Consider the following 57,671-nt stretch of genomic DNA (forward strand, 5'->3'; position numbering starts at 1 on the left):
TTAATTGGGTCAACAGGTAAAAGATGAGTAATTTTACTCATTGACAATAGTGCTTTTAGCTTAACTTGTGAGTAATGCTTGTCAACACAGAGACTGTAAAGTTTTGTTTCAAATTATTCGGCAAGCAACTCCATAACTTCGTGGGGTGTAATGCCGTAAATAGCAGCTAGCAGTTTGACATTTTTTACATCACTTCCCAACTGCTTAAGAACCTCAATTGCACTCCCTAAAGGAATAGCTTCCTTCGCAGACTGAGTTAATAAATCAATTGTTGTCTCAGTGTTAGCGCGACGCTTGTAAACAGTTTCATTCATCTGTGGTGAATGCCCCAAACTTTTAGCTCTTGTTTCCTGAGACATCCCAGCCATTTGACCGCTGAGATTAGCGAGATGGCGCAAAGCGTGGGTTTGGGTAAAACCTTTATTCCATCTTCTTAAAATATTTTGGGCGCGGTCACTATACAGTCCAGCAATTGTTTTTGGATTACTTGATAGTGTGCCAATTTCAGGCAATTTACCTGACTTAATTTCTAAACATTCTATCAAGTCAAGATGAGTAGGGGGAAGCATCGGCACACACAGTCGGTAACCAGTTTTAGTCGTCGTATCGAGTAATGTCCTATCACCCACTACAGCAATCATCTTTGTATTGCTTGGCTCAATCAGTGCCGGGATAATAACGCCATCCTTTGTTTTAAAAGGTTTGTCGATGTTCTGAATAGCAAACACTTCGTGAACTCGAAAGCCGTATACCATCTGCATCGAGAATACCCACAGCCACCGCTTGCGCGATTCCAGATGGTATCGCTTATCATCTGAGACACTGAGAACCTGAATGCGAAGCTTGAGAAAATCATCCACTGATAAAGTTTGAAGGTCTTCTCGAAATTCTGTCTGTGTACCGTCAATCTCTTTAAGTCTACCCAGCAATTCAGTATCGCCAATAGTCTCAGCTAGTTTTTTCATGGCACACAAGCAGTTCTTGAAGCATTTAGTTCCCTGCTTCTTAATGTGAACGACAGCCAAGATATCCGCTAAGTTTATAATCGCCTCCCGGGGCAACAGTTTAAAATATTGTCCGTAAACACATCCCCAAGAGCTTTGATGGCTAGCATTATTCCTGTCACGTTGTTGACGGCGTTTAGTACGTCCCTCCCAGTATTCTTTCTCTACTTTTGCTATCGCCTCACCAAACGTCATCAAATCATTTGTGATAACGTTTTTATCCAAAATAACATCATCATACCAGGCTAAAAATCGACTCTCGCTAGAGAAGGATTGCAAAGCGCTAGCAACTAGATGAGCTTTCCTCAGAGCATCAGTGATACCTTGCATCGTCAGGTAGCACCCACAAGTTTTGTTGACCCGCTTGTCACCTAACTTGAATTGCAGCGTTATGTAACCACCGCTGGCTTTCCTGTCTCTTTTTAGCCCTACCCCCTTGGGACATTCTTTCTGTGCTTGTTGGAAGTAGTCTAGAATCCGCTCGTAACCGACAAGGTAGTCTGCGGTGGTACTCGCTGTGACTGGATTTGATTTTTCGCTCATCTTTCGCTCCCTACTCTGATAGTGATGAGTTTGACTGATGCACTCAGCCTACAGCACGTCGCTCAGTGTTCGCTCAAATCAAAAACAAGACTTTCAGAGTGGGTGCAAAAAATGGCTAGAACGACGGAAATTCGTAATTCAAGAGCGAGGCTTTGATTCAAATCCCTCCGTGCTCACTTAAATTTATAAAATGACTGATTTTGAGAGACCGGGGACAAATTTTTGTCCTCGGTCTCAATTATTTTAATTTAAGCGTCAGTGTCAAAAATCGAATCGCCGCTGTAGTCGCAGGTCGCCGACTGATTGCGCCCCTGTTGCTTGGCACGGTACAGTGAACGATCGGCGATCGCAATCAAGTCAGCCGATGATAGTTCCGAAATCGGAATCAAGTTAGCGATACCCATACTAATAGTAACTACATCGCTCACATCAGAGGTTTTGTGAGGAATATGTAAAGCTTTAATAGCAGCGTGAATCCGTTGGGCCACCGAACTCGCTCCTTCAAGATCGGTATTAGGCAAAATGATGGCAAATTCTTCTCCGCCGTAACGCGCCACCAAATCCGCTGGACGGTACACCACCTCTTGTACAGTCTGAGCAAGTTTGAACAGACAACTATCCCCCATTTGATGACCGTAGCAATCATTATAACGTTTGAAATAATCCACATCAAACAACAAAAGAGAAATAGGTTTTTGTTCTCGGTATAGCCGCTGCCATTCATGCTCTAAGCGGTCATTAAAACAGCGGCGATTAGCAATTTGAGTCAACCCATCAATATTTACCACTTGTTCTAAGAGGTGAGTAGCGCGGGCTAGCTCTTCGTTAGAGAGTGCCAGTTGTTGATTAATTTCTCTCATGCGCGCTTGGGCCTGCTGCCTTTCTGCCAATTCCTTCTGCAACTTCTGAAAAATATCCGCTTGCTTAATGGCGATCGCTAACTGATTAGCAATCTGTTTAACAAGGTCAACTTCAAATTCTTCCCATTGCCGAGGAGCAGAACATTGATGAATACATAACAACCCCCACAAGTCTTGTCCATTGAGCAACGGCGCCACTAAATTAGCCCGAACCGGAAATTGTTTCCAAAGAGCGCGGTAACAGTGTTGAAGATCAATATTATTGATATTTTCAACTACCTTCATTCTTCCTTCTTGATATGAATTAGGATATTGTTCACCACCACACTGGTCGTTCAAGAGATTTTTGCTTGCCAATTTACATCCTTCGCCTACGGATTCTGAAACAAACTCACCATATCCAAAATTACTGTCAGGATCGAACTTAAATATGCCGACGCGCTCGGCATCAAGAAACAGGCGAATGTCCTGGGAAGCAATCTCAAAAATTGTAGACAAATCAAGAGATTGACGGATGTGTTGAGTAATTTCTTGAAGTAATATAGCCTTGTCGTACTGTTTCCGCAAAGCTATTTCCGCTTGCTTTTGGGCGAGAATAGCTGCCTCGGCAGCTTTTTTTGCTTTAAGAATTTCACCTTCGTATAGGATACGCTGGCGGATACAGATCAAGATGCAATCGTTGACAAAGTTTCCTCCCTGATTCCGACGCACAGCGTTGATCAGCATAGGTATATCACTACCCTGCTTCGACCTTAATGAGAAGTAAATTTCCTCTACTTTACCGTCGAGCTTCAACAGGGGGAAGAAATGGGTTTGAAAAAAAATCCGGCTCGCCATTGGCAGAATGGAGTCCATTTTCCGTTCCCGCAGTTCATCGGTTTCGTATCCGAGTAATTGCAGTAATGTGGCGTTGACCATTACGATCGTACCATCGTCAGCAAACGAGATGAATCCACAGGGTGACGTGTTGAGTAGCTCGTCTATCTGGTAGGTCATGTTTGCCATACAAATCAAGTAGTATGAGGTACACTCAAATACTCCTTAATCATCTCGATCGTTTCTTGTGGATGACTCAGGTGGGGGCAATGTCCCGTAGCTTTCATCAGCCGTAGCGCACTTTTAGGTAGGTGGCGCTGAAGGTAATGCCCTACTTCGGTGGGAGCAATCACGTCATCAGCGCATTGCAATATCAGTGAAGGTACTGATACCTTGGGTAAATCACTGCGATTGTCAGAGTAAAAAGTTACCTCGGCAAAGCGACTTGCAATCACCGGATCCGTGGAGCAAAAACTTGTCTCAAGTTCCTCACTTAACTCAGGACGCTCCTGATTCTGCATCACCATTGGCGCCAGAAAACTTGCCCAACCAATGTAATTTTTCTCCATAATATCGAGGAGATCCTCAATATCTGTGCGCTCAAACCCTCCGTAATAATTTGGTAAATCATTGATGTAGCAAGGTGAAGGCCCTAGGAGAATCAGGCGATTAAAGTAATTAGGAGCTTTAATTGAGGACAGAAGGCCGATCATACTGCTGACAGAATGACCGACAAAAATCACATCCGTCAACGCTAATTCTTCACAGATATCGAGGACATCCTGAACATAGCCATGGAGGTCGCTGTACCGTTCATAACTGTAGGCACTAATATCAGACTGTCCCGAACCTACATAATCAAATAGGATAATTTTGTAGTCTTTCTCAAAAGCCGGTGTTACGAAACGCCACATATTTTGATCGCACCCAAATCCATGAGCAAACATCATCGTCTGGGTGCCTTGCCCAAACAGTTTTATATTATTCCGTAAGAAAATTTTTTTAGTCATTTGAGCGACACGAGCATTAAATTAATTATAAGACTTTTGCGTACTTTAATGAAGGAGGATTGCTGATTCCACATAGTGGTAGACAACAATTCAGGATGTCGGATTAATTGAGTGGCAACCTCAGCAATAGTCGGCTGCCTCAACATATAATGCTGCCCAATTTCCTAGGCACTCGCTTGTAACTATTCCTATTTCGGTGGGGTTTCAATTCCTTCGGCAATTGTGCTCACATTTAAGCCATGTGTGATTACAACTATGGGTTGGGCAATTCCGCGATCGATCGCTCCCAACGCTGGCTAAATCGCGGACAAGTGAGGGATCAATTTTGAGCGACTTGACCGGAAAATTTTTCAGATTGTTAAAAACAGCATAGCCAGGCACAAAATAATCGACATAAATCCCAATACCACGCTTTGATCATTTGCTCAAAACATGGTATATAATGTCAACATTAAGCCTCATTACCGTTCCCGTAATCTCTAGCTATAGATATTTTGGCTTCGTATCGGTGCGCTCAAGGATGCGATCGCTCTTAGCGATTAAAGTCGGTTGGCTGACTTGACGTGCCGACAGATTCACCGCGATATTAGGCAGAATTAGTCATGCTGCTAGCCACTGCTGATATTGCCAGCAAGCTTGCTCTAAAATCCATTTGCCCCATAGCCAAATCAATCCAGTTTTTTCGGCGATCGCAATACATCCATGGCGATGAATCCAACCTAGTTCAGAAGAACACCCTCCTACTATAACTTTAACACCAGCAAGGCTACCTGTTTGCCAATCGAGCTGAGGTCGATCGTACAGCAAGTATTGCCTTTCCAAGCACAATTCAAGAGATTTGCGATCGCCAGGGTATTAGATTTGGGCGAAGGTATTGTTGGTGTGTAAAAACTATAGGTATTGGGTACGAGAGGCAATAAAAGCTCCTATTTCAGCAATTAAAAACCTCCAAAACATTGTCGCGGTTGCTATAAATGTTCACAAACTCCTCAAATTAAAAGTAGGTTGGGTTTCCTAGCTCAATCCAACCTACTTTTAACAACGATGAATTACTGCTAACTCTCAAATATCCTCATCGTCTTGACCTTGCACGCCCTGGAGAATCCGCGATAGCTCACTCTTCTCATTAATCGTAATCCGAGTCGGAGAACCGCTGATAATCCGTTCGTAACCACGGAACGAATCTTTAATTTGTGGGCCTCTTTCAGTAATTGTGTATTCCCGAATTCCTTTGTCGTGCCACGAACCGCGCATCTTAAACACATTAATTGCCCGCGACATTTCTCCTCGAATCTCTACATACTGCAGCATAATAATCGTGTCAGTAATCGTAGAAATATGGGAGTCCGTAATCGAATTAGAACCCATAAACTGGTCGCTTGTATTCGTAAAAAAGCCGGTTATTTCTTCCTGCTTCGCAAAACCTGTCACTCCGATCACAAATTGCCTGAAAGCATTATTGCTAACACCTCTAGCTAAGGCCGACAGCGAGTCTATAGCAATTCGAGAAGGTTTGAACTCCGCAATTTCTGATTTAATAGTCTGCAAGTGGTCTTCCAAACCGGCAGATTCCGGGTAAGTACACAGCAGCTTCAGCATTCCTTTCTGTTCCATTTCCTCAAAATCAATGCCCCAAGAATAAGCATTGCGGAACAACTGAGCCCGCGACTCTTCATAGGCAAACAGCAGCGCCCGATTGCCGTTCATACAAGCATTCTGCAAGAACTTGCTCACTAAGAGCGTTTTGCCGGTTCCCGTTGCACCCGTAGCCAAAATAATCGAGTCTTTGAAGAAGCCGCCGCCGCACATCTCGTCGAGAGTTTTATCGCCCGAAGAAACCCGCACGTTGGAAGACTTTTGAGTTAATCGCATCGCCCCCAATGGGAAAATATTAATTCCGTCATTAGTCATAGTAAAAGGATATTCGCCCTTCATATGAGTTGTACCCCGCAACTTCAAAATTTCGATGGTGCGACGGCGGCGTTCTCCTTCCAATACGTTGCGAACAATCACCACATTATCCGACACAAACTCTTCCACTCCAAACCGAGCTACCGGGCCGTATTCTTCCACCCGTTCCGTCGTCATAACTGTAGTTGCTCCGACTTGTTTGAGGCGCGCAACTAAGCGAAAAATTTCTCGGCGCACCACCGATGCAGCATCGTACTGCTGAAATACGGCGGTAACAGAATCTATTGAAACTCGCTTGGCTTTGTACTTGCGAATGGCGTACTGAATTCGCTCGATTAAGGCTGATAAATCAAAATTTCCTACGATATCTTGACCTTCTGGATCGGGGGAAGCATCCAAAATAAATAGCTTGCCTTCCTCGATTAACTGTGCCAGATCCCAACCGAAACTGCAAGCATTTTTAATAATATCTGTCGGAGATTCTTCAAAAGTTACGAAAACTCCTGCTTCGTCAAAATGGGTAATTCCATTATAGAGAAATTGTACGGCAAATAAAGTTTTTCCCGTTCCTGATGTGCCGCTGACTAGGGTGGTTCGGCCGAGCGGCATTCCGCCGTGACTGATGTCATCAAAACCCTCAATCATCGTGCGAATTTTTTCAACTCCTGCCGTTACCAATCCTTCTCGTTTAACCGTTTGACTAATTTCATTCATGTCGATTTTTGTCAACTCTCAGTATTCTTTAGTTGTCACTCATTAACCGCCGATCATGAGTCTTTGTACCCAGCTTTTAGTTTTGGCTCTTGCTCAATAACTAATTACTGCTGACTGCTGACTAATGACCCCGCCCAAAAACCGATACCGTGCCACGTACTCCTGTCGTGGAAAGATAAAAATTTTAGACTTGTGTTCAACCTCCCAGATTCATCTGTTGACTAAATCTAAAATCTAAAATCGTTCGACTGAGCACGACTCGACGCTTCGACTGAGCGCTCGCCGAACGTTTCACGCCAACCGAAGTCTTAAATCTAAAATCGACTTACTCTCACCTGATTATCTTATGAATTCAGGTCTTCTTCGCGAAGTTCTTCATAGAGCAAATCTAATCCTATCAGAACTTTCTCACGATCGGACAAATCGCCAATAATTTTTCGCACCGGTGGTGGCAGGATTTTGGCCAGCGTCGGGGTTGCCAATATTTTGTCCTCTTCTGCTAGCTGAGGATTTTTGAGAACATCTATGACTTTCAGCGCGTAGACGCCTTGAAATTCTTGTTCTAGGATGTCCTTTAGGGTTTTCAAAGCTCGCACTGAGTTGGGAGTATTCCCCGCAACGTACAGCTTGAGAACGTAGGTTTTCTTCAGAGGACTCATGAACTTTTTTAAATGTTGAGTATTAGTTGTCAGATGTTAGTTGTAGTTGTTATTTGTCTTAAATCCGCTGTTCTTTGTTATTTTATAATAATTTCCGCCTCGCCCTCGCGCGACCGTTTGTCGGCTCCTTTCTTTTTTATTAGATTCTACCTTCTACCTTTTCTTTCTTAAATTATGCCGAATCCCTTCTACCTTCTACCTTGAGAGGTCTCTTTCGGAATCGATCGCCGATACATCTCGCACATATGAGCGATCGCGTCAATCAGGGTCAAACGGTAATCCAGCAATATTTCCTCGCTGCGCCCTTCTATTTTTAGCTGTTTAGCAAACTCGTCCATCAATTCCATGTGAATTTCTACAATTTGAGTCACGGGAACGTCAGCAAAAAAAGCCAAATTCACAAATTCATCTATTTGATTGTTGACCGCAGCATCTTGAGAAAAATAATTCAGAACGATGTCGCGATAACTTGACTTGAGTTGCTCCAAAAACTTTTGCTTCTCTGGTACCGACAGATTTCTCAAAAAAATCTGGGAATTTCTTTTATAATACACACCTAAGTATCCTAATCGCTCCCGTAATTTTTCCGCCAGCCGTCGCTGCTGTCGGCTTAGCAAACTTTGAGCCGTCAATTGGGCTGTCGCATCGACCGTTACGGATTGGTAATTGACAGGAACCGGAGTTGAAAGCTTCAGAAATTGTGCGATCGCCCGATCGATACCGGCAGCTATTTCGCTCGATCGAGCGATTGCCAGTTGCACCTCAGCAGGGTGATAAAAAAAAGCACAGCTTTCGTCTAGACTCTTGTTGGGGGTACTGGCTGCGGCCTCAAAACCCTCTGAATATGGTGCTTCTGGCCTGCAATCTTGCGGGTGAGGCGAAAAAATCACAGCAGGCAAAAAGATCGATCGTTCTTGCAGCTTGCCTAGAAGCGATCGCAGATCCCCATCCACCTCCAAAACCAAACAATCAAGGTGATAATTGTGCTTGAGGAACCCCAAAAGCTCCACTGCCGACTTAATGTGCGTTAAAGCATAGCGTTCGCCTCTCAAAAGCTCGATCGCAGAGGCTGCGATTTCCTCAGAGCGGACAAAAATACCGATAGACAGTTGAGGAAGCAAAGCTGTAGGTGCACCACCTAAGTTGCCTGAAAGTGCTGGCTCGCTCAGAGTTGATATCTCCTTTACAAAAAACTTAACATTTTAACAATCATCTCAATATTTATTTTAACCAATCTTAACCGCAAAATAAGTGATGCGCTTCTACCAAAGGAAGAATCAAAGTGTACTCTGTGGTTTTTGTGTCAAGCACCCTGAGCGTGATTTCTGCAATTAAGCTTAAGCCTTAAAATAATTGCTAGTCGCCTCAAATCAGGCGTAGGCATCCAACTCCCCGGTCTCGGTGCAGATATCGAGCCTGATAGCGAACTGATATAAAACTAATAAGATACAGAAATTCGCAGCTACATTGAGCATCAAAAATATTACTGCTCTCGCGAGCAGACTCTCAGGTTTGTTATGCCACTCACCACCCCCAGTCTCAAAAATTTTATCGAGCCAGTGCCGCTGTGCCACCAAACGGCTGCGCTAGAATCGCTGCAGTCAATTTTCAGCTCCTGCAACTGCGATCGAGTCGCAGTAGTCAACGAACAGCTACAGCCGCTGGGATTAGTGTACCTCCGCACCCTTTGGGCTTGGGGAGCCGATCGCACAAACGACGGGCAGCAACCTTTGTCAGAAAGCCCGATCGCGATCGAACCAGTCATGGCATTACCCGCCGCTATGAGCGTCAGGGAATTCTGGCAGTACCTGCAAACAGAGGAACAAAACACCCCAGCCGGGCCAAACCGCCAAACCGTCGGCATTTCCTCAAACACTCCGATCGCCCTCACAGATGCCAGCGGTCAATTTTTAGGAATGCTAGACAGCCTGAGCCTGCTGCAATTCGCCGCACTCAACAGCAGCTCGCTCTGCAGCCTCACAGAGCCGGCAACAGCCGTCAAAGAAATCGAATTAAAAAAACCAATTTCCGAAGCAATCGCCACGGTCCTAGACGCTCAAGTGCGCTTTCTAGAAGCAGGATTGAAACCTTCGGAAAACCTGAACTCCCTAGTCGAACTACTGGAAAAACTGCCCCTGCCCCTAAGATTGCAAACCCCCACCGCACAAATAGTCAGCCAAAACGCAGCGTGGCGGATTTTGCTGGGAGCAGGCCCAGAACCAGTTCCAGAACCAGCAGCAAATTTGGGTAAACACTCGCCCCGCAAACCAAGCCATTTAACAAGCGAATACAAGAGCGTGGAGTTAGAGGGCATCACCAAAGAATGCAGGAGCCTAGTAGGAGCAAGTAGATCGAGCGAGCGCGATTCAACAGCAGCCACCAGTTGCCCGCTGCCCCTGTACGCTGCCGCCTCCCCCTCAACATTAACCGCTCCAGCTTGGTGCCCCACCGCCGGCAAACCAGACACCTACATTTGCGAGTGCCCCGTACAAAAAGGTCAAGAACGGATCTGGCAATTTGTCAAACAGCCGCTCTCAGACAAGCTAATTTTAGTAATGGGCCAAGATGTTACCGAAGAACATTTAGTCGCCAAAGAACTAGCAGCGAAAAACGCAGATTTAATCCACCTCAACCGACTAAAAGACGAATTTTTATCCTGCATCAGCCACGAACTAAAAACCCCGCTCACCGCCGTGCTAGGTTTGTCAAGCCTCCTCAAAGATAAATTGATCGGAGAACTCAACGACCGCCAAACACGCTACGCCAAACTAATCCATAAAAGCGGGCGGCATTTGATGACAATAGTTAACGATATATTAGACTTGACCCGGATGGAAACCGGGCAGCTAGAACTAATTCCCGAACCAGTCGAAATAGCATCAACCTGCCAAAGAGCCTTTGAACAAGCAAAACAACTGCAACAGCAAGAAGAAAAAAACCCTCCCGCCCCGAGCAAAACTGACGGTACAGCAAACGGAGAACCATCCGCCCAAATAGAGTTTACACTCGAAATAGAACCGGGACTGAGCCACTTAATTGCTGACGAACTGCGGCTGCGGCAAATGTTGGTTAATCTCCTTTCCAATGCCCTAAAATTCACCGAGATCGGCGGCAAAATCGGATTGAAAGTAAATGTTTGGGAAGGCTGGATCGCATTCACAGTTTCGGACACGGGCATCGGCATCCCCGCCGAGAAACAGCACCTAATCTTTCAGAAATTCCAACAGCTTGAAAGCCCCCTCACCAGGCGCTTTCAAGGAACCGGACTGGGACTGGTACTGACTCAACGCCTAGCTCGGCTCCACGGCGGGGACGTTTCGTTTATTTCCTCAGAAAACCAAGGCTCTCAATTTACCCTGTTGCTGCCACCAAATCCTCCGGGAAATAGCAGCGAAGAAGTCCCGGTACCTGGAGCCGCCGAGGCAGAATTATTAAAACCCCAATATCCGACTCCGATCGCCAATTCTCGCTCTCGTTTAGTATTAATAGTCGAAGCAGTTCCCAAATATATCGAAGATTTAACCAACGTCATCTCAGGTTTGGGCTACCAAGTAATAGTCGCCCGTTCCGGCACCGAAGCGCTGGAAAAAGCTCGCAGGTTCAGTCCAGAAGCGATTTTCCTCAACCCGCTGCTGCCGCTGCTGTCGGGTTGGGACGTGCTGACGCTGCTCAAGAGTGACCCGGATACCCGATCGATTCCGGCGATCGTCACGGCCACCAGAGGCGAAAAAGAACGGGCCAGTGTCAACAGAGCCGAAGGCTTTTTGAGCTTGCCGGTGGAAGAACCCGCTTTGCGGCGGCTGCTGGCAGACTTGATCGGTCACAGTAATGCTAGTAGCCCCAAAGTAAGGAGTTCTTTAACCGTGTTGTGGCTCAGCCCGCAAAACGGTTCCTCTCAAGGTTCCGCTTTACTGCTCAACCCCAACTACTGTCGGGTTTTAGAAGCAGACGACCTCGGCCAAGCAGAACTCGTGGCCAGAATTTGGCGCCCCGACGCGATCGTCTTGGACGGTACAAGTGCACTGCAAAACCCCTTAGCTTTTATCGAACAGTTAAGTCGGTCTAGAAATTTGGGTTCTCTCCCCTTGGTGACTTTAGACCCCCCAACTACGCAACTGGCAAATCAAGTCAAAGGATTGTCGGTATTTCCCTGTTTAGCAACTAGCAGTCCCGACGACAGTGAAACTTCACCAACCGGGTTAATGCCAAGTGCTTTGTGGCAAGTGATTCAAGTTGCTGCAGGCATGAGTTGGAAGCCCAGCATTTTATTTGCTGACATTTCGACTTTACCCGATTTGCACTCCTCTTCTGGGGGAAACCCGACGGAAGAATTGGAACATTGCGATCGATCGACAAATGCCGAGATTCCCCTCCCCAATTCCCAGTTTTCTACTCCTAACTTTCAAGCTTTGATTCAGTACATCCACACAGCAGGATTTCGAGGGTCGATCGCTTCCTGCTGGACAGAAGTTTTGCAGCAGTTGCAATATCAAAGCGTTGACTTAGTTTTGCTGTGTTTGCGAGATGCCCCCTCAGAATCCCCCGCTATGTTGCAGGCGCTATCGAACCTGCGCCAAATGGCAGTAAAACTGCCGATTTTAGTCTGGGATTATCGATCTGCTGTAAATTCGGAATCCGAGGCGATCGACTTTCTACTGCAAGAAGTATCTGCTAAAATTTTGCCTTCTTCCTTATCAGCAGCACAATTGTTAGACAAAATTCAACAGAGTTTATTAACGCATTCAAGTTCCTGAAACTAAACAATTTACCAGGTTTGTAGAGAGGAATCAACTCGCTTATTAACTATAAAAAAAATCAAGTATTATTTATGAGAGGAAACAAAATTCGGTAACTCTTTAACTGTCAACCGCGAAGCGTTATTTGTTAACTCAATCAAGTTTATAATAACTCATAATTTTGCTTGTTTGTAGTGAGGCGATCGGTGCTCTATAAAACAGTGAATAAAAACGACTACCCTGAGTGTAAATATAATTTGAGAAGTATTTAAATGAAAACCCAGAAGTGTGGCGAGTCAAGAAGCAATATCAAAACTCAAAAATATGAGTTATTATAGGCGATCGAGAAACCCTTATATTTTTTTCTGGGGCTGTACAGTGCCTAATCGCATTCCTTTAATATCTCTGCTACTCGCACTCGGTTTGTGGACAATGCCCGAGCCTGCTGCCTGTCAGGCACTCCTGCCTTACACCCTGCAAATCGACTCGGCCCAACTTGAACAAACAGCCTTGAGCCTTGCAGAAGAAGCCGTCCAGCTAGCCAGGCTGCAGCAGTACCAACTCGCCGTACCTAGAGCCGAACTCGCCACACAGTTAGCCCCCAAAAATGCTCAAACTTGGACTTTGTTAGGCAGCTTGTACCTTCAAGTCGAGCAGCTTGACAAAGGCATTGAAGCTTTGGGGCAAGCTCAATCTCTGTCACCAGAAAATCCATCAATTAAATTTGTCTTGGGAGAAGCTCACTTTCGGAAAGCGAACTACGAGAAAGCAGTCGAATATTTGCAAGCAGGGTTAAAGTTAAAACCAGACACTCCAGGTGCATTATTTGATTTAGGCAATGCTTTTTACAAGCTGAAGCGGTTCGATCAGGCGATCGCCCAATATGAAAAAGCCTTTGCTTTAGAAAAAAACCTGTGGCCGGCTATTAACAATATCGGATTAGTCAAATACGAAATGGGAGATGTTGATAGCGCCATCAAACGCTGGGAACAGGCGATCGCGATCGACAACAAAGCAGCAGAATCAATGCTAGCTCTAGCAGTGGCACTCTACGGCAAAGGTGACAAAGAAAAAGGCTTAGCGATGGGAGAAGCAGCTCTGAAACTCGACAAACGCTATGCTACCGTAGAATATCTCAAAGAAAACCTCTGGGGCGATCGTTTAATCGCAGATACGCAAAAGTTGCTAGCAACTCCTGAAATGAAAGCAGCACTGGCTAAAATTCAAGACGCCCCACCGCCTCAAATGTAGTCGCCCGATCGCAAATCCGGGTGTAATATCATGACTAACCCTCCGTCATTGCGAGGAAGGAAGCAATCGCTTAGTCTCTGCGATCGCTTCCTTCCTCGCAATGACAAATAATACAAAAAAAAGGGGTAGTAAACCCGGATTGGGTATAAGTCGCGATCAACTTACTTCAACTGCCCCCAGTGTTTTGAGCGTCGCAATAGTCGCCTCAGTTAAACCTTTAACACCTGTAATATTCATTCCTTCATAAGGTTTGGGAACAGGCAAGGTTTTGATACACTCACCCGTTACTGCATCCCAAAGCTTAATCGTCTCATCTTGGCTGGCACTGGCTAGAATTTGACCATCTGGACTAACAGCAACCGACCACACCCAATTGTCGTGTCCCCGCAGAACTTGCAAGCACTCATTCGTGCTAACATCCCACACTCGTACAGTTTGGTCATGACCGCCACTCGCCAAGTGTGTACCATCATGACTGAACATTACAGATGACACAATACCGTCATGTCCCTCTAGGGCAGTCAAAAATTGTCCGGTATTGATATCCCAAAACTTGATGCTACCGTCACTGTTGCTGCTTGCCAAAATATTACTGTCAGGAGTAAAGGCAACAGACCAAACCCAACCGCTATTTCCCATCAAAGTGCTTAAGACTTTCCCTGTACTGACATCCCATAACTTCACCGTCTTATCGGTACTCGCAGAAGCCAGGATATCACCTGAAGGACTAAAAGCAATTCCCATCACCCAACTCTCATGTTCAGTAAAAGTATAAAGACATTGCCCTGTGCTCATCTCCCATAGTTTGATAGTCTGGTCCTCACTGAAACTTGCCAATGTCTTACCGTCGGGACTGATGGCAACTCCCCAAACCCAAGCAGAATGACCCTCTAAACTTTTTAGACATTCACCGATCGCAGTATCCCATAACTTGACACGAGTGTCAGAGAATCCACTCGCCAGCAAGTCTCCATTGGGACTGAAGGCAATGGATTTCAATCGATTAGTATGTCCATCCTGTATACTTTTAAAACACTTCCCGGTTTTGACATTCCATAATCTCACGGCGCGATCGCTACTAGCTAAAGTTTGGTCATCGGGCGAGAAAACTACTGAATTTACTGGATTGCTTTGCCCCAATACTGTTTTCAGACAATGACCTGTTTTAACATCCCACAGTCTCACCGTACAGTCTTCACCAGTGCTAGCTAAAGTTTTGCCATCAGGATTAAACGCGACGGCTGAAACCCGACTGGTGTGTTTTTGCAGCGTTTTTAGACACTCACCCGATGCCACCTCCCACAATCTCACGGTGCTGTCTTCGCTGCAACTTGCTAAAATCTGACCATCTGGACTAAAGGCAACCGACACCACTATTCGTGAGTGTCCAGAGCAAATCCTAACGAGTTCACCCGTGTTAATATCCCAAAGGTCGATCGCAGAACCATTACCACCACTGGCTACAGTTTTACCATCAGGACTCAAAGCAACCGATCGAATTTGACGACAGTCACTCTCAAACATTTTCAGGAATTGTCCCGTAGCAACATCCCACAGTTTAAGTATTCCGTCATCACCGCCACTAGCTAAAATATTACCTTGAGGACTGAATGCGATCCACCAAGCCTGACTTTTGTGTGCTGGCAAAGTTAGCAAGCATCGTCCATTACTCCAATCCCAAAAACGCACAGTCCCATCACTGATGCCACTAGCAAGCATCTTGCCATCTGGACTGAAAGCAACTCCCAGCACACTGCTATGATTTCCCTGCAATATTTGACGGATAGACCAACTGCTAACATCCCAGCAACGAATCGTCCCGTTACTACCGCCAGTAGCAAGAGTTTTCCCATCCGGACTAAAAGCAGCGGATAACACGATGCAGCCGTATTCTTTGCTAGTTCTCAGCAGCCTAGCTTCTGGCATTTGCCACAAGTGAATCTCACCATTCGTATCGCCCAAAGCTAAAAGTTTTCCATCCGGGCTAAAAGCTACTGACAAACCACTGCCCAAAACTTCGGCGAAAACGCAATTAGCTAAATTAGCACCAGCAAAGTTGACCTGATGCAAATTCGTATCGGGTAAATAAGCTTGCCAAACCGTCAAATTAGAAAAATCCCAACCGCTTAAATCTGGCTGCATCTGACGCAATAGATTAATAATATTACCCGCAGCATAGCCAGTTTCTAGTGTTGGTTTATCGCGCAGTGATGCCAGAATTGGTTTGAGTTGGTTTTCGAGAAGTTGCTGGCGTTCAAAAGTAAAAAGCAGTCGATAGGCAATAGGTTTAAGGATAAGACGAGCTTGCGTATCTCTAAGGTATTCTTTAGCTGTAGCTTTGAGAAGAGCCAGGCTTCTGAGAAGGTCAATTTCGCTGCTGGTTATCTCAGTGCAGACTTTTTCGATTAATCGTTCCGTCATGTATTCCATGACTACGGGTTGTTGAGTGTAGCCGTCTGAGGTTTTTTCGATGAGAGAACGTCTAACGAGAGAACCTAAAACCTCTAGTAATTCTTTGACAGTTAATTTTGAAACTAAATCTTGTTGTAACTCTCCCAGCGAGACTGGCTCCCGATCGATCGCCAGCCAGTACATCACCTTTTTTTCTACATCTGATAAACGATTAAATTGTCGGTCTAATAGGTTCCGAATATCATCAAATACTAAAGTTTCTTGATTTAAAAGTTCTAAAAATCTGGTCAGGCTACTCTCAAAAAAATCATGGATGGCTGGAGCAACCATTTTTAAGGCTAACGGATTTCCAGCATAGTGGGATCTCAAAATATCCCATTCGCAGTCTGATCCTTGAAAAAAAGCAATACCTTGGACAATTTCCTGTACTTCTGGGGTTGTTAAACCTGTCAGTTGTAATGAACGAACTGGCAAATTTTTACCTTCTTTAGCGGCCAAACCGATCGGTTTTTCTCGACTGGTTAGTAGCAGGGTACTTTTATGGTTGATTTCGGCTACGGAGCGCAGAAGTTGACCGTATCCTTCATATCCCTGTCGATAACAACCCGTGCGTTCTTCTTCCTGTAGAATTGACTCCACGTTATCTAATATTAAAAGACACCGATGCTGTCGCAGATAGTGCATCAGGCGCGAGATTCCAGCATCCACAGTTTCCGGTAAATTCGTTTCCTGTTGGTTCGAGAGAAATTGAATCAGTTCTGCTAACAAGTCTAGTATTAATGGAGCATTGCGGAGACTGTGCCAGATAATATAATCAAATTGTTCTTGGATGCGTTCTGCTAACTTGATAGAGAGAGAGGTTTTGCCAATGCCACCCATCCCCAACAGCGTCACTAGGCGGCAGCGAGCGACGATCAGCCACTGTTCTAATAAAGCTAATTCCTCTGCACGTCCGTAGAAAATAGAAACATCAATTGCCTCTCCCCAATTAATCGATTTGTTGACTTTTGTTAAGTCAGTTGTAACTCGATCGGCGATCGTACCACTGCGATCGATTTGTTTGTTTATCTTGTGACTAATTTGGCTATGTGGTAGTGGGACGGTTACTTGCGCCTGTTGCGCTTTCCGTCGCATAACTGACTGAACATTACTCTTGGTGACTTTTTCTCCGAATACCCGACTGAGAACTTGCCATAACTGAAAGCCAACAAACTTAATATATTCGGCATCATAACCAGCGCTTTTGGCAATCTCTGGATAAGAGCGTCCTTCCCAAGTCTGCCGCAATACCAGTATGTGAACATCGTTGAGATGCTCTTGTTTGAGAACTGAGTCGAGGAAAAGCAGTGCTTCTTCAATAGTCATTTATCTAAAATTATCCGGTTTGTTAACGCAAGGATCGTGATTCCTGTACACAATTGCAGGCGTTTAGGCAATTATACTTAAAAAGTCAGTATAGTTTGCAGCTACGATATAACTATTTATAACTTTTACTCACAGACGCGATCGGCGCATCGGTGTTATTACTGAACAAAATAGATTTAACCCGTCAAGTTCACACTTAAGAGTAATAGCTATCAAAAGCGTGCATATCTAATGCAGTTTCGTTATCAGGTAGTAATGGGTATTGCAAGAGCTGCTTAATTTTATTGCAATGCTTAAAAATTTACTTTTTGAAATTCAGACAAGGATAAGTCAACTAAAATTACCCATTCAACCTAGATAAATCAGAGGGTCTATACCGTGAGCGAATTAATTAATTACAACGCTACACTTAACCTTGAAAATGAAAAAAGCAACCTAGATGCAGTAATAGGATCGACAAATCCACTCGTGCCAGCATCAGATAAAATAAACAGTGGTCACTCTGTTAATAATTCAGTTATTGCTAACGATTCAGCGACTCAAAAAGATATATTACCAACTATTTTAGATTTAAAAGTCGAGGAAATTAACAATGTAGTTTTGCCAGTAGCTAGCACCACCCAAACAAGTATTTTTTCAAATGATCTAACATCTAAATCTAGTACATCCGATACAGGAATCGATACCCTAACAGGCTTAAAAGTAAACGAAGCGGTAATAGATAATTCAAAACCGGACTCATTAACGAATCCTTCTGCTTCTCAAAGCCAAACACTAACAAGTATCTTACCAGATACTAAGACTGATACCGATTCTACAAATAACAATACTGAACAGTCAAAAGGAAACGTTACGCCAGCAACAAGTCAATCTAAGACGCCAGACGTTTCCATTACTTCAACTGAAAATGTAGCGATCGCACCGCTTGACACTGGATCAACCACACCAGTATCGTCCGAAAACCCAGTTGTGACAACCGAGTCTTCAGCTAGCGTCACAGGGGATGAAGGAGCGATCGTATCCGATACTTCTACTCCCAAAAATCCCGATTCAGGAGTAGTAACCAATAATAATTCAGGAGCGATCACCTCTGAAGTATCAAAATCAGATACCCCCGTTCTCACTACTGCACCCGCAACATCCGATCCTGCTAAAACCGAAACAGACGTAACTTCTGCCAACTCCGACGCGATCGCATCTAACAACCCTGCAAACAATCCCGATTCAGGAGTAGTAACCAATAATAATTCAGAAGCGATCGCCTCTGAAGTATCAAAATCAGACACCCCTGTTGTCACTGCACCCGCAACATCCGATCCTGCTAAAACTGAAACTGAGGTAACTTCTACCAACTCCGATGAGTTCGCGGCCGCGATCGAGAAACCATCAGTTTCCGTTGAGGAAACTTCCCCTGTCACAGATAAAGCAGCGGTAACTTCTGAGAGTGAAAATAAAGCGAGCGCACCGCTTGACACTGGATTAACCACACCAGTATCGTCAGAACAGCCAGTTGTGACAACCGAGTCTTCATCTAGCGTCACAGGGGATGAAGGAGCGATCGCCTCTAACACCCCTGCAAAAAATCCCGATTCAGCAGTAGTAACAAATAATAATTCAGTCGCGATCGCCTCTGAAGTATCAAAATCAGATACCCCCGTTGTCACTACATCTCCAAGCTTTACATTTAACACGGGGGTATTTAAAGTTGGTGAAACTGGCAATGTTGGGATTGATTACCTGTTTGACGGAGGTGCATATGAGGGAGAGTTAGGGATTTTTAATCTGGAGGGGATGGAGAAATTAGCTCAAAACTCCGATGCTTTTATTACTGAGGCTGCACGCAGAGCGGTAAGTAATTCTAATTTGGGTTATGTCGTCATTAACGATGCTACTGAAGGAGCCAGATTTAATGGCGAACTCCCTGACGACATCAACCGTAATCAAGGTGAGTATAAAGGCGTTAAAACCTTGACAATGCTTCCAGGGGATACGTTTGCTTTTATCTTAGTCCCTAACGGAGCTAACTTACAGCAAGTCGCCAACAATTCTGCAACAGGCGATGATACGCGACCTTTATTTTCCCTGCCAATGGCTAACCCAAATGGTAGCTTTATGACTGGGCAAATTTCTGATGTCACGGGTATAGGAAATACCTTTGTGATGGAAGATTTGCGGGTAGACAAGTCAGGTACAGATAGCGACTACAACGACATTATTTTCCAGGTGCGGGGGGCGACGGGGAGCGCAGTCAGTATAGATAGCGTCATCAATCCAAAGAAAGAGTGGCGTTCAACTGACTTGGGGAAAGCGTTGACTGAGTATGCTAAAGCTTACGTCACACCAGAGAATCCCAAAGTCGGGGAGTTGGTCACAGATGAGTTGTATGATAGCGTTTTCGCCAATACAGATAACCAGGTAGATAACAATAGCAAAACAGGAGCGATCGCCTCTGAAGTATCAAAATCAGACACCCCTGTTGTCACTGCACCCGCAACATCCGATCCTGCTAAAACTGAAACTGAGGTAACTTCTACCAACTCCGATGAGCTCGCGCCCGCGATCGAGAAACCATCAGTTTCCGTTGAGGAAACTTCCCCTGTCACAGATAAAGCAGCGGTAACTTCTGAGAGTGAAGATCAAGCGATCGCACCGCTTGACACTGGCTCAACCACACCAGTATCGTCAGAAAAGCCAGTGGTGACAACCGAGTCTTCATCTAGCGTCACAGGGGATGAAGGAGCGATCGCCTCCGATACTCCCAAAACTTCCGATTCAGCAGTAGTAACGGATAATAATTCAGTCGCGATCGCGTCTGAATTATCAAAATCAGATATCCCCGTCGTCACTCCAGCCACCGCAACATCCGATCCTGCTAAAACGGAAACTGATGTAACTTCTACCAACTCCGATGAGCTCACGTCCACAACCCAAAATAATAATTCAGCTTCTAATACCCCGCCACCTGTAGTGGAGACTGTTGGAAATGAGGGTGAGGAGATAGGAGCGATCACCCCTTCAACTCAAGACAATAACTCGACATCCACCACACAGCCAACTTTAGGGGAAACTGTTGCAAATGAGGGTGGGGAGATAGGAGCGATCGCGCCCACTTCAGCAGACAGTAATTCAGGCTCCATCCCACAACCAACCGTGGTAGAAAATTCAGCTAGTAATGATGAGGGAAAAGGGCCGATCGCCTCCCCCGTACAAGTAACAATTACAGAGTCAGTTGTTACACCCCAAACTGTCGTTAACGAGTGGCTAGAACAAGCAAACTCCCAAATGACCAAATTAGAAGCAAGTGGAGAGCAAGAGTTACAAAGTCTTCAAAATCAACTGAGCGATACGGGGAACTCTATCTACAATCAAGTTCCCGATATCGGGAACAATCTATCGAGTAATGGAAACTACATGAATGCTTGGGTAGATTATCTAGGCAATCAAATTTCCAGCAGTGGAGATTATATGAATGCTTGGACGAACTATTTACAAGGAGAAATCTCTTCTATCGATAGCTCCACATACAACCAAGCTTGGGATATCTGGCAAAATCTCTCCAGCAACACGGACTACATAAATGCCTGGGATAACTACCTCAACAATGAAATATCGGGTAGCGGACAGTATATGTACGACTGGGTAGCATACACGGCAAATGAAATCAATCGCGTTTCCGACTGGATGTATGGATGGACGAACCATAACTGGAATGAGATCGCCAGGATTGAAAACTGGATGATCGATCGTACCAACTATGTTGTAGATGAATTTAATCAATATGGTGTAGGAGATGCAGCATGGAACGAGTATGATGCCCTCAGCAACTACAGCGACTCTCTAGTGAATAATGCTGTAATCGATTATAACAACAATGCCACGGACAGAAATACAACCTTAAATAATGCTTCCCGCAGCTACCGGGCGTGGAATGACTATCGAGTTGAAGTTGTGGACAATGCTTGGAGTGAGTATAACAGCTTTGATTCCTACACGGATGCCGTTATCAGCAATGCTTGGAACGGCTACCGCGATTTGGATAACTACCGAGTTGGGATGATAAATGATGCTTGGAGTCAATATAACAGCATGAATGATTATCAAACGGGGGTAATCAACGATGCTTGGAATCAATACTACGCTCTGGATAACTATACTGATGCTGTTATGGCGGATGCTTGGACTCATTATCAAGAGCAAGACAGCACTCGCCAGCAGGTTATGAGTGATGCTTGGAATCAGTATAGCGCAATTACTAATTCTTGGAATGATTCAGTTGACGATACTCAAGCTCAAATTGATGTTTGGGCAAAAATCGCCACCTCTGAAAGTCGTTGGTACAACACCCCCGATAATGCAAAATCCGGTTTGCCACTCATTGGCGTTATTGACACGGGTTTTAGTGCCGAAAATCCAGACATTGACTACTCGCGCATTACACTGGGTAAAGATTTAGTTGGTGGTGACGAAAACCCCTTGCTGGATTCTGGGGAATCGTGGCGAAACGATCACGGTACTAAAATCCTAGAGATTATTGGTGCGACTCGTAAAAACAACATTGGGATTGATGGCATCAATGATAAGTCACCGATTTGGCTAGGAGGTGCTGTTGATTCAAACGATTGGGCACAGTCATTGATTGAGTTTGTTGATACTGCCAAAGCATCAAGACAACCAAATTCTGTAGTTAACCTCAGCTTCGACCTGACTCAGACTTTACCTGATGGTATTGTTGTCACGCGCCACGAATTGACTGCTTTAGAAAGAGCTGCTCTAACTTATGCCCAGCAGAATAATGTGTTAGTTGTTGCCGCAACAGGAAATCAGAACGATCTCATGTCTGCTCTAAGTCAAGCAACTAAAGAGTTTGACAATATTCTGGTCGCGGGTGCTGCTGAAGGTTGGCAACGGGCAGATTATTCCAGCTATGGGGAAATTGATTATTCCAACTACGGCAAGGGTGTTGACATCTTGGCACAGGGAACTGCTAGTAATGGTGCTGTTGGTTCATCGGTAGCAGCAGCTAAAGTTACAGGTGCAGCATCTCTAATTTGGGCTGCGAACCCCAATTTGAACTACACCCAAGTGATGGATATTCTTCGCCGCACGGCGACTGACTTGGATACGCCAGGTTGGGATACTAAAACAGGTTTGGGGCTGCTAAATATTGCGGCAGGGGTGCATTTGGCGAAAGCAACTGAACCAGAAACCTACAAGCCTGCTAACTTCGATCTGTTTGAAAATACTCTGAGAACTTATAGCATCCCAGAAGCTTACTGGAAAGACTTCTACAACTTGTACTACTACTACGATCTGGAAGCCAAGATGACAGGTACAGTTTGGAGTAGTACAGGGAGTAGTATTGCTACAGAACGAGCCGCTTGGAGTTTGGGAGGTGCTGTTGTAGGTGCAGGAATTGGTGCTGTTTTAGGCGATCCTGTAACAGGTGCAGTAGTTGGAGGATTGTTTGGAAATTCTGGCGGTTCAGGTGGTGGTAGTTCTTCCAACCCCTTCCCGCAGTGGGCAAGAGATTTGACAAACAGCACCTGGCGATCGCTTGACAGTGCGGTGACTGTTCTCGATAAAGTCGCCCAAGAGACTAGTCAAGCGATGCAAAATGCCGATGTTTATCTACAACAGCTCAATAGCAAGTTTGCATCGGAAACGTGGAATGCTGCTAACTACGTTAGAGAAAAACTTGATGATGGCTGGAATGCTGTTGGTAGTGCTGCTACCTCAATAGACGGTGCAATTAGTAACGGCTGGAATAGTTTCGTAAATGCTGCTGATTATGTCACAAACACAGCCGCAGCAACCTGGAACGCCACTATAGCAACTGCCAATTCAGTGACGGGTTTGGTGACTGATGCTTGGAACGAAACTAACAATGCTGTCAATTCCGTGCAAAAGAGTTTGGAAAAAGGTTGGATTGCTATCAGTAAGGTAGCTGAAGAAGTAGGTAATCGCATTCCCAAGAGCATTGACGACCTTAAGAAACAGAGTAAAAACTTTAAGGAGTTTTTGGATAAAAATAACCCTGTCAAAAAATTAGCAGATGACCTCGCGGCCAAACTTAAAAGTACCCTCGACGGTATAGACGTTGGTGCTGTCCTCGATGTCTTAAAGAAAATTCCAGTTGTCGGCACTGTTGTCAATGGCATAGAGGGATTGATTGCCCTGATTGGAGGAGATTGGAAACAGGTTGTCAAGAACGCTATCAATGGAGTGCTAGGTATAATACCCGGTGGCTCTGCTGTTCCAGATACGCTGGTCAATATCCTAGTAGATGTCGGCTGGGGAATTATAAACAAAGACTACAAGACAGCCTTGAAAGATATCCTGAAAGAGCTTGAGGTAAAAGATCAGCTAGCCAACACCTTTGTAGATGTTGCCTGGGCGATGAAAGATGGCGACTGGAAGGATGTTTTAAGTGCAGGGTTGTCGGGTACAGGGTTTAATAATGCTGAGAAACTTGTTGATATTGCCTGGGCTATCAAAGATGGTGACTATAAAAAAGCTCTGAGTACGGGTTTATCAACCACTGGATTTGCCAATACAGACAAATTTGTAGACGTTGCCTGGGCTATCAAAGATGGCGACTACAAGCAAGCTTTGAGTGCTGGTTTAGAAACGGCTGGTTTGGACACTGCTGGAACATTTGTCGGAAATGTTTTTAATGCTATTACAGACGATTACTCGCTGCCAGGACAAAGCATAGACCCCGCAGCTATCCCGCAAAAACACAAAGAATACGAATATCTGGCTCGCGGTATTGCCTACGAAGATCCTGAAGTATCTGCTATTGCCGAACAAGCTTTTAGCAATAACAGTCCCTTGGGCAATAAACTCGCTGTCGATGAAGAATTGCTGAACTCCCGTTACAAAGTTGACAAAGTAATTTCCGATCCAAACACTGGATTTTATGCCGTAGGTCTTGTTTCAATTGATGGCAGTCAACCACCCGTTCTTGCCGTTCGCGGTACGGGAGGCAGCCCAACGGAACGGCAAGGCATCGCAACGTTAAAAGATGTTTTGGAAGATGCCAATCCTATCAGCATCGGATACAGTCAATTCCAAGCAAATAAGAATGAGATCGAAGCTTGGTTAGCGGCTCAAAATCAGCAAGGTCGCCGTCCTGATGTTGTGGGTCACAGTTTAGGCGGTGCATTAGCTCAAACAATTGCGGCTGAATTTACAGATAAAGTGGGTCAAACCGTCACCTTTAATTCTCCCGGAATTGATGATTCGATCGCGCTTAAATTTGCCACCAATCGAGGCAATCCAGAAAATGTAACCCACTACGTCGTATCTGGCGATATCGTCCAAATGGCTGGAGAAGCATTCCTGCCCGGTCAAGCCGTTCTTTCCTCGTACTCTAATCCTTTTGTCTGGGAAAAACACGGACTGGCTGTGCTGAATGGTGTGGAAATTAAGGGCGAACAAAAAGCATCTGGCGTTAAATTCTCTTCTCTTTCTGTTGTAGAATTGAGCAATCCTGCCTTCCAATACAAAGAGTTAGATTACACACTGTTCTTGGCCGCATTAGGACTGGTATCGCCCTATGTTTCAACCTCATTAAGTACGCGCGGAACTGCGGAAGCGAATCGAAAAGCAATCGGTGCTTTCTTAAACTCCAATTTCCAAACGATTCAAAGTTGGGTCGATGCTGCTTGGTCTATTAAAGACGGTGATTATCTCAAGGCACTTTCTACTGGCTTTGACGTTGCCAAGTTCCAAGATGGTAAAAATTGGATAGATATGGTGCAATCTGTCAAGGACGGCGAATATCTCAAAGCACTCTCGACTGGCTTTGATGTTGCCAAGTTCCCAGATGGTAAGAATTGGGTAGACATGGCGTGGAGTTTGCAGCAAGGCGACTACATCAAAGCGCTTTCTACAGGATTCAAAGTTGCTGGATTCCCCGAAGGCGAACATTTAGCCCAAGCTGCGGTTAACTTAAGAGAAGGTAAGTATTTGGATGCTTTCTTTGAAGGAATGTACATGATTCCCGGTGTCGAGAATTTAGTCAATGCTTTCAAAGCAGTAGGCGATGGCAATTTCAAAGGTGTCGCCAACTCGCTTGCCCAAGTGGCTACCAATCCCACGTTGCTCAAGTTGCTAGTTAGCTAGTATCGATGCGGGGCGGGTAAACTACGGATAGTTGTAACCCGCCCTTACAATTTTAACCGCCCTCATTAACCAACAGTTTCCAATGGACATCAACAATTTTTTATCAATCGACAGTGTAACTTTATCCTTAGAGCAATCCCTTGACTATCTCCGCACGGCTGGTAAACTATCAACAGTTGTGTTAGAAGTTGCCCAGCAGTATCTGTTAGAAAACGAAATAAAAGCTTTAGAGATTCCCGAACCGGAAGCCGATATCGTAGAACAATTTATCCTAGAATTTCGGTTGCAACAGCAATTAACTAGCCCTGAAAGTTTCCAAAAATGGCTATTGACAAATGGAATAAATTATGCTGTGCTTAAACAGCAAGTGATTTTTCGGATCAAACAAGAAAATCTCAAAGAAAAGGTCACAGCATTAAAAGTACAAAAACACTTTGTGCAAAATAAAGAAAATTTGGATCGGGTTGTCCTTTCGCGCATTGTCGTACAGCATCCAGAAATTGCTGAAGATTTGAAAGCGCAACTGGAACAAGGTGCAGATTTTGTCCAATTAGCTAAACAATACTCCACCGTAGATGATGCTGTAGTAGGTGGTGTAATGGGGCCAGTTATTCGCGCTCAGATGCCAGAAATGGTTCGCAAGGCCACAGAAAATGCACAAGTAGGGCAAATTATTGGCCCGCTTCAGATTGAGGGACGCTATTGTTTGTTGAAAGTTGAACAACTGCTACCTGCTTCGTTAGAAGGTGCTTTAAAGCGAGATTTGGAAAATCTTCTGTTTGAGGAATGGTTAAAAGAGAAACTACAAAATATGAATGTCAAGTTGAATTAGATTATTTAATGTGACTTTGATTACATAATCATTCTCGCTATTGGTTGGACTTTGTATGAAGGGTATTACCCCTCATACAAACTCAACAGTCTCTTTTAACCGCCGAATCATCAAGGGGGTGGCTAACTTGTGGACGATCGCGACTTAGAAACGATATACATTTAGTCTATATTTCTGACAACCATCATCCGCACTAATTCACCCATGACATCCACCGCCACGATCGCCACCCCCCTAAGCTGGACAGAATTAGAAGCCCTCACAGACTTTGAAGTCGATCGCGTCAACGGGCCAACCAACGCTCAATCCCGCTTGCGCCTCTTCGGTAAAACTGAATCGGATGTGCGAGTCACCCTGTACCGCGACAACCACGCCTGGTGTCCCTACTGCCAAAAAATCTGGCTGTGGCTGGAAGAAAAACAAATCCCATACCGTATTGACAAAGTTACTATGTTCTGCTATGGGGAAAAGGAAAGTTGGTACAAGCGCAAAGTGCCATCGGGAATGCTACCGGCGATCGAACTAGACGGCCGCATCATCACCGAAAGCGATGATATCTTAATCGCCCTCGAACGAGTCTACGGCCCCTTGGGTTTGGGCATGGAAAACCCCGCAGTAATACCCCTGCGGCGGTTAGAGCGACTGCTGTTTAGGGCCTGGTGCTCTTGGCTGTGCTACCCAGCAAGTTCAGCCAAAGTAGAACAACACAACCGCAACCAATTTATCAGCGTCGTCGCCGAGGTAGAAAAGGCTCTCGGCAGCACTCCGGGGCCTTATTTCCTCGATGAATTTGGCACTGCGGATGTGATCTTTACGCCCTACGTCGAACGGATGAATGCCAGTCTTTACTACTACAAAGGCTACTCGATGCGGGAAGAAAACCCGCGCTTTGCTGACTGGTTTGCGGCGATGGAAACCCGCCCTACCTATCGCGGCACTCAGAGCGATTTTCACACCCACGTCCACGATTTACCGCCTCAGATGGGCGGGTGTTATGAAAACGGCGAACCTCAGATGCTACTCAATAAAGCCCGCGTGGATAATGGGCCTTGGGCTGGACTGCCGGATGTGATGTATCCAGAACCGGAAACCTCGCGCGCTGAAGCACTTCACCGCGTCATTAAGCACCACCGCAACATCGTTCGAGTCAATCCTGCTGATGACAATTTATTTGATGAGGCTTTGCGTTGTGCTTTAACTTTGATGATGACTGGCAAAGTTTGTACGCCGCCGGCTGGTTCTGATGCGGCTTTGCGGTATTTGCGCGATCGGGTGAATGTGCCCCGCGATATGTCGATATACGCGGCCAAGCGGCTGAGGGAAGCGTTGGAGGAAACGGCGGCTTTGGTGGGTGATGGCCAAGGTTCTCCGATTCTGCTGAAGCATCGGCGAGATCAAGATCCGGCTAATTTTGTGTAGGGCGTCTGGTGGATTTGCTCAAAGGTTTCTCCAAACACGACATTACAAATTTGTAAGGTACGATCGGATTATTTCCTAGACTGTTTCAGAGGCTATGGGTATGGTTTCAGTATCCAACAACCAACCAATCATTATTCGTACAGAGCGCGGACTGACAATTTCAGGTACGCGCATCACTCTCTATGATGTGATGGACTACCTGACGGCTCAATATCCCCCGAAGTTTATCCGTTCCTTGTTTGATTTAACAGACGATCAGATTAACGTTGCTTTATCATACATTGAGGCAAATCGTGCAGAAGTCGAAGCAGAATATCAAATTGTTTTAAGGCAAGCTAAGGAAATTCAGCATTACTGGGAAGAACGCAATCGCGAACATTCAGCCCGCGTTGCAGCGATGCCACCCAAACCCGGCCGAGAAGCTCTTTGGGCAAAACTCCGAGAACAGAAAGCCAAACACGAACTAGAAGCATGAATTTTCTGATCGATCACAATCTCGGAGGTCATGCAGAGATTTTATTAGGAAATATTGCGAGTCAAGGCTGGCTAAATCTACTTCCAATTCGGGTTGTCACCTTCAAGCAGATGAATTTGTCGATCGACAGTAACGATCGAGTTGTGTGGCGACTTGCTCAGGCAAATCAAATGATCTTGCTTACTGCAAACCGCAGCATGAAGGGTGAAGACTCCCTGGAACAGGTGATCCGAGAAGAAAATACAGTGGATTCCCTACCTGTAATTACAATTGGAGATGCCGATAGATTTTTAGCCGATCGAGTCTATCGAAATCGTTGTGTCGATCGTATTCTGGAAATCTTGCTGGATATCGAAACCTGGATGGGCGTTGGTCGTCTTTTTGTTCCGTAAGGTGAGTAAATAGAATTGTGCTACCATTTGTAGTATTGAAAGTGGCATAAATAGTTTTACAATAATTATGAAAGTATCTATCTCTTTGCCAGATGAGCTAGTGCGTTACATTGACGATCGTGTAGAAAATCGCAGTCGGCTAATTGAGCTTTTATTGCAAGCGTGGCGCAAACAACAAGAACAGCAGGCAATGGTAGAAGCCTGTTTATTGCTCGATGAACTGAGTGATGAATTAAGCGATGAGGATGAAGCATGGCAGCAAGCAGCGATTACCGACTGGGAAGCATCTGGCTCGTGAATTTCGATCCCTCAGTCGGTACAGAAATCCGCAAGACTCGATCGGCGGTAATTATTTCAGGAACTGCTTTTAATCAAGGCAGGCGGTCCACTGAGAGATTAGGTTAACTCCGCATCTAGTTTGCTTTGCAGCGCATCCATTCTAGGAGTAACCCATCTTTCATGCCAATAAGTTACTAAATCTTTTTGTGTAAATTCTCGCCACACGACAGAATTTGTCTCTCCTAATAAATATTCATTCCAATTTTCTGCTAGTGGACAACGATAGTATGCTCTCTGCCAACCAATACTTACCATATCTTCTGATAATCCAAGTTCTCGTAGTCCCCTTTTTAAAATACGCATTTTCCAATTTGGCCCCTTTCCAAATTTGTATGTTTCAAAAATTTCCGGTGGTACAACTTGCTTAATTAGTTCCCAACTTCCATTTGCTGTTATATGAAGATGACTTTGACCTTTAGTATAATCAACAAATTCCCAGTTAATCAAACGATTATAGATTGCTGATTTCCCAAAGGCTCCTAACGTATCAATATAAACAAGATCAGATTTTTTGTTTTCTCCTGTAATAAGAGAAGATTTATTCTTATATTTTTTATTAAAGTCTTGACGAACTGTTGGAAACATTACAGCAAGGGCAACTAATTTTGAGGCAAGCACTCGATTGTATGGAGGGATGGCTCCTAAAATATAGGCTGTCATACAGTTATACAGTCGTTTCAATTTCTGATTCTTTGTCCAATTAATAGAATTTTCATCTCGTACTCCCAAACCAATTACAGGGTCACAAAGTCCAATAATCCCGATCAATTTATGATTTTGGCTATCAAAAACAAAATATCGAATCCGTCTACCATAACCATTTGTAACGGGTATCGACCAGTGAGATATAGCATACGCCCATAGTCTTTGATGTTCTGCTCTGGGTTCAACAAGGACAAGATATGGATCTATTTTAGATATATCAATATCTGAAGATTCTGCTAGATATTTCTGAACTTTACATTTATATTGCTGACCCTTTAAGTTTGTTTGTTCAGAGAGTTTTCTTTGGACTTCTCTAAAATCATTAAAATTATTTACAATGATTTTGTTATTTTCTCTATCCCAAAAAACCCCATAATCTTCTAGGTTTTGGATAATCTGTTCTTTGATAAGAAGTTTATGCTCAGTTGTAGAAAAATCATTATTTTCCATTAATTAAATTTAGATTCTCTATAAACTTTTGATTCTACAAGCTTTTCAAATTCAGTTACTCGTACCGGCAGGGCGAAAGCTTGATCAGATGAAACCATGTAGAGATTACCTGCAATTGTCTCGCGCTGAATAAAGTTGGATATCACCCCATCATAATTGATATTAGACTTTACCAGTGCTTTAATATCGTCAGAATTTCCCATATGAAAAGCAAAGAAATTTTCTGCTTGGGTTCTAATTTCATCAGAAATAGCAGATGGACGTTGTGTTACAGCGACTAATCCCAGCCCAAATTTGCGTCCTTCTTTGGCAACTCTAACAAATGGATTGGCATTACTCTTAACGAATTCCTGAGATAAAACATTTTGGGCTTCTTCTACAAATACAACGGCATTGACAACTTCTTCTGGTTGATCAGAAGTGAATTTTTCCTTGTTACTTTCAAACAATTTCCGAACCAGAATAGTTGAAATAATGCTGGCATCCATGTTGTCTTTTAGGGACAGGTCAATGATAACAGTCTTTCCTTGCTTCAAATATTTGAATACATCTTCTATGAGATTTGATCCTCCAGAATGTAAATTACCTTCATCAATTAAATGACGAATCCTTTTCCGAATTGCCATAATTGTTTTCCTGGCAGATACATCTTCTTTAATGTTGCCATTTTTATCTGTTTTCTGTTCGCCAAAGAAATCTGAAAAATCTCGATAAAGATTGCTTGGAGTTTGAACATAGTTATCAATATTTCCCACAAAATTAGATACACCCTCTTCATCAAGGTAGAGAAGAAAAGCTTTCATTACTTCAGAGAAACCACCACCAAAATTTAATATGTCCCCTACTGCTAAGTGCCTGTGCATATTGAGCGTAACTTTACCACCGGAAATAAATCGATTCTGTTGTGTATAAATTTCTGGTAACTTTTTGTCCGTATACACGACAACATTATCGCGAATTGAATTTTCATCGATATCTCCCAATCCGTATGTAGCTGTGCCACGCAAAAAATATTCGCCATTCAAATCAAAAATCAATTTTCCATATGACTTATTGCGAGTCATATGATAAAGGAGTACCTTAACAAGATTAGTTTTGCCAAAACCTGATTGAGCAAATACCATCGTGCGTTTGTTACGCAATTTATCAATTTGGAAAAGAATAGGGCCTTTGTCCTGAAAAATAGTTTCTCCTACACAAAGATATCCAATTTCAGCGCCATTTTCATTGGTTTTGTTGAGAATTGACTCTATTTCGCGTTTGTTTAGATGTCTTGCAATATAAGAAACTGTGGGAAGTTTCCTAACAGCCGTTGTGAAAGCAATGGTAGATCCGCTATCTGTAAATGTTCCTAGAATCCGAACTTTGTAGGTGTAACTGAACATTTTCTGTTTGTCTCGCTCAGAAAGCTCTCTTTCTGCAATTCGAGCATAATGTACTGCTACTAACGTTTTTTCCTGTGACTTAAAGATAGGATCTTCATCATAAATTTCTGCTTCGACCCTAGCAAGATACTTTGTATTTCCTTCATCTTTGGGTGTCAGAACAATAAAGTCGCCAGTTTGTGGACTAGCTTTAGCATCCTCATAGGATGAGTATATCAATAGGGCATCTTCAGTTGTCTTCTGCCCATATAAAACACCAAAATCTACTTTTCCCATTGCGTTCGCTCCTAAAATCTGTCGTGTGTGTCTAAAAATAGATTTTCAATATCGACGTTATCCATTCTCTGATCCTTATAAAGAGAGTATTTAAGGCGAGCAATTATCTCATCTTTAAAATTTCTTTTCAAGGATATGAAATTATGTACTTCACATAATGGGTAGGGATAGCCAAGAATATAGTGTTCTTGTGTAAGCCGAGTTAGCTCCTTAAATATTAACTCAAGTTCTTCCCTACATCTTTCATATGAGCCGGCTCGGATTTGTGGAATAGCATCAAAAATATTCACATCAGCTATAAGCCAGTCATAGTTTTGGAGCTTTTCTACATAATCTAATCTCGCTGCCATAAATAGCCCAAATCCTCTTCCTCCACTAATTGATTTTTTAATAAACATATCTCCCTGATATGCTGCTTTAAGAACAACATCAGGGATTTCAAACCAGCAGCAGAGTTTTTGGCGTTTGGAGTCTGTTTGTACAAAAGGATACTCAGGCTTAAGCTGATCTTGCAGATAATTATCAATTTGTCTGAATGTATAAGCCAGTTCCATTTTTACTGGAGATTGCTTAGTCACAGACACTATTTTTATCTGTTTTTTATGAGCATACTCGCCCAATTTTACTAAGTATTTCTGCTTTATTTGGAGGGGACGTAATGTACCATCTCTTAAAATAAAATCCCCAGCTTTTGTTTCTGGCAGATCAATCACTTCTAAAATCAGTGCAATCTCTAGGACTTCCTGACAGAATCCGAGCAACGTTGATAAGTTTGTGCAAATTAGTTCTTTTTTATAGGGAAAAATATTTTCTGGTGAATCTTCCAGAAATTTGAATAGATATTTTATTGGCTCTAAGGTTAAAAATTCATTATAAATGGCATTTAAGTGATTCTGATGTGTGATTAAAATATTCTGCGGATAGTATGCCTGTCCAAGTACAACGGGATCGTCTAATGAATTCATCCTAATTTGCTTACCTTGATGAAAGCAAACGTAACCAGCAGCATAAATTGCTATGGCTAAACCATTATAAAACTGCTCACTGTTGTAACTACCATCTATCGCGTAGAACCTTCTATCGCTATCATCAATTTTGTCAAACTGAATAATTTCAAAAATTTGAGGCGTTTCTATATTCCCTTCATGCCCAATAAGTGGAATACCGTAATTTTTATTGCTTCTGGTATTAATGTGTTGAGCAACTTGCTCGATAGCACTATCAGGGATCTGTTTTCCTGCCATATTTTAGTAGTAGTTTCACACAAATACAATCTGTTGTAACAGTAGCCACCCTGACATTTACGCGATCGCTCTGCACCTTCACCACTACCATCTCATCACAAGATAGGTTCTTTGTCAACTCTTCTGGTAAAAGGCGACCAAAAGAGGGTTTCAGCGATCGCACTACTCGATCGATTCTGAATAAACCGATCGGGAACAACCATACCGCCCTCGGTTTCCACATCAAAAAGCACCAGTTGTTTGCGATCGCCCTTTTGGTGCATTCCCGCAAACGAGTTAGCACCAAAAAACTCTGTAAACACAGTAATTTTAGGGCAGTGATACAGTTCGTTCTCTCGAAATTTTGAAGAGGTAAAAAGTTAAGTTTTTAAACTTAACTTTTTACTGACTGATATCTAAGCAACCTCTACGAACACACCGCTGCGAGCAAACTCCTCTTCTTCAGGACTAAAGACTGGAGCTCGATCGACAAGATCAGGGTCAAAGTAATATGTCTCTTGTAGGAATTGTCCGGTGACGATCGCCTCCTCCAACTCCTTGATGTAATCTTGGGCAACTAAGCAAGCCTCCTTGATGCCTTCCTCATCCCGCTTATCCAACAGCTTTTGCAATGTTGCTCTCACCCCTGTCAGTCGTGCCGCGGGCTTGAGCATACCGTAGAGGCGGTACATCCGATCGGTGGCAATGCTAATGTGTTTGAGGGCGTTGGCTCGTGCTAGCTCAGAGTCAATGCTAGGCCAATAACGGGTAGTGTAGAATGCTTTCTCATCCTTGTGATACCACTCCTCCGATCGCGCAATTGATGAGGAGACAGTATTGTGCAGCTTCCAGAAGAATAAGCGCAGGGAAGCGCCATCTACTACGGTGGACAGCTTTGCCTCCATTGATACCTCAAAGTTATTCAGACGCGGGTCGCGCCCAAGCACGAGGTACTCCACAGGGTACATTTCCACCTCTTTATTCTGCACGACGTAGGCGTTGAGGTGGTGGCGGCAGTAGGGGCAGGGATACATAGTGGCAAACAGCTTGAAGAAGTCCTTGAAGATTGCCACCAGAGTTTTTTGCTGTTGGGGGGTCTTGGTAGAGACGATTTCAGCCGTAGTGTGGAAGAAACGCCACACCGCAGGGCCAATATAGTAAGGGAAGCTGACGCGCATTTGTGAATTCTTTATTTCACTGCGATCGATATACACGTCAATGAAGGATACATATTGCGAGAGTTCGCCAGACTCGCGCCCAAACTCCAAGCGTTCGCGCCGTTTCTGTACCCCATTCAGGTAGTTGTGCGTCAAGCGCCATGCCTGTTGAAGCATCAACTTCTGTTTTGGAGCGCATTTGGGAAAGCCCTCTGCAACATCCGCCCCATAGCGCCCAAATTCCCCTGACGTTTTAGTCGCTTCGTACCACTGGTTTAAAGCTGCTTCGTCAGCCACCGTGTTCAAGGGGATGTCTGCTGCTGTGCTGACGCTGAAGGCAGCCAACAGCTTCGGCATAAAGTCTTCATACCAATATGCCACTGGCATCATCGCACCATCGATTTCTTCTGAGGCATCCGAGAGAATGACGCGGTTCCACTTCTTCAGGTACTCTTTTGGATCTCCCTCAGATTTGGCTGGTGGCGGTGCCATTTCCTCACTCAGTTCCATTTTTCTCAATCGGTTGAGTTCGTTGATGGCAAGCACACCCTCGGCGATGTCACGCAAGTTGAGACTCTTCTTCTTGATGGTGATTGCAAACTCGACTCCCGCCGCAAACTTTTCCTTGGCAGTTGCAGACTTACCCCGCGCCTCCAACATGGCTTTTTGTTCTGCCAACATTTCTGGAGTTTTTTCTATAGTCTTCCAGTTTTTGATGCGATCTTGCAGTCGGGCATATTCATCATCGAGCGATTTAACTACTGCATCCAGTAGAGGACTGCACGCCGACTCTACTACACCTAATCCTTTATAAAGCCCGATCGCACTCCTGACAAATTGCACAAAATCAGCGATTCTGTATGGCAAGTTTCTCACGCGCAGGTGAGTCTCGTGGTTGGCGGAAAAACTCTCGCGGAAGCTGCGGTAGGCTGCTCCCTGGATCAGACGAAACAAACCAATCTGCATCTGCAAGCGGGACGTACCGCGCTTGTTCTCAGCTTGTGGGTGTTGCGCGAGTAGTTCTTTTAGCCGCGCTATTTCTGGATTGCTATCGGTGGGTGCTTCTTCTAGATTAGGTTCAATAGTGGCAGAAGCTGCCTCGTTGATAGCAGTTGCTGTACTTGCGATCGCAGCGGCTGTACTCTCTGAAATCTCGGTTGTCTGTGTACTGACAATCGGAACCGGCGAGTCTTGATATCCGGTTGCGATCTCGGACTCATCCGGTACAAGTTTGCAGAATTCCTCAAAGTCAATTGAGGCATCGCCGTCATGGTCTACCTCTTTGATGATCTCATCGAGCTCTTGCTCTGTCAGCCCAAACTGGCTCATCACGCCGTGCAGCTCGTCTCTGGTGATTTGACCGCTACCGTTTTCATCAAATACACTAAATGCCATTTTGAGACGACTCTGGCGATCGCCCTGCTGGGACACCATCAGCATTTTGAATTCCTCAAAATCGATACTGCCCGACAAGTCTACGTCCACTTCTTTGATCATGTCGCGCAGCTCGGTTTCGTTAGGACTTTGGCCTAGCGATCGCATTACTTGACCGAGTTCTTCTGATGAAATAGCACCGCTCCCGTCCGCGTCAAATACTTGGAATGCTTCCCATAACTTTGCCACATCTTCTTCAGTCATGGCTTTTTTTTCAAGATGCACAGATGTCATAACTAAATCTTCCCTGATTTTTTTATTGGCTGTCTATTGATTACGACCAATATACTTTAATTCCTGATGAGTTACGCAACGGTATTGTCAAATCCAAGGGGATTGCCGATATCTCCCACTTTGGCTTGTGACACTCGATCTATCAGTTTGATATTACTCCCAGTAATTTTCCCAATCATCCTTAAAAGCTTGCTGCAATCTTTGCATATACGTATCAGTCTTAATCTTCACCATCCACAGATTATTAGCATTGCGGCCTCCCTTGCACACAACACCTTCATCCACACCGTATTTCCCCTGGCGAATATCGTCCATAAACTTGCCCGTCAGTTTGCCGCGATAAATCACTCGCGCAATATTTAATTTACCAAAATCCTGAATGAACCGATCGGGAATAACCATACCGCGATCGGTTTCCACATCAAAAAGCACCAATTGTTTGCGATCGTCTTTTTGGTGCATTCCCGCAAACGAGTTAGCACCAAAAAACTCTGTAAACACAGTAATTTCAGCGCAGTGATACTGTTCGTTCTCTCGAAATATAGACTCTAACGGACTAGCAAAATCTCTCTTAAATATTTCAGGTGCTGCTTCTAAACCTGGATGTGCAGCGTTAAATTCTGCAATTCCCATCTCATCCAAATCAAATCTACTGCGGCGCGTACCAAAAGCATACCAACCGAGTTCAACTTCCCAAACTCAATGCAAATTAGTACCATCGTACTTCTCGAAAGCTATACATTGTTCATGAGGACAATTTTTACTATCGGGAATTTTGGGATAGGCAAGTTGAACACGTGTCATATCAATTACCCCTAATAAAACTCGTTTGTAGTGAGGATTTTAGTCGCTATTAAGCTGTTGTGCATTTAAATTGCATGGAAAATAATTTTTCACTCTTGTGAGGCGGGCAGGAGAACCCGCCCTCAAAATATAAATTAAATGCACAACAGCTTATCTAAAAATATTAAGATTTGACTAAAATCCTCACTACAAACTTTATGTGGTATTTAACAGTTTCCCCCCTTCCCCTTCACTTCTAAAAATCCATAAGTTGAGCAGTTTGAACGGCTACTTCTTTAATCTGGACACCGCGGCGCACCTTCAGTTTTAGAATTTGACCGATTTCACTGTTGTCCACCAAACTTTGCAACTGTTCGGCCTCAGTCACTCCCTCACCGTCAATTTGAACTATCACATCCCCTTTGCGAAGGCCTGCTTTCTCAGCAGGGGTGTTGGGCACAACTCGCATTACTAAGACTCCCTTAACTTCCGGGACAATCAAAGGAGCATTGGGGTCAGAATTATTCTCTCTGGCCATTTCAGGAGTCAAAGCAATCATCTGAATTCCCAAAAACGGATGGCTGACTTGTTCTCCCTTGGCTAACTGCGCGTAGATGGCCTTGGCTTTGTCGATCGGAATCGCAAAGCCAATACCCATTGCATCAGCTCGAATCGCCGTGTTGATGCCAATCACTTCTCCTCTGCTGTTTAACAGCGGGCCGCCAGAATTGCCGGGATTGATGGCGGCGTCGGTTTGAATGAAATCGAGGCGCTTGTCGGGAATGCCGACGGCTGCACTAGAGCGTTTGAGGGTGCTGATAATGCCCAAGGTGACGGTGTTGTCAAATCCCAGGGGGTTGCCCACGGCGATCGCCCAATCTCCCACTTTCACCGCGTCGGAATCTCCTAGGGTTGCTACGGGCAAGTTAACTTCCTTGGTATTAATTTTGACAACTGCCAAATCAGTTACTTCGTCAGTACCTTGCACTTCTCCTGGAAATGTCCTGCCGTCGTTTAAGGTGACAGTCACTCGATCGGCTTTGTCAACTACGTGAGCGTTGGTTAAAACAATCCCGCTTTTGTCAATGATGAAGCCAGAACCTTGACCGCGTAAGCGTTCTTGTCTGGGTGTCATGCTGCGTAAATCTTCTCCCAAAAATCTGCGAAAGAAGGGATCTTCCATTAAGGGGTCGATGTTGCGGCTGACAGTCCGCTCAGTATCAATCCGAACAACTGCCGGCCCGACTCGATCGACAGCCGCCGTCACAAAACTGCCGGTATCCCCTGGGAGTTCAGGACTCCGCAGCGCTAACAGTTGCGGATTCGCAGCGGTGGCTGTAGAATTCTGGAACTGTAAGTTGGGCGGATTTGTGCTATCAGCGGCGGCAGCGGGTGCAGCATTGATTGTTAAAGCACTCAGGGCGATCGTCATTCCTAAAATTAGGGCGAACCAACGAGCACCGATTCGAGGTGCGGGGGGAAAAAACTTAAATAGTCGCATAGCGTCAATCTTTGTTAGTCTGGGTTAGTCTGGTAAAGGTGTGCGATCGTGCGGACTCAATAATCTGCCACTATGAAGATCCTAAATATATTTTGACAGTTACAATACATGAGTCACGAGCCCGCACCAACTCAACATATTCTGAATTCTAACTTTTAAATTTCCCTCGTAACCCCAATGATTCTATCTGATACTTCTACTGACAAATCCTTGCCATCAAATTCCCACCACCATCACGACGATAAATCAGCCCACCCTCACCATCACGATGAAGAATCGATGCGGCGGCTGGTAAATCGCTTGTCTCGGATTGAGGGACACGTCCGCGGCATTAAAACAATGGTACAAGAAAACCGTCCCTGTCCAGAAGTTCTCGTGCAAGTTGCTGCGGTTCGAGGCGCGCTCGATCGCGTGGCGAGAATCATTCTTGACGAACATTTAACTGAGTGCATTGCCAGAGCTGCTAAAGAAGGCAATATCGATACGGAAATCGAAGAGTTGAAAGCGGCTTTGGATCGGTTTTTACCTTAGCCTCTGCCAATTTTTACATCCATATAACAAAACCTGCAAATTAGACAAAACTTGCAAGCTATGATTTATGCCTCCTTTTTTAAGCTAAGCATCTTTCAAAAACGTGGGAAAAACATCAAATTTTCTCCCCCTCATCCTCATTGCCACAACACATAATTTAGATGCTCCGCAGTTTATGAGAGCGAGTTTTGTTAAAAAAGCATGAGTCTGGTTGGTCGTGACTGCGCAAGTCCTCCAAATCTTCAAAGGCTGATTGCAAACCATTAGATGAGCGGTGACTAATCCGACGTGTTATGAACTGTCTAGACTTTCGTCAGCTTGGCTTTGAGGTGGTATCTGACTGTTGCATAAACCGCTTTATAAGAAGCTTCAATGCTGTATTCCTGCTGCAACCATTCTTGAATTTCTCCATAGCTTTTAAAGCCTTTCTGGGGATCGCTGAGGCGCATTGCCAAACTAGCGCGGGCCAGAGGAGGAATGGCTGGCTTGCGGCCGCCGCTGTGCTTTGTTTCGAGGAGTCCTTCGAGTCCGTCAGAGCGGTACTTTCTCAGCCACCGCTGCACTGTAATTCGATTGACCCCGATCGTCATTGCCAATTCTTTAACTGTTTTAACATGACAAATTTTGAACAGGTAAAGTGCTTGAATTTTTTGAAAGCCGCTTGCCGTTTTTTGTTCGGTTAACAGGTTTTTTAGCTCTTCACTTGTCTCTGTGATGCTAAGTTTACATACTCCAGCCATATCAATTACCTCACGATTCGCGTTCTACAATACCTTTTTTTGACAAGGGAGCAAAAGCTGCTCCTATCCTAAATGCTGACCTTTTGTTTGCCCTGAAGCAATACAAAAGCGATCGTTCTCATTAAACTTTTTCCTTCCTGGAGGCACTGGGACGCTCAGAAACCGGATTATTTTAACCTGGAGCAAGGTTGCAACGATTTTTTTTGTAAAAAACCCGGTTTATGGGTCAGTTTTGTATTTGATGGACAAGCGTCATTGCTAATACTGATAGCTGTTAACCGCTCGACTGTAACATTAGCGGCAATAGGTGACTCTTAAGGAATACCATTTATTCTTTTATTGTTAAATATCTATCATGGTTTTCCTGGTATTTATTGGTATTTTTTGCGAACGTATGGGCGATTTTTAGTCATTAGGTGCTAGCAAACAAGCGAATGTCTGCACACCAGCGATCGCATTTTTATACAGACATTCCCTAGTCCCCAAAGTGCATTTTTGGCATTCGCTTTGCGAAAAATCCTTAGATATCAGCACTCTCATCGGTCAGAGCGGGTAGCGCCGAGTGACGTTGCCACCGACTTTCTTGCGGCGGGCAAGTATCTGTGAAACTACTGGCTTTATCGCCAATTGAGTAAAACACGACGAGAGTGGCATTGTCAATTTCTCAGCATTACAGTATAAGTATCGGCTATTTTTGCCCGCCTGCTGTGATCGAAAGGGTGGTTTCTATGTGATCGTACTAACATTGCCTTGTGATCTTGGTCACATTGCTACTCAGTAAGCTCAACTACCCACAAAAAGTTATGGCTTTGAGCGGAGTTTCCACGTAGAATCTTGGGGATTTAGTTACGAAGTGCGCTCAAACTTGCTGTTAAAATTTTTAAATATTATTTTTTTCCAAATGGGAAAAATAATGCAGCTTTGTGCTTCACCCTCACCAAACCATCTAATTTGTACTCAAACCTTGCATATTGAGGGAAGTTTCAGGCTGGGTGTGAATATTTCAGAATCTAAAATTGCAGAACATCCGGTGCAACCAGCTTGCTGACAGTATTCTTCATTTAAAAGGTGTAGAGAAGCCACAATGAACGTTGACGAACTGCTCAAGCTATACGCAATAGGAGAAAGAAATTTTAGCGGGGTCTACCTGCACGAGGTCTACCTCTACGAAGCAGAATTGATTGGAGCCAATCTGTATGAAGCCGACCTGATTGGAGCCAATCTCAGCAAAGCGAAACTCAACAGAGTCAACTTTGGCAAAGCCAATTTGTGCAAAATTAATTTGAGAAGAGCAGACTTAGGTGGAGCGGACCTCACAGAAGCACTTTTAGTTGAAGCTAACCTGAATCGAGCTGAGTTGATGGGAGCAAACCTCAGCAAAGCAGACTTGAGCGGAGCTTCCCTGATCCAAGCAACTTTAATTGGAGCCAACATATCTCGGGCCACACTTAGCCGTGCAGACTTGCACGGAGTAAATCTTTACGGGGTAAACTTGCGTAGGGCAGTGCTCACAGAATGCGATTTAATTGGCGCAAACTTGAGCAAAGTAGACCTTAGCGGAGCCGACTTAATGGGGGCGAGTTTAATTAGGGCAGACTTGACTGAAGCGATTTTAAGTGCGTCAGACTTAAGCGGAGCAAACCTGTTGGGAGCAAACCTTACAAAAGTTAACCTGAGCGGAGTATATCTTAAGGGTACAACGATGCCCGACGGCACGATTCACGACTAATTTATTTGTTAATTTTTATGGTTGCCGAGAACAGCGGCTAAAGGGTAATGAAGTTTTCATTACCCTAATTTATTGGCAGCGAAGTGTTTATTTGACACTCAGGTAAGGCCGAGAACTTCAATGTAGGGTGCTGATGGCGCACAGAACTCCTAGATACGGCAAGTCAAAAGATTTGTTGGGTGAACTTGTGTTATGGTGATTTTCAATTGCTTCGAGAAAAGCTATTTTAGATTTAATATTTTGGATTTTGGACGGTTAAAATGAAACTCAGAATCCTCGCTGCTGTAACGCTGCTGAGCTCGATCGCTCCGATCGCTCCTGCACCCGCCGAGAACATCCAACACACGCAACAATTACTCGCCACCCGACAGTGCCCCAACTGCGAACTCAGCAGTGCAGGCTTGGTTTTAGCCAATTTAACAGGAGCCAATCTCAAAGGTGCTGACTTGAGGTTGGCTAACCTCAGCCGAGCCAACCTTACCGGGGCTGACCTCAGCGGTGCCAACCTCAGCGGCACCAGCCTGTTTGGCGTCAACCTGACAGGGGCCAACCTCAGCGGAGCTAACCTCAGCGGTGCTGACTTGAGAAGTGCCTATCTCAGCGACGCCAATTTGCAAGGCGCTAATTTAAATAACGCGCAACTGCTCGGAGTTAGAGGAATGCCAACCAATATCGGCACCGCTGAAGACTTCTACCGGTTGGGAGTGCTGGAAGCTCAAGCAGGAAACTACAGAAACGCCATTGATTATTACAATCAAGCGCTGAATCTGAAATCGGATTTAGCAGCCGTTTATTTTGCGCGCAGTATGTCTCGCGCTGACTTGGGAGACTTCGCCGGCGCGACTCAAGACGCCGATCGAGCAAACAAACTCTTTGCAGCTCAAGGAAATCCCCAAGGTCAGGATTTGTCAAAGCAGTTAGCCGAAGCCATTGTTGCGCGTCAAAAGCCTACGGAACCCCGCACGGGCGGCGGTGGCAACTTTATGAGTCTTCTGGGCTCGATCGGTTCTGTCCTCGTGAAGCTAATCTTGCCTTGACTGTTGCCTAATTCAGGGGAATCTCGATCCAGAACTCTGTACCATGACCGGGTACAGAAACACACTTAAGTACGCCTTGGTGTTTCTCAACTACAATTTGGTAACTGATAGACAGTCCTAAACCCGTGCCCCGACCTACGGGTTTAGTAGTAAAAAACGGATTAAATATGTGAGAGATTAACTCTTTGGGGATGCCGTGACCATTGTCGGCAATGCAAATTCCTACCGTTTTTTCATTGATTAAGTCAGTGCGAATCCGAATGCAAGGGGAGGGGAAATCAGGAATCAAACACTCGGTGGTGGCATTTATATCTCCTGACTCGATAGGCAGTATTTGCGAGCTTAAATGTGTCGCCGCTGCACTTGCCGCTTTAAATGGAACATTCATACCTCGCTCTTTTTTTCCCATTTCTAGGGCGTCAAGGGCATTACCGATCAGATTCATAAATACTTGATTGAGCGAGCTGGCATAGCATTCTACTAAGGGCAAATTGGCGTATTCTTTAATAATTTCTACGGTGTTGCGATCGGAATTGGCTTTGATCCGGTGCTGCAAAATCAACAGGGTACTGTCGATGCCCTCGTGAATGTCAACGGCTTTTTTCTCGGCTTGATCCGTCCTGGAAAAATTACGCAAAGATACAACTAACTGGCGGATGCGCTCAACTCCCACTGTCATGGAACCCAAAATTTTTGGCAAATCTTCGGCAAGAAATTCGATGTCGATTGCTTCGGAACACTCGCTAATTTCTGGGTTGGGATTGGGGTAGTGCTGGCGGTAGAGTTCCACCAAGCAGAGCAAATCTTTGGTGTATTCGCTGGCGTGGGACAGATTGCCGTAGATAAAGTTAACGGGGTTATTGATTTCGTGGGCGACTCCGGCCAGAAGTTGTCCGAGACTGGACATTTTTTCGGTTTGAATCAGTTGGGCTTGGGTATTGTGCAGTTCTGTGACTGTTTTAGCTAGCTGTTCGGCTTTTAATCGATCGGCAGTTGCTGCATTGAGACTTTCTTGATAAAGTTCTGCTTGGTGAATGGCGATCGCAGCTTGAGCAGCTAAATGTTGCACCAATTCCTGTTCTGCTGTTTGCCAAACTCTCGGCCCCGAACACTGATGGGCAATCAACAACCCCCACAATTGGGAATCTTTGCCTCTCATCGGCACAATTAAACTTCCTCTCACCTGCAACTCTTCCAAAAATTCGCGGTGACAGGGTATTAAATCCTCAGTATAAATATCATTAATTGCTCGCACCCGTCCGGCTCCATAAAAGCAGTCTGAGCCTTCGGGAAAGCATTCTTGTGGAGATGTGATACCTAAAATGGACCGCCACTCCCCGCAAACAGCTTCGACAACTACCTCGCCCTGTTTATCTGCTGCAAATTGGTAGATTACCGTGCGATCGGTATCCAACAAAACTCTGACTTCTCGCACAATAGTTTGCAGTATGATTTTTAAATCTAAGGTGCTGCGAATCTGGTCTCTAACTCGCGTCAATACTTTGGCAAAGTCCAAGGATTGTTGCAATTGAGCGGTGCGTTCTTGAACTTGGCGCTCCAAGTTGGCATTCAGGGTTTGCACTTCTTTATAAAGAACGTACTGCCCAATTGCCGAACAAAATTGGCTGCCTATAGCTAAAGCTTGCTCAATTTCCTCGTACTTCCACTCGGGCGACTGACCTTTTTTTATTTCTCGCCAGAGTTCAAAGGATTGTCTGGGAAGGGTTTGTGCCACGCTGCTGTCAAACCGCCCAGCCCACATTTTTTCGGTATCTATTGCATTGCGAAAAATGGTCAAACAGCCGACTACTTGTTGTTGATAGTGGAGGGGAATTACCAGCAAACCCCTAATTTTCGTAGATTGGAAAGCGGGAACTAAAACTCTAAATAGAGGTTCTTTGTATAAGTCAATAATTATCAAAACTGGGAATTGATTCTTAGTAAAAGTTGAATTTTTGGGAAGTTCTTCACTATTTTTAAATCCTTTGGTTAGCCATTCCTGCCAGAGGGGATGAGCTTCGATAGCCTTAACTTTTTCCCAATTGGGAAGTGTCGGTTGTTCTCCTGTGGTGAACAGTTCAAACGTAGCATTACTGTGGGCGGGGGCAGTTGGCAATCCTCCCTCAATCTGGGGAGCGGATAACTTTTCACCGTTGATTTTCGGCAGGTTGAGATAGAGTCTGCCACCGCTGCCACCCAAAGCGGTGACGGTGGCTTCTAAACCTTGCTGCAGTTGAATGTTGACGTGACCGTACAACAGGCCTGCTATGCGGCTCACGGTAGCTTCGCGGGCGGCTTGAGAGCGGGTTTGCTGCAGGAGGAGCGCGTGGGCTATAGCGCTAGACAATTGATCTGATACGAGCTGAACTACTTCTAAATCTGCTGGTGAAATATTGAGGGTCGCAGAGTGGTGAGACACTAAAAGTCCCCACAGTTCGATGTGAATTTTTTGATTATTTCCTGGTTCGTATCGAGTCAGACACGTAGCCGCCTCGCAGATATCTGTTTTGCTGTTTTCCGACGCGATCCTGCGGTGCAAAATCGGCACGACTAAGGAAGATTGCACTCCCATTGCCATCAGGTAAGCTGTGTGGCAAGGATCGAGCGATCTGTAGTGCATCTCTTCCTTTACTAAAGGTTGACCGGTGTCTGCAGCATCTAGGGGACTCGTGACGATCGTTCCTGAGTTAACATCTATTATTGTCCGCTGGCGCAAAGCGACATACATCTCCCTGGCGCTCGCGGGAATGTCGTCTGCTGGAAAGTGCAGTCCTTTCAAGGAAGGGAGACGGTTGTTATTAATTGACTCAGCGACAACTTCTCCACTTCCGTCGGCACTAAACCTGTAAATCATAATGCGATCTGTTTTCAAAAAAGACCGCACTTCTGCTACCGTATTGCTTAAAATATCTTCTAATTCTAGAGATTGGCGGATGCGTTCTGTGATCCGCCGTATCAAAACTTCTCTGTCTAGTTTATAATGTAATTCTTGCGCATTTTCTGTGATTTGCATAAATCTCCTTTTGTACTTATACAATAATAAGAAGTTTTGATGTGCTGTTGGAACGTTCAAACTCAAATACATTACCCGGAATTTTTGACTAAACCGAGCTGTACAATTAATCGGTCGCGCACTTGTGAGAGACGACGGTGTATCGCCTCGGGTGGGCTGGGGTAAGTAAAAGCTGAGATCGCGCCAGTTTAATCCTTGCCTTCAACAGGCAGAGCGACTTAAGGAAATAATAATTATTATTTTAATGCTCTTATAAATTTCTCGCAATCTTCAACTCTCACTATGAAAATTCTTCATTGTTAGGATAACTTGACATTTGTTGTATAACTTCATATAATGATAATTAACGAAAGAATTTGACTCTCTATCAGCGCGCAAGGCGCTGACTAATTTCTTGGCGAACGCTCATCAGAATTTTACCCAAATTATTTTGACCGGTTCGATCGCAGCCACACCCCCAGTAGTAATCCGTTGGCGAATCCTCAACAATCACTCGATCCCCTGTGGCGAGGAGAATCGCTTGAATGTCTGTATGAGTGAGAAACTTAGTTAAAACTGCTTCGCGCATAATGGGAATTTTCACGGCTTCCCAATCAGCGCGAATCCGGTGGTTGGGATCGCGACCTAATTTAGCGGCTTCTTGAGGAGTTGCTACGGCTTGAATCGCCGCCACTAATCTTTTATCCGTGCTGACAAATTTTTGAGCTTGATAGTAATGTTCCACAGTCAACCAATATTGACCGTGCAGAGAAATGTCGTGTAGTGAAAAATTAGAAAAGCAGCCGTAAGGCTCCTCTACTTTATAAAAATAAATTATCATTAGATTTGAGATTTTATATTTTACAGGATGTAAGTAGAATGTAATTATTTAAGGTGGGCCTCAAGCACCTTACCGCGCTCTTAGTAACGTGTAAAACCACTTTTTGCCTCCAAGAGTATTTGAGATTGATTCTATAAGCAGCGCGGGGCTTGTATTAACAAATCCTCGTATCGACTTTATTTAAAATAGCATTTACGCTTTTGAAGCGAGTTTATTGGAAAAAAATCGGGTTAAGGAACGAAAAATCTAGGAATCAACTGGCTTTCTGACGAATAGTGCGTAATGCCTATTTTTAAGTTAACGATTAAGAATTGGAAATCAAGAACAAGCAATGGGGATGTAAGAATATTTATTATTCCCTCTTCCTTCCTTCCAACACGGCATCAGCTTTTTAAAAGCGCGGTTAGCGAGAGCGGCATCAAGCAGTTCGCCACAGAAAGTTTTGCTCATCAACTGAGTAGGCCTCGGAAATTGGACGCCCGCTCTACAAGCAGCTCCTGTAAACTGATAAAAGGCTCTGGCCAAGCGACTGACCCAAACCATATCAGTGTTGCATTCTTGGGCGATCGATTGAGTGTACGGCTCCTTAGCGTTGTCGGCACCTCCGAGAGCTAGATCGATCGCCTCAGCAGCTTTAAATCCGCTAACAATGGCAGGACTAATTCCTTCACCGGACAGGGGGTCGGCGAGAGTGGCCGTGTCTCCTGCCAGCAGTGAATTTTGCGACAGAACGTCTGTGCTTTGCTAGGCGATAAGCTGCTGTGCTTCCTGCCGGGCCTGCACCGACAATAATGCAATCAAACATTTTGGGTAATGGGTAGCTGGTAATGGGTGATTGGTCATGGAACAGGAGGAATTGGTAAGTTAATGAGTGTTAAATCTTGAGTTTTTAACTCAGAACTCACAAATCATTAAGCGTCTGCTCGTTGTTCGCGGCCGGTTCTCGGCAACCTCAAAACTATTCCTATTCCCCCTGCCAAATTTCCGATTCCCTAAACAGTCGTGATATCTTTCTCTTTCGCTGCCAGAACTTCTTCTATTTTGCCAATGTACTTGTCCGTCAGCTTTTGAATTTTATCTTGCAAGTCCCGGGATTCATCTTTAGAGATATCGCTGCTTTTTTCCTGCTTGCGAATTGAGTCAACGGCATCGCGGCGGATATTGCGAATTGCAACTTTACCTTCTTCAGCAAACTTCCCGGCCATTTTGACAAATTCTTGGCGTCTGTCGCTCGTCAGCGGCGGAATGTTCAAGCGAATAACTGAACCGTCGTTGTTAGGAACGAGGCCTACATCGGACAGGGAAATTGCTTTTTCGATCGAGTTGAGCGCTGTACGATCGAACGGTTGAATGGTAATCGTAGTCGCATCCGGGGTGCCGATGTTGGCAAGGGATTTGATCGGAGTTGGAGAGCCGTAGTAGTCTACCATGACTCGATCGAGGAGAGAGGCGTTGGCCCGTCCCGTCCGAATAGTATTAAAAGACCGTTGAGTAGCCTCAACTGCCTTTTGCATATGATCTTCTGCGTCAGCTAACTTCACAAAAACCTCCGACAAGAGTTCCAATAGATTCTCCCATTACAGCTCGGTAGATGTTGCCCGACACCGAGAGGTCAAATACCATAATAGGAATATTATTTTCTTTGCAAAGGGCGATCGCCGTACTGTCCATCACCCGCAAATCTTGATTCAAGACGTGGGCATAGGTGAGGGTTTGATACCTGCGCGCGTTGGGGTTGAGGTGGGGGTCGGAATCGTACACCCCATCTACCTTAGTAGCTTTAAAAATCACCTCTGCATCAATTTCAGCCGCCCGCAAAGCGGCTGTAGTATCAGTAGTAAAAAAAGGGTTGCCAGAACCGGCACCAAAAATCACTACTCGTTTTTTTTCGAGGTGGCGAATTGCCCGCCGCCGGATGTAGGGTTCAGCTACTTCTTGCATGGCGATCGCCGATTGCACCCTCGTTGGCACTCCTGCTTGTTCCAGGGCATCCTGCAAAGTGATAGCATTCATCACCGTAGCAATCATGCCCACATAATCAGCCGTTGCCCGATCCATCCCTGCCGAAGCAGCTTTCACCCCGCGAAAAATGTTGCCGCCACCGACAACAATCGCGATTTGAATGCCTTGGGACACGACTTTGGCCACTTCCTGGGCGATCGACTGAACGACTACCGGATCGATGCCGTAGCCCAAGCTGCCCATCAGCGCTTCACCGCTGAGCTTCAGCAAAACTCGCTGATAAACCATCCCCATGCCGCCACTATTTTTTTACTCTTTTTGCCTCCACCATAAGATAGCAGTACGGGTGCATTTTGAACATCAATTACCCAGAACAGACCCAAAAGCCTGTTCCAGAACACTTGACTGAGAACGGTAGACTAAATTTAATCTTTGGGGACGAAATTAAGAGCAGCAGAATTCATGCAGTAACGCTGACCGGTAGGTTTCGGGCCGTCGTTAAATACGTGACCGAGATGGGCATCGCAAACAGCGCACAGTACCTCGGTTCGGCGCATGAACAAGGTGTTATCCGACTCGCACTTGACATTTTCTTCGCTAACGGGAGCGTAGAAACTCGGCCAACCGGTACCGGAATCGTACTTTGTTTCTGATTTAAATAGCTCAGTGCCGCAGCAAATACACTTATAAGTTCCTGGTTTTTTGTTGTCGTGATATTCGCCACTAAAAGCTCTTTCTGTTCCTTTTTTGCGGGTGACTTTAAACTGTTCTGGCGTGAGTTGTTGTTGCCATTCAGCGTCGGTTTTTTTAATTTGTTCAGTCATGATTAGAGGTTGGGTTAAGATGTATTTAGCTGTTGAGTGTTGACGGTTAACTGTTGAGTGTTGACGGTTAACGGTATATTGCTAGTTAACTCAGGCTTCCATTAATATTAACCTAATTGGCTCGAAATGAACATACCAGGGAAAAGGATTGTCCTTAATAGCCCTCCACTTTTCCTTGAAAACTTCGGCTTGTAAGTGATAATCTTGGGAATCATTGGGAGGCGAGTGCAATTTGAGATATAATGTCACCCGGTGCGGAGTTTCAACAGTTGAGGCGATCCAACAAGCAAAAGTATTTTCACGATCGCACCCGCTAACAAAAATCAGTTGATGAGCCCGAATTCCCACAGAAACTAGAGATTTAGGAATTGGTTCTACTACAGTCAGAGTACAGCCCCAGTCGATCGCCTCCACGAGAGTTACGGAGATCGATTTAGCGGCAGAGAAGTTCTTACAGCCCGTCAACTGGGCGACAGTGAAATTGCCAGGGCGATCGAAAATGTTCTGTTTTGTATCAAAGGCGATCGGTCTTCCCTCGGCCAATACCAAGAGATTTTTGCACACCCGGTAAACTTCCTCTAAATTGTGGCTGACAAACAAAGTAATTCCCCGATAATTAGCCAGAGTCTGCATTAACTCGCGTTCAAGTTGACTGCGTAAGTGAGTATCCAAAGCAGAAAATGGTTCGTCTAACAGCAGCAAATCGGGAGAAGGGGCGATCGCCCTCGCCAAAGCCACTCGCTGCTGTTGACCCCCCGAAAGTTCGTGCGGGTAGCGGTTTTCCAGTCCCGACATTTGCACCGAAATTAGCTGTTCTTTTACCCGAAGTTTTTGCTCGCTTTCAGATAAATGCTGCAAGCCAAATGCAATATTTTGAGCAACAGTCAGGTGAGGAAATAAAGCATAGTTTTGAAACAAAAAACCGATGCGGCGGTCTTTAGAAGCTACATTAATGCCCTGTGCTGAGTCAAATAAAACCCTGCCATTGACTGCAATTGTACCGATCCTGGGAGTTTCCAAACCGGCGATGCAGCGCAGAGTCATGCTCTTACCAGAACCCGACGCGCCCAAAATTCCCAGCACTTCAGGGCCGATATCGAAGCCGACATCCAAGGCAAAGCTGGAAAGAGGTTTAAAAATGCTTAAACAAAGTCCGCTTTTCGGTTGTTGTTTTTGGGAATTTGTGGTAAAATTAGACGCGACTTTAGGAATATTTAATTGCAGTCTTTGGCTCGAATTCGGTTTGAGCGAGCTCCTTTGTAAATCAGTCCAAAAATTAACAGCAGTTAGCACGCTCAAAGAAAGACTCAGAATAATCAAAACCCAAATAGCAGCTTGCCTCATATCCCCAGCTTCCACAGCAAAATAAATTGCCATCGGGATAGTTTGAGTTTGTCCGGGAATATTCCCCGCTAACATCAACGTCGCGCCGAATTCACCCAAAGCGCGGGCAAATGCCAGAATAGTTCCTGCTAAAATTCCCGGCCATGCTAGCGGCAACATAATGCGCCAAAAGACTTGCCACTCCGAGGCCCCCAAAGTGCGAGCAGCGTTGAGAAGATTGGCATCAATTTGCTTAAACGCTCCCAAAGCAGTTTTGTACATGAGGGGAAAGGATACCACTGTGGCAGTAATGGCGGCGGCTTGCCAAGTGAAAATTATAGTTAAGTCGAATTGTAGCAAGAATTGACCGATCGCCCCATTTCTCCCAAACAGCAGCAGCAGCAAAAATCCCACTACTGTCGGCGGCAAAACTAAGGGAGAAATGAAAATGCCTTCAATCAAAGCTTTACCTCTGATCCGAGTTGAAAGCATCCACCGGGCGGCGGCTATTCCCAGGAAAAAGGTGATAAATGTCGCAATAGCGGAGGATTTTAGAGATATCCACAGCGGAGAAAAATCAAATTCCATCTATAAATAAATCCGCGTTAATCAGCGCTTATCTGCTTTCATCAGCAGTAAAAAATCCATAATTAGTTAGTTATCGAACCATGCCAAATCCGTATTTTTGAAATACTATTTTAGCGCGATCGCCCGCTAAAAAGTCAACAAATGCTTTTGCAGCAGCGGGATTGCGGCTGTTTCTGATAACTGCCAGCGGATAAACAATGGGCGAGTGTAAATTTTCAGCAGCCGTTAGCCGCAAAGTTACTTTGTCCGATGCTTTGGCATCAGTCGTGTAAACTATACCAGCATCAACGTTACCGCTTTCGACAAATGTCAGCACTTGGCGGACGTTATTTCCTAGCACTAATTTTGACTGGAGTTGCTGCCACAATCCAAGCTTAGTTAACATTTCCCGAGCGTATTGTCCGACAGGTACACTCTTGGGTTCGCCGAGCGCAATTTTCTTGATTCTGGCATCTGTCAACTGTTTGACATCGCTCAAAGCCAAGCCGTTTTTGGGAGTAATCAAAACCAGGCGATTTGTTAGCAAATTGCGCCGTGTGTCGTTAATTAACAGGTTAGATTGCTGCAAATCGTTCATTTGTTTTGTAGCGGCGCTGAAAAATACATCTACCGGGGCGCCTTGCTGAATTTGCTGTGCGAGAGCGCCGGAAGCACCGAAATTATAAGTAATAGTAACGTTGGGATTTCTGGTCTGATAAACTGTTTTGAGTTCTTGTAAAGCTTGTGAGAGGCTGATAGCGGCGGATACTGTTAAGGATGTTTGCTGCTGTGCTATGACTGGAGGAATGCTTGGAAACAAGTTCCAAGTAATTAGTAGTGTCATTGCCACGAAGGCTACTACAATTAAGTTAAGGATGCGTTTTGTTTTCATAGGGCTATGTTCTAATTTTTCATAGGGCGATCGAGAAGTCTAGCTTACAGCAGCTTCCGATAATATGGTGCGTCAGGACTCGACTTTTCGTGCAAATTGAGAATAGACCTCTTGCAAAATAATTTTATGCTATAATTAAGGGTTTGGCTTGAGTGGAGCAGATTGGAGGTTATAGCTAATTTTTAGGACATTTTGCTAAAAACAGCATAAAATGCTAAAAAGGTATTTTGTAGTTACACAATAAATCAATCATGAACAATCGATTTTATCAAAATTTAAAACCGGAGCAATTTAAACGGAGATTTGGTATCCAGATTCAAACGTTTAAAGAAATGGTTAACTCTTTAGAACAATTCCGGCTAGAAAATCCTCAAGATCAACGAGGACGCCGAAGCGCCTTAACTCTTGAAGAACAAGTTTTAGTGACCTTGGAATATTGGCGAGAATATCGAACCTATTTTCATATGGGGACAAATTGGGGAGTATCCGAATCAACGATTTGCCGAATTGTAACTAACATTGAATCAACTTTAATGAAAACGGGAAAGTTCCGTATTCCGGGAAAAAAGGCATTACTCAAAGACTCTGATTATCCAGAAATCGTGGTGATGGATGTCACAGAAACCGCTATTGAACGACCTAAAAAAAAACAGAAGAGATATTACTCAGGTAAGAAGAAATGTCATACTCTAAAAACTCAATTGGTAATTAATCAAGAAACCAGAGAAATTATTTGCACTGCTTTTGGACCAGGGCATTGCCACGATTTTAACTTGTTTAAAAAAAGTAAAATTAATTTTCATCCCGAAACAAATAGCTTACAAGACAGTGGCTATCAAGGGATAAAGGATTATCACCCCAATAGTTATATTCCTAGAAAGAAACCTAAAAATGGGAAACTTTCTCGAATAGAAAAAGACTACAATCGAGTTCTAGCACAGGAGCGAATTGTGGTTGAACACGTTAATCGGAGTCTCAAAATTTTTAAAATATTGTCGAGTCGTTATCGGAATCGCCGTCGCCGTTATGGTCTGCGTTGTAATTTGTTGTCAGCACTTTACAATTATGAGTTAGCTTTCAGGTCTAAAATTCAAAACCTTTAATTATAACATAGATTTTTTTTGCAAGAGGTCTAATGTAAAACCTGACGCACCCTACCATAATGAAGTAGGGTGCGTCAGTTACTATTATTTTCGATACAAACCAACAATCTCACAACAGACGCACCTTTCAACTAATGACTAATGACTACGAGCGCCATTTGACGGAACAGCCTATCGCCTCTGTAGTTGAAGGCTCAACGGGTTGACTGTCGAGCAATTGGTCGATCGCACTCCGCAGATAAGAAACCTGCACCGCCGCCGGATCGTCAGCGTTGTCGTCAATTAAACCTTTATAGCGCAGTTTGCCGTCTTGGTCTAACAAAAAAACCTCCGGCGTTTTAGAAGCCCCAAAACTTTCAGCAACATCTTGAGCAACATCTCGGATGTAAGGGAAGTTGAGTTGATTGTTGGCTGCAAAAATTTTCATGTTTTCAAAACTGTCGTCGGGATACTGGTTTGCATCATTAGCATTAATCCCGATTAAAGTAACATCTCGATCTTGAAAATCTGCTTGAAGTTCTTTCATACGAGTGAGATACAACTGCACGTAAGGGCAATGATTGCACATAAATATGACCGCTATCGCCCGAAATTTTTCTAAATATCGAGCTAAATGGTGAACTTCGTCGTCAACTCCCGGCAGTTCAAAATCGGGAGCGTAGCCGTTAATGGGAGTACCCGTTGTATCAACTATTAAACTCATGTTTTCAGGAGGTGAAGAGCAGTATTTGCCAGCATGAAAGATGAAACTGTCAGCACGAATAAAATTGGCTGTTGTTTGGCTTTAGCTTAATTCTAGCCTTGCCAACAGCCTATTGTGATTCGTACTTCGCGATTTATTCCTCGTCTGGCTTTAGCCAACCTTGAGCCAGAGCTTGGTATCCAATAAGTTTGTATGCTAATTTGGCGGCGGTAAATTCTGAGACGACAGAATCTACAATAGGTGCTAATTCCATAATGTCACACCCGATTACTTCGTAGGACTCGAAGATGCGGCGCAAAAATGCGGTGAGGGAATACCAATTTAACCCGCCCGGTTCGGGTGTTCCCACTCCTGGAATTAAAGTCGGATCGATGCCGTCTAAGTCGATCGTCAAAAATACTCGCTTAGTTGTTATGCTGGCAATTGCCCGATCGGCCCAATCCGGTTGAGTAGCGATTTCCCTAGCTCGAATCACGTTTAGCTGTTTTGCTTTAATCAAATCTGCTTCTTCTTTGCAGATAGCGCGAATCCCGATTTGCAGTGTCGGTAAGCCCATATCGACAATACGCCGCATCACGCAGGCGTGGTTGTGAATCGAGCCTTCGTATTCGTGCCGCAAGTCGCCGTGGGCATCGATTTGCACGACTGTGAAAGGTTCATCCGGGTATGCTTGGCGATAACCTTCGACAACGCCTGCAGTGATGCTGTGTTCGCCTCCGAGGGAGATGACAAATTTATTTTCGGTAACTAGCTGGTGCACTGCGGCTTGGGTGACTCGCAGCATTTCTGAGGATGAAACTGGTTGGCGGTTGCGGGTATCGGCGATCGGCTCTTTTGTATAAATTCCGACATCGTAGCAAACTTCGGAGTCCAATTCTTCGTCGTAGCACTCGAGTTGATGAGAAGCTTCTAGAAGTTTAGCGGGTCCGTTTTCGCACCCCCGGCGGTAAGTGGTGGTAGCTTCGTAGGGAATTGGTAAGATAACTACTTTGGCGGTGTCGTAGTCTGGTACAATTTCTGACCCCAGAAACGGTACGACAGCAGTGGAAACGATCGTTGGCATAAGGGAAATTTTAATACAGCAAAGAAGTCAGCAGGTTTAATCGTGACATAATATCGGCTCTAACTGCAAAGGAAGAAGGAAGAGGAATTAACCGCAGAGGGCGCAGAGGGCGCAGAGGGAGGAGGGAAGAGGGTTTGGGATTTATGTCCTAGCGGTTGCCTCGAATTGCGATACGGTTTGTAGTATTGACTTGAGTTCTTTGCAGCCTTGCATTCATCTAAAATCTAAAATCTAAAATCTAAAATCGCATGACATCTTCTACTCCCACTTCGTCAACTGCTGTTGCACCTCAAACTTGGCTGTGGAAAGGCTTTCCCATTTGCTACCAGGCTGCGGGTTCGCAGGGGCCTGCGGTGGTGTTTGTTCACGGTTTCGGTGCGTCTTGGGGTCACTGGCGCAAGAATTTGCCGGCGCTGGCTGCTGATTGTCGCTGTTATGCGATCGACCTCATCGGTTTTGGCGGTTCTGCTAAACCCGCGCCCAAGCTTGAAATTGACTATACTTTTGAAACTTGGGGACAGCTAATTGCTGATTTTTGTCGGGAAGTTGCGGGCGCGCCGGCTTTTTTGGTGGGAAATTCGATCGGCTGTGTGGCAATTATGCAAGCGGCTGTGGATTTTCCCGACATTGCTTCCGGTGTCATTTTACTCAATTGTTCCCTGCGCTTGCTGCACGATCGCAAACGCGCCGAATTGCCTTGGTATCGCAGTTTTGGAGCGCCAATTGCACAAAAAGTTTTAAATGTCAAGTGGATAAGTCAATTATTTTTTAAACAATTAGCAACGCCAAAAACAGTAAAAAAAGTGCTTTTGCAAGCTTATCGCCGCCCTGAAGCTGTCAGCGACGAACTGGTAAATATGCTGCTGGAACCTGCAAAAGACAGCGGCGCAGTCGAAGTATTTGTAGCATTTATCAGTTATTCTCAAGGCCCGCTACCGGAGGATTTGTTGCCGCGTTTGAGCTGTCCGGCTTTGATTTTGTGGGGGACAGATGACCCTTGGGAGCCGATCGCATTGGGGCGAGAATTGGCAAAGTTTCCGGCTGTTGAAAAGTTTATTCCTTTGGAGGGAGTGGGGCACTGCCCGCAAGATGAAGCCCCGGAATTGGTCAATCCTATTTTACTCGATTGGATTAAAGAGCGATCGGTATTTGCAGAAAATTAGGGCTTTTACTTATTTCCGGCAGGAATAATTGGTTTGATTGAAACGCTTCGAGGTGCGTTAGCGAAGCGGCGCATAAGCGCTCTGATCGCGAAGGAATAAGTAGGAAGAATAAATTAGGACACGGCACTGCCGTGTCCTCGGTATCCTAATGATTGCAGCCGGAATTGATATTAGACAAACAGGAAACTATCAGGAGTAAAGCCGCCTTGAATTACAGCAATTTGGTCAGATGTACCAGCCAAATTGATGGAGTTACCAACAATATTGTAGTCAGAGAGACTCCCACGTAACTGAATGCGATCGATTCCCTGTTGGAAATCCTGAATCAGTGCAACTCCTGTTCCCTGATAGTAGCTAATTGCGGCATCACCGAGAACAAAAACATCTCTACCTCGACCGCCAATCAGCACATCCGTTTCATTGCTTCCCGGTGTAGCACTTGATGGATTTACTCCAATCAGGGTATCATTGCCGCGCAAACCTGAGAGTGTATCGTTACCATCTCCTCCAACTAAAGAATTGTTTTGGATGTTTCCGGTAAGGACATCTACATTCGGAGTTCCTGTGACATTAACAAAATTCTCTACAGTAAAATTCAGAGTGCCGATACCCGGTAGATTGTTAACCGCCAAACGATTCTGCGACAAATCCACATTAATAGAAGCTGTGCCGCTACCTGTAGAAGCATCGATGGTATTAATCTGTCCTAAAGGAGCAATTATTTGTTCTATATTTTGCAGGGTATCTGTACCTGCTGCGCCTTTATCTACAATACCTTTAGCCTCAATGGTAATGCCGCTGCCCAGGGAAAGATAGCTAATTGTATCCGTGCCTAATCCTCCAGTTATGGTATCTGTGCCGCTACTACCTAGGATGAAGTTATCTAAACTATCTCCAGTAATATTGTCGTTTCCTGCTGTGGTGCTAATACTGTTAGCTGGCGGAGGGGGTGGAGTTTGGTTTTGGGGAGGTAAAGCAGAATTCGTAAGTTGTGCGCCTTGATTTTGGGGAGGCGGATTGCCCGGTACGCCTTGATTTTGGGGAGGTTGGTTGCCTACTGCTGCTTGATTTTGCCCTGGAGGATTGCCCGGTGCGCCTTGATTTTGCCCTGGAGGATTGCCCGGTGCGCCTTGATTTTGGGGAGGTTGGTTGCCTACTGCTGCTTGATTTTGGGGAGGATTGCCCGGGGCATTGATTGGATTAGGAAATAGTGCTGGCATGATGTAATTACCTGGATTAGTTTTCTAAGTTTGAATCAGTTGTCAGGCTAAAGAAATGAATTCTCAATCGGCCTTTGATTTAGTCTCTACAATCATTAAGTTGGTTGAATATGACATTTATCCCTGTCCTAGGATTACAGTTTTGTAATGTGGAGAAATTAGCGTTTTTCCGAATTTTGAGGTAAATTACGATCGCCCGGTGGGCGCGGTGGAATGCCCAGAATATTAATCAACTCTGCTTCGGTGACTCCCAACTTTTTGGCTGCACCGGGAATATCTAAACGAGGAGGGGGCGGTGGGCTGGGCGGGCGATTATTTTCGCTTGGTGGTTCCGGCGGTTTGGCGGGTAGGCCCAAAGCTTCGATTAACTCGGCTTCGGTAACTCCTAATTGTTTGGCAGCAGCAGCAAAATCTATACGGGGCGGATGTCTGCGCTCTTGAGTGGGTTCGGGTTGGCTCTGGGCGAGTACAGTATTAAAATTAGCTGTAGTTCGATCGGGAAAAGTCAAGCTGCTAAATCCCAGCAGCAAGGCTGTAGCAGGTAACGCTAGCAGTGAAGCAATTTTCATGAGAGTTACGATCGCCGACCTAAAAATGTTTATAACTACATCAAACTCCCACAACATTACCTGCAACATTCCGAATAGATTACAGTTTTGTAATTTAAGTAAATGCCTGATGGCGGTATAATCGCAACCGAATAGGTAAATCTATGAATGTTCTATACGTTGAAGATGAAGAAAAAATTGCCAATTTTGTTTGTATGGGCTTGAAAGAACAAGGCTTTGTGGTGGATTATTGCGATAATGGCAATGATGGCTATGGGCGGGCGATGGATAATGAATACGATGCGATCGTACTTGATATTGTTTTGCCGGGAAAAGACGGATTATCTATTCTCAAACATCTGCGAAAGGCGGGACGCAACGTACCTGTGATTTTATTAACTGCTCGCAATGAACTAGACG

44 protein-coding genes (1 of these 44 running past the window's edge) are annotated in these 57,671 nt (G+C 44.7%); 15 read left to right on the forward strand and 29 right to left on the reverse strand.

The genetic code is table 11. The features are described 5' to 3' along the window. Positions 1-113: 113 nt before the first annotated feature. The 7 genes from QUA33_RS13660 to QUA33_RS13690 all read right to left on the reverse strand — a co-directional run bounded on the left by QUA33_RS13660 (position 114) and on the right by QUA33_RS13690 (position 8,638). Positions 114-1,547: a hypothetical protein gene (locus QUA33_RS13660; RefSeq protein WP_333149036.1), complete on the reverse strand. Its 1,434-nt coding sequence runs from the start codon at positions 1,545-1,547 to the stop codon at positions 114-116. Positions 1,548-1,795: 248 nt separating this feature from the next. Next, entirely contained in the window at positions 1,796-3,412 is a 1,617-nt protein-coding gene (locus QUA33_RS13665; RefSeq protein ID WP_333149037.1) for a diguanylate cyclase domain-containing protein, read from the reverse strand. A gap of 5 nt (positions 3,413-3,417) precedes the next feature. Next, positions 3,418-4,233, reverse strand: coding sequence for an alpha/beta hydrolase (locus QUA33_RS13670; RefSeq protein WP_333149038.1), 816 nt, complete (start codon positions 4,231-4,233; stop codon positions 3,418-3,420). 600 nt (positions 4,234-4,833) lie between these two features. After that, positions 4,834-5,061 carry a hypothetical protein gene (locus QUA33_RS13675; protein ID WP_333149039.1) on the reverse strand — a complete coding sequence of 76 codons (228 nt, stop codon included), beginning with the start codon at positions 5,059-5,061 and terminating at the stop codon, positions 4,834-4,836. Between the two features lie 234 nt (positions 5,062-5,295). Continuing rightward, positions 5,296-6,858 (reverse strand): circadian clock protein KaiC, encoded by a 1,563-nt coding sequence (gene kaiC, locus QUA33_RS13680; protein ID WP_333068315.1) that lies wholly within the window; start codon positions 6,856-6,858, stop codon positions 5,296-5,298. Positions 6,859-7,202: 344 nt separating this feature from the next. Next, positions 7,203-7,517, reverse strand: coding sequence for a circadian clock protein KaiB (gene kaiB / locus QUA33_RS13685; protein ID WP_006632119.1), 315 nt, complete (start codon positions 7,515-7,517; stop codon positions 7,203-7,205). A gap of 188 nt (positions 7,518-7,705) precedes the next feature. Next, positions 7,706-8,638, reverse strand: coding sequence for a circadian clock protein KaiA (locus QUA33_RS13690; protein WP_333149040.1), 933 nt, complete (start codon positions 8,636-8,638; stop codon positions 7,706-7,708). A gap of 396 nt (positions 8,639-9,034) precedes the next feature. Between QUA33_RS13690 and QUA33_RS13695 the strand changes: the two genes are divergently transcribed. Both QUA33_RS13695 and QUA33_RS13700 read left to right on the forward strand, forming a co-directional pair. Beyond that, the gene (locus tag QUA33_RS13695; protein ID WP_333149041.1) at positions 9,035-12,271 is read left to right on the forward strand and encodes an ATP-binding protein; all 3,237 of its coding nucleotides are present in this window, start codon (positions 9,035-9,037) and stop codon (positions 12,269-12,271) included. 360 nt (positions 12,272-12,631) lie between these two features. Next, positions 12,632-13,504 carry a tetratricopeptide repeat protein gene (locus tag QUA33_RS13700; protein ID WP_445243244.1) on the forward strand — a complete coding sequence of 291 codons (873 nt, stop codon included), beginning with the start codon at positions 12,632-12,634 and terminating at the stop codon, positions 13,502-13,504. A 156-nt stretch (positions 13,505-13,660) separates the two neighbouring features. On the opposite strand, the gene QUA33_RS13705 is transcribed toward QUA33_RS13700, so the two are convergent. Then, on the reverse strand, positions 13,661-17,281 hold the full coding sequence (locus tag QUA33_RS13705) for a WD40 domain-containing protein (protein ID WP_333149043.1): 3,621 nt from the start codon (positions 17,279-17,281) through the stop codon (positions 13,661-13,663). Between the two features lie 866 nt (positions 17,282-18,147). Further along, complete coding sequence (locus QUA33_RS13710; RefSeq protein WP_333149044.1) at positions 18,148-18,822, reverse strand: hypothetical protein; 675 nt, start codon at positions 18,820-18,822, stop codon at positions 18,148-18,150. Between QUA33_RS13710 and QUA33_RS13715 the strand changes: the two genes are divergently transcribed. The 7 genes from QUA33_RS13715 to QUA33_RS13745 all read left to right on the forward strand — a co-directional run bounded on the left by QUA33_RS13715 (position 18,794) and on the right by QUA33_RS13745 (position 28,931). Beyond that, positions 18,794-25,408 (forward strand): S8 family serine peptidase, encoded by a 6,615-nt coding sequence (locus QUA33_RS13715; RefSeq protein ID WP_333149045.1) that lies wholly within the window; start codon positions 18,794-18,796, stop codon positions 25,406-25,408. The genes QUA33_RS13710 and QUA33_RS13715 overlap by 29 nt on opposite strands. A gap of 82 nt (positions 25,409-25,490) precedes the next feature. After that, the gene (locus QUA33_RS13720) at positions 25,491-26,240 is read left to right on the forward strand and encodes a peptidylprolyl isomerase (RefSeq protein ID WP_333149046.1); all 750 of its coding nucleotides are present in this window, start codon (positions 25,491-25,493) and stop codon (positions 26,238-26,240) included. A 204-nt stretch (positions 26,241-26,444) separates the two neighbouring features. Beyond that, positions 26,445-27,659, forward strand: coding sequence for a glutathione S-transferase family protein (locus QUA33_RS13725; RefSeq protein ID WP_333149047.1), 1,215 nt, complete (start codon positions 26,445-26,447; stop codon positions 27,657-27,659). A gap of 100 nt (positions 27,660-27,759) precedes the next feature. Then, positions 27,760-28,134, forward strand: a complete 375-nt coding sequence (locus QUA33_RS13730; protein WP_333149048.1) for a DUF433 domain-containing protein — start codon at positions 27,760-27,762, stop codon at positions 28,132-28,134. Then, the gene (locus tag QUA33_RS13735) at positions 28,131-28,526 is read left to right on the forward strand and encodes an ACP S-malonyltransferase (protein ID WP_333149049.1); all 396 of its coding nucleotides are present in this window, start codon (positions 28,131-28,133) and stop codon (positions 28,524-28,526) included. The genes QUA33_RS13730 and QUA33_RS13735 overlap by 4 nt, the downstream gene beginning before the upstream one ends. A 67-nt stretch (positions 28,527-28,593) precedes the next feature. Beyond that, entirely contained in the window at positions 28,594-28,824 is a 231-nt protein-coding gene (locus QUA33_RS13740) for a ribbon-helix-helix domain-containing protein (RefSeq protein WP_333149050.1), read from the forward strand. After that, a complete protein-coding gene (locus QUA33_RS13745) occupies positions 28,779-28,931 on the forward strand; it encodes a type II toxin-antitoxin system PemK/MazF family toxin (protein ID WP_333149051.1) in 153 nt (50 codons plus the stop codon). Before QUA33_RS13740 ends, QUA33_RS13745 begins: the two co-directional genes overlap by 46 nt. Here QUA33_RS13745 and QUA33_RS13750 read toward each other — a convergent pair. From QUA33_RS13750 to QUA33_RS13780, 7 genes are all read right to left on the reverse strand, one after another. Next, complete coding sequence (locus QUA33_RS13750; RefSeq protein WP_333149052.1) at positions 28,923-30,020, reverse strand: Druantia anti-phage system protein DruA; 1,098 nt, start codon at positions 30,018-30,020, stop codon at positions 28,923-28,925. The genes QUA33_RS13745 and QUA33_RS13750 overlap by 9 nt on opposite strands. Continuing rightward, positions 30,020-31,681, reverse strand: coding sequence for an ATP-binding protein (locus QUA33_RS13755; RefSeq protein WP_333117702.1), 1,662 nt, complete (start codon positions 31,679-31,681; stop codon positions 30,020-30,022). The genes QUA33_RS13750 and QUA33_RS13755 overlap by 1 nt, the downstream gene beginning before the upstream one ends. Positions 31,682-31,692: 11 nt before the next feature. Beyond that, positions 31,693-32,925 (reverse strand): hypothetical protein, encoded by a 1,233-nt coding sequence (locus QUA33_RS13760; protein WP_333117700.1) that lies wholly within the window; start codon positions 32,923-32,925, stop codon positions 31,693-31,695. Between the two features lie 95 nt (positions 32,926-33,020). Next, entirely contained in the window at positions 33,021-33,227 is a 207-nt protein-coding gene (locus QUA33_RS13765) for a hypothetical protein (protein ID WP_333149054.1), read from the reverse strand. A gap of 93 nt (positions 33,228-33,320) precedes the next feature. Further along, positions 33,321-35,699 carry an EF-hand domain-containing protein gene (locus tag QUA33_RS13770; RefSeq protein ID WP_333149056.1) on the reverse strand — a complete coding sequence of 793 codons (2,379 nt, stop codon included), beginning with the start codon at positions 35,697-35,699 and terminating at the stop codon, positions 33,321-33,323. Positions 35,700-35,882: 183 nt separating this feature from the next. Further along, positions 35,883-36,362: a hypothetical protein gene (locus QUA33_RS13775; protein ID WP_333149058.1), complete on the reverse strand. Its 480-nt coding sequence runs from the start codon at positions 36,360-36,362 to the stop codon at positions 35,883-35,885. A 406-nt stretch (positions 36,363-36,768) separates the two neighbouring features. Then, a complete protein-coding gene (locus QUA33_RS13780; protein WP_333149059.1) occupies positions 36,769-38,013 on the reverse strand; it encodes an HhoA/HhoB/HtrA family serine endopeptidase in 1,245 nt (414 codons plus the stop codon). A gap of 177 nt (positions 38,014-38,190) precedes the next feature. On the opposite strand from QUA33_RS13780, the gene QUA33_RS13785 reads away from it, so the two are divergent. Beyond that, positions 38,191-38,544: a metal-sensing transcriptional repressor gene (locus QUA33_RS13785; protein ID WP_242723064.1), complete on the forward strand. Its 354-nt coding sequence runs from the start codon at positions 38,191-38,193 to the stop codon at positions 38,542-38,544. A 302-nt stretch (positions 38,545-38,846) separates the two neighbouring features. Here the strand turns inward: QUA33_RS13785 and QUA33_RS13790 are convergent, their stop codons facing one another. Next, positions 38,847-39,284: a helix-turn-helix domain-containing protein gene (locus tag QUA33_RS13790; protein WP_333056815.1), complete on the reverse strand. Its 438-nt coding sequence runs from the start codon at positions 39,282-39,284 to the stop codon at positions 38,847-38,849. A gap of 1,084 nt (positions 39,285-40,368) precedes the next feature. Between QUA33_RS13790 and QUA33_RS13795 the strand changes: the two genes are divergently transcribed. Both QUA33_RS13795 and QUA33_RS13800 read left to right on the forward strand, forming a co-directional pair. Continuing rightward, on the forward strand, positions 40,369-41,013 hold the full coding sequence (locus QUA33_RS13795; RefSeq protein ID WP_190734746.1) for a pentapeptide repeat-containing protein: 645 nt from the start codon (positions 40,369-40,371) through the stop codon (positions 41,011-41,013). 260 nt (positions 41,014-41,273) lie between these two features. After that, positions 41,274-42,050 (forward strand): pentapeptide repeat-containing protein, encoded by a 777-nt coding sequence (locus QUA33_RS13800; protein WP_333149061.1) that lies wholly within the window; start codon positions 41,274-41,276, stop codon positions 42,048-42,050. 7 nt (positions 42,051-42,057) lie between these two features. Here QUA33_RS13800 and QUA33_RS13805 read toward each other — a convergent pair whose 3' ends face one another. The 8 genes from QUA33_RS13805 to modA form a co-directional block, all read right to left on the reverse strand. Next, positions 42,058-45,063, reverse strand: coding sequence for a GAF domain-containing protein (locus tag QUA33_RS13805; RefSeq protein WP_333149062.1), 3,006 nt, complete (start codon positions 45,061-45,063; stop codon positions 42,058-42,060). A gap of 367 nt (positions 45,064-45,430) precedes the next feature. Continuing rightward, a complete protein-coding gene (locus tag QUA33_RS13810; RefSeq protein ID WP_333076366.1) occupies positions 45,431-45,883 on the reverse strand; it encodes an NADAR family protein in 453 nt (150 codons plus the stop codon). Between the two features lie 667 nt (positions 45,884-46,550). Beyond that, the gene (locus tag QUA33_RS28240) at positions 46,551-46,688 is read right to left on the reverse strand and encodes an NAD(P)-binding protein (RefSeq protein WP_445243243.1); all 138 of its coding nucleotides are present in this window, start codon (positions 46,686-46,688) and stop codon (positions 46,551-46,553) included. Positions 46,689-46,875: 187 nt separating this feature from the next. Further along, positions 46,876-47,424 carry a ribosome recycling factor gene (frr, locus tag QUA33_RS13815; protein ID WP_333034638.1) on the reverse strand — a complete coding sequence of 183 codons (549 nt, stop codon included), beginning with the start codon at positions 47,422-47,424 and terminating at the stop codon, positions 46,876-46,878. After that, positions 47,411-48,139 (reverse strand): UMP kinase, encoded by a 729-nt coding sequence (gene pyrH, locus QUA33_RS13820; protein WP_071884014.1) that lies wholly within the window; start codon positions 48,137-48,139, stop codon positions 47,411-47,413. The genes frr and pyrH overlap by 14 nt, the downstream gene beginning before the upstream one ends. A 131-nt stretch (positions 48,140-48,270) precedes the next feature. Beyond that, positions 48,271-48,669 carry a peptide-methionine (R)-S-oxide reductase MsrB gene (msrB, locus tag QUA33_RS13825; protein ID WP_333149063.1) on the reverse strand — a complete coding sequence of 133 codons (399 nt, stop codon included), beginning with the start codon at positions 48,667-48,669 and terminating at the stop codon, positions 48,271-48,273. A gap of 90 nt (positions 48,670-48,759) precedes the next feature. Next, positions 48,760-50,580, reverse strand: coding sequence for a molybdate ABC transporter permease subunit (gene modB / locus QUA33_RS13830; RefSeq protein WP_333149064.1), 1,821 nt, complete (start codon positions 50,578-50,580; stop codon positions 48,760-48,762). Between the two features lie 70 nt (positions 50,581-50,650). Continuing rightward, positions 50,651-51,451: a molybdate ABC transporter substrate-binding protein gene (gene modA, locus QUA33_RS13835; protein ID WP_333149066.1), complete on the reverse strand. Its 801-nt coding sequence runs from the start codon at positions 51,449-51,451 to the stop codon at positions 50,651-50,653. A gap of 251 nt (positions 51,452-51,702) precedes the next feature. Here modA and QUA33_RS13840 point away from each other — a divergent pair, with 251 nt between their 5' ends. Further along, complete coding sequence (locus QUA33_RS13840) at positions 51,703-52,554, forward strand: IS5 family transposase (RefSeq protein ID WP_333149067.1); 852 nt, start codon at positions 51,703-51,705, stop codon at positions 52,552-52,554. Between the two features lie 145 nt (positions 52,555-52,699). Here QUA33_RS13840 and QUA33_RS13845 read toward each other — a convergent pair whose 3' ends face one another. Together QUA33_RS13845 and speB are read right to left on the reverse strand one after the other, a co-directional pair. After that, entirely contained in the window at positions 52,700-53,257 is a 558-nt protein-coding gene (locus QUA33_RS13845) for a thioredoxin family protein (RefSeq protein WP_333149068.1), read from the reverse strand. Between the two features lie 133 nt (positions 53,258-53,390). Further along, positions 53,391-54,320: an agmatinase gene (speB, locus tag QUA33_RS13850; RefSeq protein WP_333149069.1), complete on the reverse strand. Its 930-nt coding sequence runs from the start codon at positions 54,318-54,320 to the stop codon at positions 53,391-53,393. Positions 54,321-54,568: 248 nt separating this feature from the next. On the opposite strand from speB, the gene QUA33_RS13855 reads away from it, so the two are divergent. After that, entirely contained in the window at positions 54,569-55,483 is a 915-nt protein-coding gene (locus QUA33_RS13855; RefSeq protein WP_333149070.1) for an alpha/beta fold hydrolase, read from the forward strand. 170 nt (positions 55,484-55,653) lie between these two features. On the opposite strand, the gene QUA33_RS13860 is transcribed toward QUA33_RS13855, so the two are convergent. Together QUA33_RS13860 and QUA33_RS13865 are read right to left on the reverse strand one after the other, a co-directional pair. Next, positions 55,654-56,703 carry a M10 family metallopeptidase C-terminal domain-containing protein gene (locus tag QUA33_RS13860; RefSeq protein WP_333149071.1) on the reverse strand — a complete coding sequence of 350 codons (1,050 nt, stop codon included), beginning with the start codon at positions 56,701-56,703 and terminating at the stop codon, positions 55,654-55,656. A 158-nt stretch (positions 56,704-56,861) separates the two neighbouring features. Beyond that, positions 56,862-57,272, reverse strand: coding sequence for a hypothetical protein (locus QUA33_RS13865; RefSeq protein WP_333149072.1), 411 nt, complete (start codon positions 57,270-57,272; stop codon positions 56,862-56,864). Between the two features lie 143 nt (positions 57,273-57,415). Here QUA33_RS13865 and QUA33_RS13870 point away from each other — a divergent pair, with 143 nt between their 5' ends. Next, on the forward strand, positions 57,416-57,671 hold the 5' portion of the coding sequence (locus QUA33_RS13870) for a response regulator transcription factor (protein WP_333034626.1). The gene runs 428 nt beyond the window's last position; 256 of the gene's 684 nt are visible here — the first part of the coding sequence; its start codon is at positions 57,416-57,418; the stop codon falls past the right edge of the window.

The sequence above is a fragment of the Microcoleus sp. Pol14D4 genome (assembly GCF_036701245.1).
Taxonomy (GTDB): Bacteria; Cyanobacteriota; Cyanobacteriia; order Cyanobacteriales; family Microcoleaceae; genus Microcoleus.

What these genes read in the sequence shown, in the direction of transcription:
- QUA33_RS13660 (WP_333149036.1), bottom strand. Translation starts at nt 1,547, where the DNA reads ATGAGCGAAAAATCAAATCCAGTCACAGCGAGTACCACCGCAGACTAC.
- QUA33_RS13665 (WP_333149037.1), bottom strand. Translation starts at nt 3,412, where the DNA reads ATGGCAAACATGACCTACCAGATAGACGAGCTACTCAACACGTCACCC.
- QUA33_RS13670 (WP_333149038.1), bottom strand. Translation starts at nt 4,233, where the DNA reads ATGACTAAAAAAATTTTCTTACGGAATAATATAAAACTGTTTGGGCAA.
- kaiC (WP_333068315.1), bottom strand. Translation starts at nt 6,858, where the DNA reads ATGAATGAAATTAGTCAAACGGTTAAACGAGAAGGATTGGTAACGGCA.
- kaiB (WP_006632119.1), bottom strand. Translation starts at nt 7,517, where the DNA reads ATGAGTCCTCTGAAGAAAACCTACGTTCTCAAGCTGTACGTTGCGGGG.
- QUA33_RS13695 (WP_333149041.1), top strand. Translation starts at nt 9,035, where the DNA reads ATGCCACTCACCACCCCCAGTCTCAAAAATTTTATCGAGCCAGTGCCG.
- QUA33_RS13705 (WP_333149043.1), bottom strand. Translation starts at nt 17,281, where the DNA reads ATGACTATTGAAGAAGCACTGCTTTTCCTCGACTCAGTTCTCAAACAA.
- QUA33_RS13720 (WP_333149046.1), top strand. Translation starts at nt 25,491, where the DNA reads ATGGACATCAACAATTTTTTATCAATCGACAGTGTAACTTTATCCTTA.
- QUA33_RS13725 (WP_333149047.1), top strand. Translation starts at nt 26,445, where the DNA reads ATGACATCCACCGCCACGATCGCCACCCCCCTAAGCTGGACAGAATTA.
- QUA33_RS13730 (WP_333149048.1), top strand. Translation starts at nt 27,760, where the DNA reads ATGGTTTCAGTATCCAACAACCAACCAATCATTATTCGTACAGAGCGC.
- QUA33_RS13735 (WP_333149049.1), top strand. Translation starts at nt 28,131, where the DNA reads ATGAATTTTCTGATCGATCACAATCTCGGAGGTCATGCAGAGATTTTA.
- QUA33_RS13740 (WP_333149050.1), top strand. Translation starts at nt 28,594, where the DNA reads ATGAAAGTATCTATCTCTTTGCCAGATGAGCTAGTGCGTTACATTGAC.
- QUA33_RS13745 (WP_333149051.1), top strand. Translation starts at nt 28,779, where the DNA reads ATGGCAGCAAGCAGCGATTACCGACTGGGAAGCATCTGGCTCGTGAAT.
- QUA33_RS13750 (WP_333149052.1), bottom strand. Translation starts at nt 30,020, where the DNA reads ATGGAAAATAATGATTTTTCTACAACTGAGCATAAACTTCTTATCAAA.
- QUA33_RS13755 (WP_333117702.1), bottom strand. Translation starts at nt 31,681, where the DNA reads ATGGGAAAAGTAGATTTTGGTGTTTTATATGGGCAGAAGACAACTGAA.
- QUA33_RS13760 (WP_333117700.1), bottom strand. Translation starts at nt 32,925, where the DNA reads ATGGCAGGAAAACAGATCCCTGATAGTGCTATCGAGCAAGTTGCTCAA.
- QUA33_RS13770 (WP_333149056.1), bottom strand. Translation starts at nt 35,699, where the DNA reads ATGACTGAAGAAGATGTGGCAAAGTTATGGGAAGCATTCCAAGTATTT.
- QUA33_RS13775 (WP_333149058.1), bottom strand. Translation starts at nt 36,362, where the DNA reads ATGGGAATTGCAGAATTTAACGCTGCACATCCAGGTTTAGAAGCAGCA.
- QUA33_RS13780 (WP_333149059.1), bottom strand. Translation starts at nt 38,013, where the DNA reads ATGCGACTATTTAAGTTTTTTCCCCCCGCACCTCGAATCGGTGCTCGT.
- QUA33_RS13785 (WP_242723064.1), top strand. Translation starts at nt 38,191, where the DNA reads ATGATTCTATCTGATACTTCTACTGACAAATCCTTGCCATCAAATTCC.
- QUA33_RS13790 (WP_333056815.1), bottom strand. Translation starts at nt 39,284, where the DNA reads ATGGCTGGAGTATGTAAACTTAGCATCACAGAGACAAGTGAAGAGCTA.
- QUA33_RS13795 (WP_190734746.1), top strand. Translation starts at nt 40,369, where the DNA reads ATGAACGTTGACGAACTGCTCAAGCTATACGCAATAGGAGAAAGAAAT.
- QUA33_RS13800 (WP_333149061.1), top strand. Translation starts at nt 41,274, where the DNA reads ATGAAACTCAGAATCCTCGCTGCTGTAACGCTGCTGAGCTCGATCGCT.
- QUA33_RS13805 (WP_333149062.1), bottom strand. Translation starts at nt 45,063, where the DNA reads ATGCAAATCACAGAAAATGCGCAAGAATTACATTATAAACTAGACAGA.
- QUA33_RS13810 (WP_333076366.1), bottom strand. Translation starts at nt 45,883, where the DNA reads ATGATAATTTATTTTTATAAAGTAGAGGAGCCTTACGGCTGCTTTTCT.
- QUA33_RS28240 (WP_445243243.1), bottom strand. Translation starts at nt 46,688, where the DNA reads ATGTTTGATTGCATTATTGTCGGTGCAGGCCCGGCAGGAAGCACAGCA.
- pyrH (WP_071884014.1), bottom strand. Translation starts at nt 48,139, where the DNA reads ATGGGGATGGTTTATCAGCGAGTTTTGCTGAAGCTCAGCGGTGAAGCG.
- msrB (WP_333149063.1), bottom strand. Translation starts at nt 48,669, where the DNA reads ATGACTGAACAAATTAAAAAAACCGACGCTGAATGGCAACAACAACTC.
- modB (WP_333149064.1), bottom strand. Translation starts at nt 50,580, where the DNA reads ATGGAATTTGATTTTTCTCCGCTGTGGATATCTCTAAAATCCTCCGCT.
- modA (WP_333149066.1), bottom strand. Translation starts at nt 51,451, where the DNA reads ATGAAAACAAAACGCATCCTTAACTTAATTGTAGTAGCCTTCGTGGCA.
- QUA33_RS13840 (WP_333149067.1), top strand. Translation starts at nt 51,703, where the DNA reads ATGAACAATCGATTTTATCAAAATTTAAAACCGGAGCAATTTAAACGG.
- QUA33_RS13845 (WP_333149068.1), bottom strand. Translation starts at nt 53,257, where the DNA reads ATGAGTTTAATAGTTGATACAACGGGTACTCCCATTAACGGCTACGCT.
- speB (WP_333149069.1), bottom strand. Translation starts at nt 54,320, where the DNA reads ATGCCAACGATCGTTTCCACTGCTGTCGTACCGTTTCTGGGGTCAGAA.
- QUA33_RS13855 (WP_333149070.1), top strand. Translation starts at nt 54,569, where the DNA reads ATGACATCTTCTACTCCCACTTCGTCAACTGCTGTTGCACCTCAAACT.
- QUA33_RS13860 (WP_333149071.1), bottom strand. Translation starts at nt 56,703, where the DNA reads ATGCCAGCACTATTTCCTAATCCAATCAATGCCCCGGGCAATCCTCCC.
- QUA33_RS13865 (WP_333149072.1), bottom strand. Translation starts at nt 57,272, where the DNA reads ATGAAAATTGCTTCACTGCTAGCGTTACCTGCTACAGCCTTGCTGCTG.